Annotated in this window: 46 protein-coding genes, 3 tRNA genes and 4 pseudogenes (2 of these 53 cut by a window edge); 26 read left to right on the forward strand and 27 right to left on the reverse strand. The window is 36.5% G+C overall.

The genetic code is table 11. The features are described from left to right. Together ACFIK7_RS07355 and ACFIK7_RS07360 are read right to left on the reverse strand one after the other, a co-directional pair. Window positions 1-348: the 5' portion of a DEAD/DEAH box helicase gene (locus tag ACFIK7_RS07355; protein ID WP_375631225.1), read on the reverse strand. The gene continues 1,056 nt to the left of window position 1, outside the view; 348 of the gene's 1,404 nt are visible here — the first part of the coding sequence; its start codon is at window positions 346-348; its stop codon lies beyond the left edge, outside the window. A gap of 146 nt (window positions 349-494) precedes the next feature. Then, window positions 495-1,268 carry an NAD kinase gene (locus ACFIK7_RS07360; protein ID WP_273790691.1) on the reverse strand — a complete coding sequence of 258 codons (774 nt, stop codon included), beginning with the start codon at window positions 1,266-1,268 and terminating at the stop codon, window positions 495-497. 263 nt (window positions 1,269-1,531) lie between these two features. Between ACFIK7_RS07360 and ACFIK7_RS07365 the strand changes: the two genes are divergently transcribed. The 4 genes and pseudogenes from ACFIK7_RS07365 (at window position 1,532) to ACFIK7_RS07380 (ending at window position 4,457) form a co-directional block, all read left to right on the forward strand. Further along, a tRNA-Arg gene (locus tag ACFIK7_RS07365) sits at window positions 1,532-1,608 on the forward strand. A 535-nt stretch (window positions 1,609-2,143) separates the two neighbouring features. After that, a pseudogene (locus tag ACFIK7_RS07370) lies at window positions 2,144-2,453 on the forward strand (YbfB/YjiJ family MFS transporter). Window positions 2,454-3,869: 1,416 nt separating this feature from the next. Next, window positions 3,870-4,115, forward strand: a complete 246-nt coding sequence (locus ACFIK7_RS07375) for a hypothetical protein (protein WP_375631223.1) — start codon at window positions 3,870-3,872, stop codon at window positions 4,113-4,115. Between the two features lie 231 nt (window positions 4,116-4,346). Continuing rightward, window positions 4,347-4,457, forward strand: coding sequence for a hypothetical protein (locus ACFIK7_RS07380; RefSeq protein ID WP_404977256.1), 111 nt, complete (start codon window positions 4,347-4,349; stop codon window positions 4,455-4,457). A gap of 621 nt (window positions 4,458-5,078) precedes the next feature. On the opposite strand, the gene ACFIK7_RS07385 is transcribed toward ACFIK7_RS07380, so the two are convergent. Next, complete coding sequence (locus tag ACFIK7_RS07385) at window positions 5,079-6,647, reverse strand: TerC family protein (RefSeq protein ID WP_273790694.1); 1,569 nt, start codon at window positions 6,645-6,647, stop codon at window positions 5,079-5,081. Between the two features lie 437 nt (window positions 6,648-7,084). On the opposite strand from ACFIK7_RS07385, the gene ACFIK7_RS07390 reads away from it, so the two are divergent. Then, window positions 7,085-7,160, forward strand: a tRNA-Lys gene (locus ACFIK7_RS07390). Between the two features lie 1,093 nt (window positions 7,161-8,253). Here the strand turns inward: ACFIK7_RS07390 and ACFIK7_RS07395 are convergent. The 4 genes from ACFIK7_RS07395 to ACFIK7_RS07410 all read right to left on the reverse strand — a co-directional run bounded on the left by ACFIK7_RS07395 (window position 8,254) and on the right by ACFIK7_RS07410 (window position 14,057). Beyond that, window positions 8,254-9,207 carry a YbhN family protein gene (locus ACFIK7_RS07395; protein WP_273790695.1) on the reverse strand — a complete coding sequence of 318 codons (954 nt, stop codon included), beginning with the start codon at window positions 9,205-9,207 and terminating at the stop codon, window positions 8,254-8,256. Window positions 9,208-9,222: 15 nt separating this feature from the next. Further along, on the reverse strand, window positions 9,223-10,974 hold the full coding sequence (gene ybaL / locus ACFIK7_RS07400) for a YbaL family putative K(+) efflux transporter (RefSeq protein WP_375663176.1): 1,752 nt from the start codon (window positions 10,972-10,974) through the stop codon (window positions 9,223-9,225). 99 nt (window positions 10,975-11,073) lie between these two features. Further along, window positions 11,074-13,587, reverse strand: coding sequence for a protein translocase subunit SecD (secD, locus tag ACFIK7_RS07405; protein ID WP_375631221.1), 2,514 nt, complete (start codon window positions 13,585-13,587; stop codon window positions 11,074-11,076). A 92-nt stretch (window positions 13,588-13,679) separates the two neighbouring features. Beyond that, window positions 13,680-14,057 carry a hypothetical protein gene (locus ACFIK7_RS07410; RefSeq protein WP_375631220.1) on the reverse strand — a complete coding sequence of 126 codons (378 nt, stop codon included), beginning with the start codon at window positions 14,055-14,057 and terminating at the stop codon, window positions 13,680-13,682. Between the two features lie 180 nt (window positions 14,058-14,237). On the opposite strand from ACFIK7_RS07410, the gene ACFIK7_RS07415 reads away from it, so the two are divergent. The 5 genes from ACFIK7_RS07415 (at window position 14,238) to ACFIK7_RS07435 (ending at window position 20,022) form a co-directional block, all read left to right on the forward strand. Then, window positions 14,238-16,613, forward strand: coding sequence for a mechanosensitive ion channel domain-containing protein (locus tag ACFIK7_RS07415; RefSeq protein WP_375663177.1), 2,376 nt, complete (start codon window positions 14,238-14,240; stop codon window positions 16,611-16,613). Beyond that, window positions 16,607-16,879, forward strand: a complete 273-nt coding sequence (locus tag ACFIK7_RS07420; RefSeq protein WP_273790700.1) for a hypothetical protein — start codon at window positions 16,607-16,609, stop codon at window positions 16,877-16,879. The genes ACFIK7_RS07415 and ACFIK7_RS07420 overlap by 7 nt, the downstream gene beginning before the upstream one ends. 566 nt (window positions 16,880-17,445) lie before the next feature. Continuing rightward, window positions 17,446-18,390, forward strand: a complete 945-nt coding sequence (locus ACFIK7_RS07425; protein ID WP_375663178.1) for an outer membrane protein — start codon at window positions 17,446-17,448, stop codon at window positions 18,388-18,390. 705 nt (window positions 18,391-19,095) lie between these two features. Further along, a complete protein-coding gene (locus tag ACFIK7_RS07430; RefSeq protein ID WP_375663179.1) occupies window positions 19,096-19,329 on the forward strand; it encodes a hypothetical protein in 234 nt (77 codons plus the stop codon). A gap of 432 nt (window positions 19,330-19,761) precedes the next feature. Next, entirely contained in the window at window positions 19,762-20,022 is a 261-nt protein-coding gene (locus tag ACFIK7_RS07435) for a hypothetical protein (RefSeq protein WP_375663180.1), read from the forward strand. 193 nt (window positions 20,023-20,215) lie between these two features. Here ACFIK7_RS07435 and ACFIK7_RS07440 read toward each other — a convergent pair whose 3' ends face one another. The 3 genes from ACFIK7_RS07440 to ACFIK7_RS07450 form a co-directional block, all read right to left on the reverse strand. Continuing rightward, window positions 20,216-20,419 carry a hypothetical protein gene (locus ACFIK7_RS07440; protein WP_375663181.1) on the reverse strand — a complete coding sequence of 68 codons (204 nt, stop codon included), beginning with the start codon at window positions 20,417-20,419 and terminating at the stop codon, window positions 20,216-20,218. A gap of 131 nt (window positions 20,420-20,550) precedes the next feature. After that, a complete protein-coding gene (locus ACFIK7_RS07445; protein ID WP_375663182.1) occupies window positions 20,551-20,778 on the reverse strand; it encodes a hypothetical protein in 228 nt (75 codons plus the stop codon). After that, entirely contained in the window at window positions 20,775-21,437 is a 663-nt protein-coding gene (locus tag ACFIK7_RS07450; protein WP_375631216.1) for a lysozyme, read from the reverse strand. Before ACFIK7_RS07450 ends, ACFIK7_RS07445 begins: the two co-directional genes overlap by 4 nt. A gap of 110 nt (window positions 21,438-21,547) precedes the next feature. On the opposite strand from ACFIK7_RS07450, the gene ACFIK7_RS07455 reads away from it, so the two are divergent. From ACFIK7_RS07455 to ACFIK7_RS07470, 4 genes and pseudogenes are all read left to right on the forward strand, one after another. Then, complete coding sequence (locus ACFIK7_RS07455) at window positions 21,548-21,742, forward strand: hypothetical protein (RefSeq protein ID WP_375631215.1); 195 nt, start codon at window positions 21,548-21,550, stop codon at window positions 21,740-21,742. Between the two features lie 95 nt (window positions 21,743-21,837). After that, on the forward strand, window positions 21,838-22,017 hold the full coding sequence (locus ACFIK7_RS07460; protein ID WP_375663183.1) for a hypothetical protein: 180 nt from the start codon (window positions 21,838-21,840) through the stop codon (window positions 22,015-22,017). Window positions 22,018-22,044: 27 nt separating this feature from the next. Continuing rightward, a pseudogene (locus ACFIK7_RS07465) lies at window positions 22,045-22,663 on the forward strand (lambda exonuclease family protein); the annotation flags it as partial. 166 nt (window positions 22,664-22,829) lie between these two features. Continuing rightward, window positions 22,830-23,012, forward strand: a pseudogene (locus ACFIK7_RS07470) (helix-turn-helix transcriptional regulator); the annotation flags it as partial. An 85-nt stretch (window positions 23,013-23,097) separates the two neighbouring features. On the opposite strand, the gene ACFIK7_RS07475 reads toward ACFIK7_RS07470, so the two are convergent. The 8 genes from ACFIK7_RS07475 to rpmH all read right to left on the reverse strand — a co-directional run bounded on the left by ACFIK7_RS07475 (window position 23,098) and on the right by rpmH (window position 29,919). After that, window positions 23,098-23,182: transfer RNA gene (locus ACFIK7_RS07475), tRNA-Leu, on the reverse strand. Window positions 23,183-23,295: 113 nt separating this feature from the next. Beyond that, window positions 23,296-23,916 carry a 2,3-bisphosphoglycerate-dependent phosphoglycerate mutase gene (locus tag ACFIK7_RS07480; RefSeq protein WP_375637836.1) on the reverse strand — a complete coding sequence of 207 codons (621 nt, stop codon included), beginning with the start codon at window positions 23,914-23,916 and terminating at the stop codon, window positions 23,296-23,298. A gap of 28 nt (window positions 23,917-23,944) precedes the next feature. Next, a complete protein-coding gene (gene dapB / locus ACFIK7_RS07485; protein WP_375663184.1) occupies window positions 23,945-24,757 on the reverse strand; it encodes a 4-hydroxy-tetrahydrodipicolinate reductase in 813 nt (270 codons plus the stop codon). A gap of 1,216 nt (window positions 24,758-25,973) precedes the next feature. Continuing rightward, window positions 25,974-26,666: a glutathione S-transferase family protein gene (locus ACFIK7_RS07490; protein ID WP_375663185.1), complete on the reverse strand. Its 693-nt coding sequence runs from the start codon at window positions 26,664-26,666 to the stop codon at window positions 25,974-25,976. A 139-nt stretch (window positions 26,667-26,805) separates the two neighbouring features. Next, entirely contained in the window at window positions 26,806-27,450 is a 645-nt protein-coding gene (yihA, locus tag ACFIK7_RS07495) for a ribosome biogenesis GTP-binding protein YihA/YsxC (RefSeq protein WP_375663186.1), read from the reverse strand. Then, window positions 27,447-29,285 carry a membrane protein insertase YidC gene (gene yidC / locus ACFIK7_RS07500; RefSeq protein ID WP_273790711.1) on the reverse strand — a complete coding sequence of 613 codons (1,839 nt, stop codon included), beginning with the start codon at window positions 29,283-29,285 and terminating at the stop codon, window positions 27,447-27,449. Before yidC ends, yihA begins: the two co-directional genes overlap by 4 nt. After that, window positions 29,275-29,667 (reverse strand): ribonuclease P protein component, encoded by a 393-nt coding sequence (gene rnpA / locus ACFIK7_RS07505; protein WP_273790712.1) that lies wholly within the window; start codon window positions 29,665-29,667, stop codon window positions 29,275-29,277. Before rnpA ends, yidC begins: the two co-directional genes overlap by 11 nt. 117 nt (window positions 29,668-29,784) lie before the next feature. Beyond that, window positions 29,785-29,919 carry a 50S ribosomal protein L34 gene (rpmH, locus tag ACFIK7_RS07510; RefSeq protein ID WP_005864709.1) on the reverse strand — a complete coding sequence of 45 codons (135 nt, stop codon included), beginning with the start codon at window positions 29,917-29,919 and terminating at the stop codon, window positions 29,785-29,787. A gap of 577 nt (window positions 29,920-30,496) precedes the next feature. Here rpmH and ACFIK7_RS07515 point away from each other — a divergent pair. Then, complete coding sequence (locus ACFIK7_RS07515; protein WP_273790713.1) at window positions 30,497-31,558, forward strand: Mrp/NBP35 family ATP-binding protein; 1,062 nt, start codon at window positions 30,497-30,499, stop codon at window positions 31,556-31,558. A gap of 387 nt (window positions 31,559-31,945) precedes the next feature. Here the strand turns inward: ACFIK7_RS07515 and ACFIK7_RS07520 are convergent, their stop codons facing one another. From ACFIK7_RS07520 to ACFIK7_RS07550, 7 genes are all read right to left on the reverse strand, one after another. Then, on the reverse strand, window positions 31,946-32,737 hold the full coding sequence (locus ACFIK7_RS07520) for a pyrroline-5-carboxylate reductase (RefSeq protein WP_375643627.1): 792 nt from the start codon (window positions 32,735-32,737) through the stop codon (window positions 31,946-31,948). 55 nt (window positions 32,738-32,792) lie between these two features. Next, the gene (locus tag ACFIK7_RS07525) at window positions 32,793-33,038 is read right to left on the reverse strand and encodes a hypothetical protein (protein ID WP_273790715.1); all 246 of its coding nucleotides are present in this window, start codon (window positions 33,036-33,038) and stop codon (window positions 32,793-32,795) included. A gap of 102 nt (window positions 33,039-33,140) precedes the next feature. Continuing rightward, the gene (locus ACFIK7_RS07530; protein WP_273790744.1) at window positions 33,141-33,509 is read right to left on the reverse strand and encodes a YraN family protein; all 369 of its coding nucleotides are present in this window, start codon (window positions 33,507-33,509) and stop codon (window positions 33,141-33,143) included. Between the two features lie 4 nt (window positions 33,510-33,513). Continuing rightward, window positions 33,514-34,401 carry a 16S rRNA (cytidine(1402)-2'-O)-methyltransferase gene (rsmI, locus tag ACFIK7_RS07535; RefSeq protein ID WP_273790716.1) on the reverse strand — a complete coding sequence of 296 codons (888 nt, stop codon included), beginning with the start codon at window positions 34,399-34,401 and terminating at the stop codon, window positions 33,514-33,516. Window positions 34,402-36,443: 2,042 nt separating this feature from the next. Beyond that, window positions 36,444-38,108: a 4Fe-4S dicluster domain-containing protein gene (locus ACFIK7_RS07540; protein WP_375663187.1), complete on the reverse strand. Its 1,665-nt coding sequence runs from the start codon at window positions 38,106-38,108 to the stop codon at window positions 36,444-36,446. A gap of 3 nt (window positions 38,109-38,111) precedes the next feature. Beyond that, the gene (locus tag ACFIK7_RS07545) at window positions 38,112-39,032 is read right to left on the reverse strand and encodes an electron transfer flavoprotein subunit alpha/FixB family protein (protein WP_273790718.1); all 921 of its coding nucleotides are present in this window, start codon (window positions 39,030-39,032) and stop codon (window positions 38,112-38,114) included. Between the two features lie 51 nt (window positions 39,033-39,083). Continuing rightward, window positions 39,084-39,830, reverse strand: a complete 747-nt coding sequence (locus ACFIK7_RS07550; RefSeq protein WP_375663188.1) for an electron transfer flavoprotein subunit beta/FixA family protein — start codon at window positions 39,828-39,830, stop codon at window positions 39,084-39,086. Window positions 39,831-40,343: 513 nt separating this feature from the next. Here ACFIK7_RS07550 and ACFIK7_RS07555 point away from each other — a divergent pair. From ACFIK7_RS07555 to ACFIK7_RS07565, 3 genes are all read left to right on the forward strand, one after another. After that, the gene (locus tag ACFIK7_RS07555) at window positions 40,344-41,162 is read left to right on the forward strand and encodes a hypothetical protein (protein WP_375638539.1); all 819 of its coding nucleotides are present in this window, start codon (window positions 40,344-40,346) and stop codon (window positions 41,160-41,162) included. Between the two features lie 178 nt (window positions 41,163-41,340). Next, window positions 41,341-42,261, forward strand: coding sequence for a sulfite exporter TauE/SafE family protein (locus ACFIK7_RS07560; protein ID WP_375613503.1), 921 nt, complete (start codon window positions 41,341-41,343; stop codon window positions 42,259-42,261). A gap of 2 nt (window positions 42,262-42,263) precedes the next feature. Continuing rightward, window positions 42,264-43,073, forward strand: coding sequence for a TIGR02186 family protein (locus tag ACFIK7_RS07565; protein ID WP_273790722.1), 810 nt, complete (start codon window positions 42,264-42,266; stop codon window positions 43,071-43,073). 22 nt (window positions 43,074-43,095) lie between these two features. Here the strand turns inward: ACFIK7_RS07565 and ACFIK7_RS07570 are convergent, their stop codons facing one another. Then, entirely contained in the window at window positions 43,096-43,377 is a 282-nt protein-coding gene (locus ACFIK7_RS07570) for a DUF6460 domain-containing protein (protein WP_375612268.1), read from the reverse strand. Between the two features lie 1,093 nt (window positions 43,378-44,470). Between ACFIK7_RS07570 and ACFIK7_RS07575 the strand changes: the two genes are divergently transcribed. The 6 genes from ACFIK7_RS07575 to ACFIK7_RS07600 all read left to right on the forward strand — a co-directional run bounded on the left by ACFIK7_RS07575 (window position 44,471) and on the right by ACFIK7_RS07600 (window position 53,636). After that, window positions 44,471-46,096: an ABC transporter substrate-binding protein gene (locus ACFIK7_RS07575; RefSeq protein ID WP_375612269.1), complete on the forward strand. Its 1,626-nt coding sequence runs from the start codon at window positions 44,471-44,473 to the stop codon at window positions 46,094-46,096. Window positions 46,097-46,469: 373 nt separating this feature from the next. Continuing rightward, the gene (locus ACFIK7_RS07580; RefSeq protein ID WP_375663189.1) at window positions 46,470-46,658 is read left to right on the forward strand and encodes a hypothetical protein; all 189 of its coding nucleotides are present in this window, start codon (window positions 46,470-46,472) and stop codon (window positions 46,656-46,658) included. A 376-nt stretch (window positions 46,659-47,034) separates the two neighbouring features. Next, window positions 47,035-48,666 carry an ABC transporter substrate-binding protein gene (locus tag ACFIK7_RS07585; RefSeq protein ID WP_375663192.1) on the forward strand — a complete coding sequence of 544 codons (1,632 nt, stop codon included), beginning with the start codon at window positions 47,035-47,037 and terminating at the stop codon, window positions 48,664-48,666. Window positions 48,667-49,567: 901 nt separating this feature from the next. Beyond that, window positions 49,568-51,199 carry an ABC transporter substrate-binding protein gene (locus ACFIK7_RS07590; protein WP_375659726.1) on the forward strand — a complete coding sequence of 544 codons (1,632 nt, stop codon included), beginning with the start codon at window positions 49,568-49,570 and terminating at the stop codon, window positions 51,197-51,199. Between the two features lie 399 nt (window positions 51,200-51,598). Beyond that, the gene (gene xseA, locus ACFIK7_RS07595; RefSeq protein ID WP_375631717.1) at window positions 51,599-53,029 is read left to right on the forward strand and encodes an exodeoxyribonuclease VII large subunit; all 1,431 of its coding nucleotides are present in this window, start codon (window positions 51,599-51,601) and stop codon (window positions 53,027-53,029) included. Beyond that, window positions 53,007-53,636 (forward strand): DNA-3-methyladenine glycosylase I, encoded by a 630-nt coding sequence (locus ACFIK7_RS07600; RefSeq protein ID WP_375657937.1) that lies wholly within the window; start codon window positions 53,007-53,009, stop codon window positions 53,634-53,636. The genes xseA and ACFIK7_RS07600 overlap by 23 nt, the downstream gene beginning before the upstream one ends. Window positions 53,637-53,881: 245 nt before the next feature. On the opposite strand, the pseudogene ACFIK7_RS07605 reads toward ACFIK7_RS07600, so the two are convergent. Next, window positions 53,882-54,061: pseudogene (locus ACFIK7_RS07605) on the reverse strand (integrase); the annotation flags it as partial. Between the two features lie 1,207 nt (window positions 54,062-55,268). Between ACFIK7_RS07605 and ACFIK7_RS07610 the strand changes: the two are divergent. Next, the gene (locus ACFIK7_RS07610) at window positions 55,269-56,894 is read left to right on the forward strand and encodes an ABC transporter substrate-binding protein (RefSeq protein ID WP_375663190.1); all 1,626 of its coding nucleotides are present in this window, start codon (window positions 55,269-55,271) and stop codon (window positions 56,892-56,894) included. A 372-nt stretch (window positions 56,895-57,266) separates the two neighbouring features. Then, window positions 57,267-57,671, forward strand: the beginning of a protein-coding gene (locus tag ACFIK7_RS07615; protein WP_375663191.1) for an ABC transporter substrate-binding protein. The gene runs 1,212 nt beyond the window's last position; 405 of the gene's 1,617 nt are visible here — the first part of the coding sequence; it begins with the start codon at window positions 57,267-57,269; the stop codon falls past the right edge of the window.

Below are 57,671 nucleotides of genomic sequence, written 5' to 3' on the forward strand. Positions count from 1 at the left end.
AGAAACTCCACCAATCAAAAGAGCAACATTTAAACGATGATTTATTCCGTATTTATCGAAATTTTCTTCAACTTGAGCTGCAATTTCTCTTGTTGGTTCTAAGATGAGCGTACGGGGCATTCGTGCTCTTGCACGACCTTTTTCAAGGAGAGTGAGCATAGGCAATACGAAAGAGGCAGTTTTACCTGTTCCCGTTTGGGCGATTCCTAAAACGTCTTTTCTTTGAAGGACATGCGGAATTGTTTCGCTTTGAATAGGTGTTGGAGCTGTATACCCCGCTGATTTCACCGCATTAATAACCTTTGCGGAAAGACCTAAATCATCAAAACTGTTTAAAGATGGTATCATTTTTTTATCAACTGCTCTGTGATTTTAACTGCGTTATCTAAATGATAATTATAACCAATATTCTACACTCTTTAAAAGTGTTAAGATGTTTTTACAAAAAAATTAACTATAACAATCATATACACATAAAACGCATAATACAATCATTAATAGCGAAATTGTTCTGATAAAATGCGCTCATCCCATGAATGATTTGAGTCAAAAAGGATTGAAGCTGTTACTTCTGTTGCCATTGAAATAGTAACTGAATGGACAGATTTAACTTCAATATTATCTGCAGCAGCATTTACAGGGCGTTTGTCAGGTTCAAGCATATCAAAGCGCACTGTTACTGTATTGGGAAGCAAAGCTCCATGCCAACGCCGAGGGCGAAAAGGGCTAACAGGAGTGAGGGCCATAAGGGGAGCCATAAGAGGTAAGATAGGTCCTTGTGCTGATAAATTATAGGCGGTTGATCCAGCTGGTGTAGCGACGAGGACACCATCACAACTTAATTGTTCCATGCGTACGTTGTTATCAATGGTGATGCGAATTTTTGCGGCTTGATAAGATTGCCGAAAGAGGGATACTTCATTAATTGCAAGCGCCTCGATAGAATCTTGACATTCAGATTTTGCAATCATGCGCAGGGGATGGATTTCTTTTTTATGTGCGGCAGCAATACGATTGGGCAATTTTTTTTCATGAAATTCATTCATAAGAAATCCTACAGAACCTTGATTCATGCCATAAATAGGTTTGCCTGTGTTCATGACGTCTCGTACGGTTTGTAACATTGTCCCATCACCACCGATTGCAACAACAATATCAGTTTCTTCCAGAGAAGAATGACCATAAACGGAAATTAATTTATGGGTAGCTTTGATAGCCTCCTCAGTTTCTGCGGAAATAAAATGAAAGCGACTTGGTAATGTAGCCATTTAAAAATTATCCTGATACTTATAATTTATGTTGTAACTTATTTATGAGAGTTTTGAAGTTGTAATAAAAGCTCTTTTTATAATAAAAAGAGCATTGAATAAAGAGAAGTTATTTCAAGGTAAAGTATCATTAAAAAGTAAAAGGAGTGCGTCGTTAGATAAATCACAAACAAGTAATTTTTTTATTAGAATGATAATTTAGCATTGAAGCTAAGAGTATGATTAGTTAAAAGACCATAACTGATTTTAATAATCAGTGTGAAGCACCCGTAGCTCAGCTGGATAGAGCGCTGCCCTCCGAAGGCAGAGGTCACAGATTCGAATTCTGTCGGGTGCACCAAATTTTTCAACTTCATATTATCCTAAATAACAATATTACCTAAAAAGAAGCCAATTTCCTCTTTTATGAAAATGGTTATTTGAGTTGTTTATTAAGTTTTTTAGCGAATAAGCAAATGATTTTAAGAGAAGCAAAATTTACGGCTGCGTATATAATTCTTCGGTTAGTCATTTTGAATATCGAGATAAAAAACAAGATTATCTAAATATGCTTTCAATTTAACTATAAACATTTATAACATAAAAATACATATTAATTCAATATGTTATTGTACAACTGATCTGGCAATGTTGATAGTAGATCGCTAAATATATTGTTTTGAGCATTAAAATAGATAGCTAAATTTTCTTTTATTCTATTTTTGGAGCTAAAGGCTGTTATGGTGAGATGGAACGCGGATGAGAAATATCACCAGTTAAAGGAACAATAAGGAGGAAAAACAACCTTCAAGATTTGAATTGTTTCAAAATGCTGTATTCGGTATGGTTTTGCTATGGGTATTTGGTGATTTCTCTATACACCAATATTGCCAGTTATGTTGGATGAGGGATTGTTTACCTTTAATCAACGTTCTTATATACCAAGCGCTAATTATGATGGTTATTTAGTTGGGAGTATGTTCTTTACGTTTGGCAGAATTTGGAATATATTTCTTGCTCCTCGTATGCTATCTTATGCAGCTATAGTAATGAGTGCACTTATTATTTTCATAGCATTAACACTTAGTCCTTTTGATCCGTTTTGCTGCTGGTGTTGCGAGTGCAGCAATGATGATTTTTGGTTCTATTATAGTCATACAGCATAGCCATATGGGCGGATTATTGCTTCGCTTTATGCAGGTGTAGGAGTTGATATTCTACTACTAGGTAATGAATATGTTATTATTAGTTTGAACAGAGCACTTGATTCAACAAACATTTGGTTTGGAGTTAGCTTAATGTCTGTTCAAAATTTTTAAAAACATATAGGTTTAATTATAACAACTATATCAAAAAACACCTCCGTTATTTCTTTCATTGCAAATGAAACCGCTCCTGTTAATCAGAAAAAACCATCCAAAATATGAATAGATCAATCAAATGGATTTCGTGACTGGCATTATATCGCATTCGTACTTTAAGAGATTTTGGTGATGTAAGAAAGGCGGTCTAGATGCTTTTATTGAAATTGAAAGCAACCTCTCTCATGATGGCAATTACTGGGTTGCTGATAATGCCGTGTTGTAAAATCTAGTCGTGTTTATGAAAATACAAGGGGCTATGGCAATACTGCCATTGGGGGCTATGTCTATGGCAATACCCTTATATGTGATAAAACCTATGTGTATTTTGGTGCTCATGTTTATGACAATGCTCATCTTTTTTATAACGGTTGAGTTTATCATTATGCGTGGGTTTATGGGAATGAAAAATTATCCGGTAGTGTACGTATTTATAGCAATGCCGCGGTTTATGATCATGCGGTTGTTTAGGCAAGGTTTAGGGCAATGCTAGTGTGGGGTGTCATACTAAGGTCTACGGCTCTGTTTATGGCAATGTCAAGATCTCCTGATTATATCGTGATTAGAGGTAATGTATATGGCAATGCAAGACTTGTTGTGATGATAGTATCTCCATAATGTCTGCCTATCATTTACTAACTTTTTAGTAAGTGGTGCTTTAAAATTGACTTGTCTTTAAATCCTTTTATGTGCCCTTAATGAATTAAAACCTATCTTATGATAGTTTCAAATGATTATTTTTTTAAGGTTTAGCTCAAAAAAAGAGTAAACCCCATACCATTCTTTAAACGTATGCAATTTATGTTTATCGATAATTTCAAACGATTACGTTTTTAACAATACGATTTGTGTGTGATAAAAACGTATCATAAAATTTATGAACTGTTATGAATGATAGCTGCTTTTCACTTCATTTGAATGTTTACATGCGTTATAACATTTGCATCATGATTTGCTTTTTGTGGTCTATTCATACATGGTAATTGTTTATAAAAAATGGTCAATTAAATCACGTATAAAAGTGTAGATTTTAAATGGGATTTATATAAAATAATTGCACAAAACCTATTGACTTTATTGTGTTTTTTTATGAATAAGATTCCATCTCGTTTAGACGTCGCAAAAGAAATCACCAAAGACCTTATTGATAAGATTCTTCTCTTACACGGCGTTATCACTTTTGTTTGCAAAAATCTGCTTCGCTTTTGACTTTTGATATGGATACAACCTCTTTTGAGGTAGAGCAAAGAATTTTTTCATCATGGAGAGTACAAAAGTGTTCTTCAAAAATCTTGATTGGTCTGTTGAAAAAATTAAAGAGGTAGATAATTATTCAGCACGTTACAAACTACCAGATTGTGAAGTACAAATTCTTTATAATGACGCAATTATCAAAGGTTATCCGCAATTTGATTTTGGAGTTTCGATTACGACTGGTATTTTAGCTGCTGCCTGCGTGGTAATTGATCCCTATCAATTCTCAGCACTTACAAGATCTACAGCTTGATTTTGATAAAAAGGGGTGGAGAGTTTGTGAAGAAGAAATATAATGCAGATTGGTTGGAATTAAGCTTGATTATGTCTTGAAATAGGCGATAGAAAAAATTGATCTTCATAAATGCTTTTATTCCAGATATGGAGCACCACCTTGGCGATAGAGTGAAGTTGGAGGCACATAAAGGTTATCAAGGTATATGATGCAGATTATAGCTTACTTCATATTGGTGCACTGTCTTTATTGGGTGATGTTGCAACCTTACAATCTTATTATCAAAGTTTCAGTGCAGAGGATCATTTAGGCTTTGATGAAAATACCCAACAGATTCATCTGAACGTGCATTGGCTTTAGTCAAAGAAGTGGTGAAATCTAAGCAGCTCAGCTACGCTTTAATTAAAAAGTAGCAAAAATATGAGCTATCTAGAAGAAAAACAAAGTTCTTAATAAGGGCCTTTCCAGAGAGGTTGAGTCTCATTCTTGGAAGGAAAAAAATAGCTAAATTTATCGAAACAAAAGATAAGGAATAGCTCCTTAAGAAATATCAAGAAGATCTAAAAAGATTATAGGAGCCAGAGTCTGGTTTAAAGATGCCATCATCAGTTGAGTGAACTCAACAATGGTGGAGTTTTATCCATTGGCGGAAATCTGATGTTTGAAAGAGGCTTTCTTGATATAAAGGTAATATTGTAATAAATAATTATTATAAATCAATATGTTGTATATATTCATTGTTTTGAGATTAATGACCATTGACAAATAATTTTGCACCATTTTCTCTCTTCCAGCTTTTCGTCAATCATCAATGAAAATTTTTTATAATGGAAAGTTCATTGATATATAACTTTTGTATGTCATTATTTTACGCTTAAAAAAATATAAAAATAATGAAATGCAATTGAGTTATCAACTGCTTATTCTTTTCAATTTTTAATCATAAAAAAATCTTTTTATTTATTTTGCTGATAAAAAGAATTAGTTTTTTTCTGGTGATACAAGTGGAGAAATAAGGATTTTAGATATGTTTCGGCGTTCCATTTCAATCACTTTAAAGTGTAAACCATCAGTTTCAAAGCTTTCTCCCTCATTTGGTAAATGACCAAACTGCCAAAGCATAAAGCCTGCCAGAGTCGTATAACGATCTGCTTCATCCACAAGGTTACGCCCAAGATAACCACTTAAACGGCGGATATCAGCATATCCCTCAACAAGAAGACTGCCATTTTCAAGTTGTTCTGCGATCATGAGTTCTTCATCGTCATCAGGAAAGTCTCCTGCAATAGCTTCAAGAATATCGGTTGGTGTTGCAATTCCTTCAAAAGATCCATGCTCATCAACAATAATTGCAAGCTGAATCGAAGAATGACGTAATTGCTCCATCAATCGTAAAACACTTGTGTTTTCATGAACAACGAGGGGTTCTCGCATAGCTTTTTTCCAATTAATCTTTTTCCCCTCAGCCAAATTCAAAAGAAGATCTTTTGTCAACGCAACGCCAACAAATTCATCCACTTTTTCACGCGCAAGAATTAAGCGGCTATGTTTAACCTTTTGTAATTCTTCACGCATTTCATTTTCATCAGCATTTAAATCTAACCATTCAATTTCATTACGCGGCGACATGATAGAGCGAACAGGGCGATCAGCTAAATCGAGAACACCACGAATCATCTCCTTTTCTTCTGGTCTAAACAACTCAGATGCTGCGGCCTGTTCAGCAATAACATCTACAGTCTCAGCAAGGTGACTATCTTTGCTTCCTCCTCCTAAGAGCCTCAAAACAGCATCAGCTGTTCTACTGCGTAGATCATTCGTTTTAATCATTTTTTCACGGTTACGACGTCCAATTTGATTAAAAACTTCGATGAGAACAGAAAAACCAATAGCAGCATACAAATACCCTTTTGGAATATGAAAACCAAACCCTTCAACAATGAGAGTAAAACCAATCATCATCAAAAAACCAAGACAAAGGATTACAATAGTGGGATGACGATTAATAAAACGCATAAGAGCACCAGATCCGCACATCATTACTCCCATAGCAGCTATGACTGCGATATACATAACTGCTGCCTGCTCTTTTGCAATCATACCTGTTGCGGTAATAATACTGTCTAGTGAAAAAACGGCATCCAGCACCACGACTTGGACGATTACTTGCCAAAAAACAGCATAACCAAGGCCTGTTTTTCTTTCATGTGATACCCCTTCTAACCTTTCATGTAATTCTAGCGTTCCCTTTGCTAGCAAAAAGGCTCCACCACCGATTAAAATAAAGCTATGCCAACTAAATACAAAAGATGAAAGTGAAAGAATGACCCTATCGAGTCTCATAACCCATCCAATAACTGTAAGAAGGAAAAGCCGCATAATTAATGCTAAAGTAAGACCTATAAAGCGTGCGCGGTCACGCAAATGCAGTGGCAATTTTTCAGCTAAAATTGCAATAAAGATAAGGTTATCTATTCCTAAAACAATTTCGAGAAAAACCAGCGTGATCAAACCAAACCACGCATGGGGATCAGTGATCCATTCCATCATTCCTTACCTTTTATAAGCTTAAAAGCGCGCGATTGACAAAAAAAATTCATAGGCTTTTATTCGTATATTGGATCATGAACATTGTATGTAAGAAAACTTATATTCAAAGAAAAAAACAACACAATATTGCTTGAATGCATGTGATTGCTGATAAAACAAAATGATGCCCCATCCCGCTTACAACCACAAGAAGGTCCCTCTAAATTTTGCTCGGGCATTATGCTCGATAATCCTCTAACTATAGGTTCTGTGTAACAATCAGAACATTTATTTATAAAGCTTCTTATAATGGGTTTATTTTTATATAAGATCAAGTGGTGAATATCATATTTTTAACCTTACAGACAATGAGTTTATATAACAAACAACAAAATATCTGGACATCCATCCTTAGGAGCGTTATAGAAACGCTCATTCTCGTCTTTTGAGAAGCTTATGGGTGATTAGCTCAGTCGGTAGAGCAGCTGACTCTTAATCAGCGGGTCGTGGGTTCGATCCCCTCATCACCCACCATTCTATTTTATACCGTAAATAACTCATTGATTGCGTAAATTTTTTTTAAGATACGAGTTTCTAAATAAAATTGGGCAGTAGGATTTCCCCATATCTGTTTGTTTAAAAGTGAAGATTGTTGATATAGCTTAGTCATCGGTTTTTGTACTTTTTAGGGGACACAAAAAACTTCCAAAGGACATTTAAAGATCTTTTAATGCGTATTGTTTCTTTTTTTAAAGTCGCAATTGGTAAGGAGAAGCTTCTTACCGACAATTATCTTATTTAAAGGGGTATAAAAATCAACAGTTTTCACTTCTTTTAATATAAATTGATTAAATTTTTTTTGGATTTTTAGCATATTGTTTAAAGACAGAAGAAACTTTGCACTTTAGTTGTATTAGCAGCGTGGATATTTTTTGATAACTCTCCCGCTTAAACAAAAAACTTCTGTAATAATCATCAGTATTCCAAGAGGGTAAATCAAGATAAAATAAAGTATTTAGCGGACATAACAGGAATAAAATTAGATCAGTTTAATTGTTTAAAACTAGTACCTGTTAAACGAAAGACAATAGGCTTTAATGAGGCTTCAAGTTTAAAAATATTAAACTATGAAGTTATGCTATGCTGTCTTTCCGTTAGCTTAACCTCTAAAAATATAAATATTAAGAAAGCCGCTCAGAATCATTATAATATATTGATTTATAATGATTAATTATTCTTTTTTTAAACTTTACTATCATAAACTTCTTTTGTTTCAATCCCTCTTATAATGAATCAATTAAAATTATTATTTTTGCATTATAAATGGGATTAACGTGCGGATAAAGACTATTGAAGAAAAGCATAAAAATGATTCTTATTAACGTTCTTAGGCGCCAAAAATTATCACAACATTGGGAAAATAGTATAATGGTGCAGGCTTACTCTTTTATTAAGTATAAAGATGATGTTGCAACAATGACTTTATTATTATACCATTCACGGGTATTGTTGTGTAATGGGGAAGAGCACTGAGAGAGTTTTCTTAAAAAAAATATGTAAATTGGTAACACGATGGTGTCCTGTTCTTATATAGGCACACAAAAAGAAGTAATTGATAACCTTTTATTTATTCAGGTGGTGTTTTGGGGGCTCTTTTCCAATATTGTTGCGCTTCAAAAATGGCGACCACAAATAATGAAATGATGAGCGGTATAATCAAATAAAACATTCTAAAGACAATAAGTGCTGCAATAACATCGGTTGGATTTATATTGGGCATGCCTGTGATGAAGAGAGCTTCAAGAACTCCTACTCCTCCTGCTGGAGCATTAGAGAGAAGAGTTATCGTAAAAGATGCTAGGAAAACACCAAGAACAGAGATAAAATGAATATCTGCGTTGTGTGGGAGAACAGCATATATAATTCCTGCTGCTCCTAAAAGTTCTAGAGGGCTAATGAGAAGCTGTTGAATAACAATTTTCAGCCGTGGATAGGAAAGTTGAATTTTCTTACCCAAGCGTAAGGGTTTTAACTGAAGCCAGCTGCCAAACGTATAAAGTGCTATACAGCTGAGTAAAATTGCTCCAGCTGCTGTTCCTAGCCATTCAGGAAGTTCTTTATGAATGAGGGTGATAATTTCGGGTTGCAGCACCAAAACGATTCCCAAAAGTAAGATTGTACCGATTACAAAAGTAAAAGAGCAAAAACCTACTAATATTGCGATTTCTGTTCCGTTTAACCCTTTCATTTTATAGGCGCGATAGCGTACAACGGCACCAGAAAAAACTGAAGCACCGATATTGTGTGAAAGAGCATAGGTTGTAAATGAACATATAGCGATAAAAATCCAAGAAATTTTATGGCCTAGATGTTGCAAGGCAATTCGATCATATCCAGCAAGAGCAGCATAAGCTAGGAGAGAACATAAACAGGCTAATAACCAGTGCTGTGCATTTAAATTGCTCAAGCGCTCCAATACATCCCCAAATGAAATGGCAGAGAGCTTCATGTAAAGAATTCGAATAGATACCAGCATTGCTAAGATACCAATCAATGGCCATATAAATTGCTTTATTTTCACGATTCTGTATCCATTTTATGTTTTCTGTAAATTTTCATGATTGAGCATATTCCTTACAGATCTTCGTTCTGTTATATACTCTATAATGCCATTGGCAATTTCTTCATCATCTGTTACTACAACATCAGCACCTAAATCAATGAGATATGTTGTTTCTGTGTCGGATAATGCATGTGTGATTATTTGGACATCTTTCTTCATATCACGGATATTCACGATACATTCTCCTACTTCAATGGTACTTCGCATTGTAATAACAACTTTATGTGCATTATTTATATTTGCTGCGTTCATTATTTCTTGTTGAATGATATTGCCGCAAATAGCCTCAAAGCCATCTGCAATCGCTTTATCAGAGAGGCGTTTTGATTCTTCTACGATCACTATAGGTTCACCTCTATTTATTAAAGATAATGCAACACACTTACCGATACGACCATAGCCAATAATTACGATATGGTTATTTTTTAAGGTCATCGGTAAAAAATCTTGGTCAGGATCTTGTGGATCAATATCAATAATTGTTTGGGTATTTTGTGAAGATGCAGAATTTTTTTCTAAACGTTTTTTAATTTTATTACAGGCAATGAAAACAAGAGGATTAAGCAAAATAGAAAAAATTGCTCCTCCAAGAATTAAATCATGAGCGTCATTGTTTAAAAGTCCTAAGCTTAAACTTAAACCAGCGAGGATAAAGGAAAATTCTCCGATTTGGGCAAGGCTTGCAGAAATAGTCAAAGCTGTTGCATTAGAATAGCGAAAAGCCTTAACGATGAAAAAGGCAACAGCAGATTTTCCGATTACGATAATGAATAAGGTTGCTAAGAGAGGGAAAAAATGAGTTAAGAGTTTCTCGGGGTCAAATAACATGCCTACAGAAACAAAAAAGAGAACAGAAAAAGCATCGCGCAGTGGTAAAGATTCTTCCGCGGCACGGTGGCTTAATTCTGATTCGCTCATGACCATACCAGCAAAAAAAGCACCAAGAGAAAGGGAAACACCAAATAAATGAGCAGCTCCGAAAGCTACTCCTAATGCAATAGCAAAGACGCTAAGACGAAATAATTCACGTGATCCCGATTGTGCGCTCATTTTTAAAAGCCATGGGATAACGCGTCGCCCAATGACGAGCATAAGTGCAATAAATACAATTACTTTCAGGATGGTGAGACCAAAAATACCCCAAATACTTAAATCCAACCATTGAACAAGAGGATCCAACGCTTCTTTTTTGGTATTGCTGAGAGCACTTGCCAAGGAAGGGATGAGGACAAGTATAAGGACCATTGCTAAATCCTCAATAATCAACCATCCAACGGCAATGCGTCCTTTTTCTGTTTCAATAAGATGACGCTCTTGCAAAGCACGTAGCAGGATAACAGTACTTGCTATGGATAAAGCAAGACCGAAGATCAAACTACCACTGAAGCCCCATCCCATAATCAGACCAAGGCACAAACCTAGAAAAGTAGAAAATGCCATTTGTGCAATAGCAGCAGGGACAGCAATAGCTTTGACAGATAAAAGGTCTTTTAATGAAAAGTGGAGCCCAACACCAAACATCAGCAAAATAATACCAATTTCAGCAAGTTGATTAATGATGACGGAATCTATTTTAAATCCGCCTGTATTGGGTCCCACAATAACACCAGCTAATAAATAGCCTACAAGTGGTGAAATACGTAAACGGCTCGCAATCATTCCCAAGAGAAATGCTAAACATAAGCCTGCAACAATAGTTGTGATAAGTGGTGTGTCGTGGAGCATGGATTATTTACTATTCTTGATCAAAAAGCGAATGAATGAAAACGACTATATTTCTATGAGAAGAGAGGCGAGATGTACCATACGCATTAAAGGGCATTTTTATTTCACTTTGATATTTGCACGATTATTTCGCTCACGCCACCAATTTCCTAGCAGGAGTAAAATAGGAGCAGCAATAAAGATAGAGGATGATGTTGCAATAATAATCCCAAAGACCATGGGTAATGCAAAATTATGAACAGCACTTCCACCCCATATCGCCATGGGGAGCATCGCAAGAATTGTTGTAGCTGATGTAAAAAAACAACGTACAAGAACCTGATTAATTGACAGATCAATCAGCTCGCGCAACGGCATTTTTTTATAAAGACGCATATTTTCGCGCATCCTATCATAGACGACAACTTTATCATTTATAGAATATCCAACAATTGTTAAGAGCGCAGCGATAGCCGTTAAATTAAAATCAAATTGAAATAAAGCAAAAAAGCCAATCATTTTTGTGGTGTCTAGAATGAGAGTGATAATTGCTCCAACGGCAAAGAACCACTCGAAGCGTAACCATATATAGAGAGACATGGCAATAGCCGCAAGAATAACAGCAGTAAAAGCAGCTGTGGCAAGCTCGCCTGAAATTTTGGGACCCACAACTTCTATTTGATCGAATGTGGTATCGGGATAGATATTTTGTACAGCTGTTTTAACCTTATCAATGGCGATGGTTTGTTGTGCTTCGCTACCGCTTTGTTTCTGCATGCGAATTAATACGGTGTTTTCGTTATCAATATTTTGCAAGGAAACTTCACCAACATTAAGAGTAGAAAGCTTGGAACGCAGAGTTGCTAGATCTGCTGGTGCTTTCGTGGTAATACTCATTTGGCTTCCGCCAATGAAATCAATACCAAAATTCAATCCAGGCTTAAAAAAGAGAAAAACTGAAGCCATTGATAAAACAATTGAGACGCCAATACCAATGAAGCGTGCTTTCATAAAGTGGAAAGTTGTGTTTTGTGGCATGATGTTGAAAGCAGAGTGAATATGCAACTTTTTAATTTTCCATTTACGAACGATCCAAATCATGATGATGCGTACAATGGTGATATTTGTAAACATGGAGATGATAATACCAAGCAACATTGTTACGGCAAAACCACGAACGGGACCGGTGCCGAACCAAAATAGTAAGACAGTCGCTATAATTGCCGTAACATTTGCATCAACAATGGTTGCAAAAGCGTGTTTAAATCCACGATCTAGGGCTGCAAAAGCACCCACACCTTTTCGACTTTCTTCACGGATACGTTCATTGATAAGGATATTAGCATCAACAGCAATACCGATGCCTAAAATAATACCAGCAATACCAGGCAGCGTAAGCGTAGCTCCCAAAAGACTCAGTGCAGCAAATGTTAAAATCGTGTGCAGAGCTAGTGCTATATTGGCAATTAATCCCCAAATACGGTAGAGAAGAAAAATAAAAATTGCAACAAGAATAAAGCCAATTATGCCGGTGTAAAGTCCCATTTGGATGGCATCAGCACCAAGATTTGGGCCTACGGTTCTCTCTTCAATGACCGTGAGTGGTGCGGGGAGGGAACCAGCACGAAGCAGAGCAGCCAGAGTTGAGGCTTCTTTGGGGTCAAAGTTTCCTGTAATTTGACCTTGTCCATTGGGAATGACACTATTGATGGTCGGAGCGGTTAAAACCTTATTATCCAGAACAATGGCAAAAGGACGGTTAATATTTTGTCGTGTTATATCGGCAAATATTTTTGCGCCAGCGGAATCTAGAGTAAATGAAATAATGGAACGTCCTGGTATTTGGGGGTCAAAACCTGCACGGGCATCTTTCAGGACATTTCCATCTAAAGCAATTTGATCATAAATTGCATAATGTTGTGTTGCATCAGTGTATCCAGGGAGAATAGAAACACCTATAGGGGGATTATTGGGATCCACATTAGAAGGAACAAGATGAAAACTCATCTTAGCGGTTGTTCCTAAAAGATCACGCAGTTGTTTTGGATCTTGTAGGCCAGGCAATTGGACCATAATACGATCATTTCCAACCTTTTGGATGGCTGGTTCTGAAACACCAACTTGATCTATACGACGACGGATGATTTCTAAGCTTTGTTCAATAGCATTGCTTACACGGTCTTTTATACCAGCTTCCGTTAATGTGACGCGGAGAGTTTCATTTTGAGCACTGATCGTGATGTTATGTTCTGTTGTGCCAAAGCTACTGTGTATGGGGGTTATTAATGTTTTCAAAGCAGAGAGTGCTTTTTCAGTTTGCGATGGGTCAGAAATAAGGGCAATAACGCTATCTTCAACGATACGCACACTTGAGGTGCGGATTTGTTTTTCACGCAATACATTGCGCACATTGCTTAAAACTATATGTAACTGATCGCGTTTTAACGTTTTGCTATCAACCTCGAGCAGGAGAGAAGAGCCTCCTTGAAGGTCAAGACCAAGTGCTACGCGGGTGTCGGGTAAGAATTTCGAGTTTTTAACTTGTTCTTGTGAAAATAAATTGGGTAAGGCAACATAAATGCTGCTTAAAAGAATAAAACAATAAAGGGTAGTTAACCAACCAGGTGTACGCATGATATATTCCGCTAATAGGCAATCTAACAGTTATTCAAAGTTAAAAGCACAAGTAAAATAAGATGATCGTTTTTATAATTCAAGGAAGAGAATTAAGTATGTTCATTGGGAGGAGCGCGTTTATTTGAGAAATATTGCGTTTTAACGTTACGAAATCGTGTGTCAACAGCTGGAATCTTTATTAAAAAGAAATCCAATGTTAGGATTCTTTGAACGGTTCTCATAAAAATAGATTCTGCATGGGGTGTTACAAGTTTTTTGTTTTCAGTTGTGGTAGCATTCAACTGATCACACTTATTTTGTAAATCAAATCTATTCGTTTTAATGATATTATTGGTGTGTGATTGTTTGATTAAGTAAGCACGCGTTCCTAAGGTACTCGTCAAGAATACACCTAAACTGGATAGAAAAATCCAGGTTGTCAAAGGAAGAAAATCTTCTTTTTTGCAATAAAGGTGCAAAAAAAACATGCTAGAGTGCCTTCGTTAATCTTATTGAGTTCATATTATTTATTATTCTTTTATCTTATTATCAGTATTATAGGATAAGGGAAAGCTTTTATAAGATTATTCTATAAAAGTTGAAAATAGCTGCTTTATACCATATTTAAAAGAGAGGAATAAAATCCTTTTTGTGCTTGTAAGGTAGATATGTATTCATTTTGTAGAAAAAACATCCACATACTTTTCCTTCTTTTGGGGATTATCTTTGTATTTAATTCTGGTGCATGGGGGAATCGGGGGGCACAAAGTACAATTGTCGAACAAACGATAGCTTCTTATTCAGTTGATGAAATTATTCAACAACAACTGTTGATTATTGAGACTCTTGAAGAAAATACTGAAACTTTAAAAAGAGATTTTGACAGAAAGCCAGAAGATGAGCGTGCTTTAGAAGAATTGCGGTTACGTGCACAAGATATCAGTGAACGTGCTATTGAGGCAGCATTTGTTTTGCGTCCTCCTCTTAATGAGATTAATACACTTCTTGATCAATTAACGGAGCTCCATCGTGACGTGAAAAAACTGAAAAGCTCAGTGAAGGAATATTCTTACTTGATAGAGCAAAAAGCTAAAATTAACAGTATCGTGCTTCGTTTTGAAGCAATTTTCTTAGCAGCAAATAGAATAGCTGAACTTTCTATTTCTCAATCTCGGGAGCTTTTTAAACGCACGCTTACGTATAGGCTTGAGTTTTCGATTCCGATGGTTAAAAATCTCGCCCAAAAAACAAAAGAGGCTTCATCAGATTTTCTTTTGTTGTTAGATTCTTGGTGGAATTTTATATTTTATTTCAAGTTTTTACAACTATTTCTTTGCTTTTTAATTCCACTTTTTATTACTTTGGGTCTTTCGTATTTTTCTCAAAAAGTTCTTGTTCATGTGTATTGCCACTTTACGAAGTATAATGAGGAAATATCTTATTTACAACGCTTATTGATTGCCTTTATTTCAGTTCTCTTACCTTCACTTGTATGTATTCTTTGCGTTTATCTTGTGTTATTTTTGTTTCGTAGTTTTAACTTAGATCTAGGTAAGCTTACAACAGTTTTTGATATGATAGGTTGTCAAATTATTTTAGTATTTTTAATCAATCGCTTAGCGATTGTTCTTTTATCATCGAATATGCCCCATGTGCGTCTTCTCAGTATTGCACCATCATCTGCTTATCAATTAGTGATTTTACTCACTTCTTTAGGGGGTGTTTTGGCATTTGACGCTGTTCTTGATAGTATTTATGAAATCATTTCAGCGCCTCTATCTTTGACAATTGCTAAAAGTTTTATTGCTGTTTTTCTTGTAGCAATATTGCTGTTTATAATATCATTTGTACCTTTGCGGTTTAGACGTAGGCGTTTTCAAGGAGAAAAAAAAGAGCCATACTTTTGTCCATTTTACATACGCATTCCTCTTATTGGCTTGGGATTACTGCTCTTTGTGTTGAATTTTTTAGGTTATGTTGGTCTTGCGCGTTTTATTATGCAGCAAATTATGATTGATGGAGCATTTTTAGTTCTCATGTATTTAGGAATACAAAGCGCTCAAGCACTTGGAACTAAAGACCAATTTATGAAAACAACGGTTGGTCACCTTTTGATGCAGAGGTTTCATTTAGAAGAAAAAACGATGAATCAATTGGGAGTTTTTGTGAGCGTTTTTCTCAATTTATTTGTTGTTATATTTTGTGCAATACCAATTGCTGTACAGTTTGGATTTTCCTATTCTGATTTAAAAGCAGTTTTGTGGCAATCGGTGACCGGTTTTCAGATTGGAAATATTACTCTTTCTTTGATTTCTCTTGTAACAGGAATGATTTCTTTTTGTGTTTGCTGGTTTCTTATTCGCCGATTTATTGGTTGGTTAGATAGTGTGGTGTTGGTTCATGGAGAGTTCGATTCTGGTATACGTAATTCTATCAAAACAGTGATAAGTTATGGAGGCATTGTTGTATCTGCTTTGACGGGATTATCAATGGCAGGTTTGGATCTTAGAAATTTCGCTCTTATTGCTGGAGGACTTTCACTGGGTATAGGTTTTGGTTTACAGAATATTGTCCAAAACTTTGTCTCTGGACTTATTATTTTAGTTGGAAGACCATTTAAAATAGGAGACTATATAGAATCTGGATCAGTAGCTGGTATTGTTAAGCGTATTAGTGTGCGTGCAACGGAACTTGAGACTATTCAGCGTAAGACGATTATTATTCCCAATTCAAGCCTTATTAATAATAATGTTAGTAATTGGACACGACGCAATAAAGTAGGACGAATTGATATACCAGTTATTGTATCATCTAAGGTTACTCCAGAGCATGTTGTTGAAATTTTGTTAGAGATTGCTTCTTCGACAGAAGGCGTTTTAAAAAATCCTATCCCACAGGTGAGTTTTACGGCATTTGATCGTAAGAGTTTTTCCTTTAATTTAGCTATTTATGTGCCTAATATTACTTCACCTTCTCATATAACCAACGCTCTTCGATTTAGCCTATATAAGCGTTTTGCTGAGGAAGGAATCTTAGAATGCTGAAATATACTTATGTTTTGATTACAGTTATTCTGTTAAGTATTTTTACCATAACAGCTTTTGCTGCAACAGTGAAGAATACTGATTTAAAGATACAATCTCTCATTGTTGTTGAAGGAAGTATACCTTCAAAAATTTCTTTAAATACTCATCAAACAATTACAATTTGTATGAAGGGATGTTTTATAACTTTTCCTAATAAAGACCGTTTTGCAATAAAGGCAGATGATAATATAGAAATCAATAGGGGAAGAGCAATTTTTAAATAAAATAATTGAGAATTTTTGTTTGGGGACAAGATTTAGAAGGATAATGATATTGTGCGTAATTAATAATCTCATCCTTTAGAAAATGGTAGAAAAAAGGTATGATTTTAGTATAAAATAGGTGTGATTTTTTATACTATGTAGAATCTACAGTTATGCATTTTTGATGTAAGATTATTGAGGTATTTATAATATTTTTAATGAATATCAATTTTCTAAAAATTATTACATCATTTTTAGAATTTTTTCTCATAAAAAATGCATAAAATGTACTATTTTGTGATTTTTTTTGCAGTATTATTGGTACAAAATGTTTTATATTTTCTCCTTTTAAAAATATAATAGGTTTTTTTATTAAATATTTATTATTTGAAGTATTGATTATTATAATATTTTAAAATTTATTTGATAATATTAAATTTTGATGTAATGATATATTAGTATAGTGATAGATTTAAATGTAACTATAAAGGAGTACATGCGATTTTGCGGCATAAGATTTTATAAAACTTTGTTTTTCTAAATGTGATTTTTGATTATATTTAAATTTAGCAATGGGGTATAATTTTATGAATACAAAATTTATAACAGCATCTGTTTTTTCGTTAATTTCACCTTCTATAGTACAGGCTGCAGATGTGGTGGCTCACGAAGAGCCAGTACATGTTGCCTCAGAAGTTGTTGCTTCTTCACCTTTTTCTTGGGCAGGTTTTTATTTTGGGGGGCAAGTTGGGGGCTTTTCAAGTAAAATTTCTGCAATAACGCCTCATGTTGATATTCCTCTCCATCCTGATGAGGAGAGTAAAAGTAAACCATGGATCCCCATCGAGAAACAGTATCTGCCCGATCTTTCTGGGTTTATAGGTGGTTTTTATGCGGGTGTTAATTTTGATCTCGGTAATAATTTTATTATGGGGATTGATACGGATATCGTTTTAACGGAAAAAAAGGATACAAAAACAAAATTTCAGGCTGATGAATCGAGTGCTGGTGGGACTGATACTGATGGAACGGACACTGAAGGATCGGGTACTAAAGAATCGGGTAGTGATACTGATGCAAGTACAGAAAAAAAAAGTCGAAAAAGGGCAAAACTTGTCAGGAGACAGGGTAGAGGCTTTTCTCGCTCTGCTGCAGAGGCTAAAGAAGAGAAAGACAGTTTAACTTTTAATCATACGTTAAAACAAAAATGGACAGGTGCTACACGGGTGCGTGTTGGGTTTTCTGCAGGGCATGTGATGCCTTATATTGCTGGTGGTGTTGCTTATGGACAGTTTCAAGATATTTTGTCGACAGTAATTACGGGAAGTGAGCCATTTAATAGGACATCGGATGTAACAAAAACGATGATTGGCTATACTCTCGGTGGTGGTGTTGATTTTGCAATGACAGACCATTTTGTTGTGCGTGCGGAATATCGTTACTCAGATTTTGGTAAAAAGAAATTTAAAGACGAGATTGAAGTTAAGTATAAGACGAATGATTTTCGCGCAGGAATAGCTTACAAATTCTAGTTTTGTAGGATAAAGGAGCTTAAATTTAAGAGGTCCTATTTCTTTGATAGGGCCTTTATTTTTTAATTTTATGCATTGCAAATACTATTTTATGGTGAAAAAAGGGAGCTTTGACTTTGAGTGAGAATGAGGAGGTAAGGAAGAGTTACTCAGATTCTTAATTGTTAAGAATGAAAAATTTTTAGTTCACGAGGTGTGGTTGAAATATTTGTTAGCAAAGAAGGATTAATTCGTCTTTCATATTATTACAGTTATCATTTTATAATATCGTTATAGAGTTGCAAACAGTAAATTTAAAGAGAGTTTTTACTATCTAAGTAATGAGAAAATAAAGAAAATTCACATGGAGCGATGCGGGCGGCGTGCACGTTTGTGCACCAATTTTTTCTTCCCTTAGAACTCTCTACAATATCATCTGATAGCGCGGTTTATCTTTGTTCTATTTAATAACTAATTGTTTTTATTTATTTATTAAATTGCCTTTTATATATAATCTTTGTACCAGATGAAAGTGCTCTAAGTGCGATTCAAAGGATGGTTTTTAAAAGGTGGTTCGAAGAACAAGAACACGTGATAGACTGTCTGTCTTATCTGTATCTATCTAAAGGCAAATATGCTGACAAAGCTGGTTTATGGCTTATCAAAACTACACCAGATCAAGGATGATAGTTTTTTAGATTTTACCTCAATAAAAGACGACGAGAAATGGGATTAGGTTCTTGTAGCAATATACCTTTAAAAGAAGTATGGTTCAAAACTTCAGCTTGTTGTGATCTTTTTGATCAAGGAATTGACCCAATTCGCCGAAAACAAAAAGAAAATTTGCGTCAGGCAGGGGAGGTATTTCTTTACGAGAAATTGCTTCCAGTGCGTTTTAAGCAAAAAAACGAATTGAAAAATGAAGGAAAAGCAGCAAGGTGGCTAATACCTCTTGAGTAACATGTTTTTCCTAAATTTGATGATACGCCAATTACTGAACTGACGCAAATTGATATAAAAGGATGCATTTCTCCCATTTGGAAGACAAAAAACGAAACAGCAAGTAAAACTCTATCCCACTTGAATATAGCTATAAAACATGCGGCGGCACTTGGTATAGATGTGGATATGCAATTAAAAGCAAAAGCTTTATTAGAAAAGTTTATTCAAAATACCAAAAATATCCAGCAATGCCATGGAAAAAAATGCCTAAGTTTTTTCAATCTTAAAATGATGAGCTTGTATCAAATCTAGCCTTAACACTTCTTATTTTGACGGGGGGAGGGCGTTCTATTCCAATCAGGCATATTCGGTCAGAAGAGATTTATAGATCAATATGGATTATCCCAAAAGAAAATATGAAGAGAATTGTTGGAAAGGTTTCTGACTTTCATGTGCCGCTTACAGCTGAAGCGCTTGCTGTTATTGAAAAAGCAAAAAAATGTTTTTTTATTTGCTGAGAGTTCTGGAAAGCCTATATCTGATGTAGCACTTTCTAACTTCATGAAAGACAAAGGTTTTGATTATAGACTTCATGGTTTCAGATCGATTCTGCGGGACTGGATAGCAGAGACAACGTCAACACCATTTGAAATTGCAGAATCTGTTCTTGCGTATTCAGTTGAGAAGTCAGTGACAAAGGCTACATGCTGACGGATTTTTTAGAACAGCGCCGTGTCCTCTTAGAACAATGGGCGTCTTTTATATCAGGAGAGGCTTGATAATATGTCTATTATCGAGTCAGGTGTCTAAGAAACACTTAAGCGATTAGCGGATAGATTACGATATAATCTCTCATTCCTTGTTTTAAAAGCGGGGAAGGGTAAATCTTTCAGTTTTTGGTTAGTCACTGTTTTAAATGTGCACAGACATTGTCTATCACATCCATAAGACGAGCAAAATCAAGGATAAGCAAAAAGAGGATGAATACAATCCATTTTGTATAACGCGACATCACTTTTACACTTTTGTAGTTCATGATGATTTCTTGAAGGATTTCTTTTTCTGCTTCTGTAAGTTCTGTATCGTCTTGTGTTTTTTTTCTAGCCATGTTTCCACCCACACACGCGTTCACCTAGATTATTGTGCTTTAAGATCTCTCTTGCTAAGTTTAAACTGAAGGCGTTCAGATCTTGCTGGCTTAAATAAATTGGCAACCAGCCAACACAAGAAGAAGCATATTTATTTGTCGCGCAACCAGTCAGAGAGAGCAGTACGCACATCAGCATCACTTTTTTGATTAACTTCACTTTCCACCTCCAGACGTGTTGTGGCTGCTTTTAAAGCTTTTTCTGTTTGCTTTTGTTGCTCTGCTTTTTTCCCAAGAGTAAAAGCTCTTGCCAAGGCAATAAAAAAAGCGGCTAAAGCCGCACCTGTTAGCATCAGATTTCTTTTCATCCATAAGATCATAGACGATGCTCCTGAAAGCGTTTAGCAACAAAGAAAATACCAGCACATGCGGCTAAAATCATAATGGTGGCCAAAGCCCATTGGATTGGTCCATTTCCTGCTAATAAGCCTCCAAGCCCAGAAAAAGAACCAATAATCGGTGCAAGGGCTTCGGCTTTGAAAACCCCCGTTGATGCTTGCGTTTCTACTGTTTGATAATTGGAGGAAACAAAAGCCCCTTTCGCCCATAAGCCTGTTTCTGCCGCACGCCGGTGAGCGAGACCTTCAAGACGCTTCCCGCCTGCTTTGGTCCATTTCTGTAGCTCGGCAGGGACAGCTTCATATTCACCTTGATTGAGCTTTTTTAACAGTGTCGAGTTACAAAAGGCTCCTGTTCCTACATTATAGCAAAAGGACACTAACGCCGCGAATTGTTCATCCGTTAATGAAACTGTAACCGCGCGTTCAACAGCATTATCAAATTGTCTTAAGTCTTGGCAAAGAAGTTCTTCTGCTTGCTTTTCAGTGATTGTCATGCTTTTGTGAACAAAAGGTTTTCCAGCACTGTTTGTATGTCCATAACCTATTGTCCACACCCCAATGGCATTTTTATAGGCGTTCAAACGCAAACCTTCCCATTGTTTAATAAGTGCTAGTCCTTCTGATGATATTTTTTGCATGTGATTCTCCATAAAAAAAGCTCCGCAAAAAGCAGAGCTGGATTAAAAAATTGACATCTTTCTCATTCGGAAAGATAGCTTGTTAAAATCTATGTAGCATATAAACACAGATGTTTGTTGTCAAAAAAACACTATATTTTATAAAGTGGTTAGATTCATTAAAAGACAAACAAGCGCAAAAGAAGGTTGCTGCACGTATTTTTCGCCTTGAATATGGTCTTTTAGGTGATATGAAATATTTTCGTGAAATTGGAGAATTAAAACTAAATCACGAACCAGGCTATCGTGTTTATTTTTTCAAATAAAGATAAAGAGATTATCTTATTACTGAATGTTGGTGATAAATCTATACAACAAAAGGATATCGAAAAAGCTCTTCAATTAGTAAAGAAAATAAAACATGGAAATTACTAAATTTGATGCAAGTGAATATTTTAATACACCTAAAGATTTTAAGATTTTATTAGAGGATGCCTTCATAGGAGTAAAAAATTTCACAGATATGTCTTATAAACAAGCCAAAATCACTTTGTTTTCTTTGAAAAAAAAGCAATGCTCGCAAATGAATCAAGCACAATAAGAGCAACAAACGGCGGTGTGAGATGGACAAAGAACAGCAGAATGTTTTCAAGCAAGGTTAGGGAAAGTCACCGCATCTAATGTCTACAACGTACTCAGTAAGACAGCAAAAGGTTTGCCTACAAGCAAATATGAAGACTACAAAACGAAACTCATGACAGAACGCTTAATAGAGGAAATAAGTCAATCTTATACAACACCTGCTATGCAATGGGGCATTGAACATGAAGAGAATGCCTTAAGAGAATATGAATTCATTTATGACGCAGAAGTCACAAGATGCGGGTTTATCCCCCACCCAAAAATGGAAATGGCGGGGGCTAGTCCTGATGGGTTGATTGGAGAGGACGGTTTAATCGAAGTCAAATGTCCACAATCAACAACCCATCTTCGTTTTTTTATTTATGACGAAATCAAGCCTGAATATATCGCACAAATGCAATTCCAAATGGCATGCACTGGACGCAAATGGTGTGATTTCATGAGCTATAATCCAAACTTTGTAGGCAAATCTACTGGTTTGAGAATGAAAATAAAACGCATTCATCCGTGATGAGAAACACATTGAAGAGATCAATAAAGCGGTCGAAATCTTTTTAGGGGAAATAGAACAAGAGATGCAAAAGATTTTGACAAAAGCCGCTTAAACCTAATGGGGGTGCTCTCTCCTTCTCCTCTTTCCTAAGCACCCCCACCCATTTAATTAATATAAAAAAGAGAAAGGTAATGAGATGATATTTGATGATGGAGATAGATGGGAATTTTAAAATAATATAAGATAAAGTTCTTATATTATTTTAAGAATATAATTATTATGTAACGACACGTGAGTGTGTACAGCTTTTTAGTGTATCCACAACAACGATTCGCAATTGGGTGCTTCAAGGGGGTGTTTCCCGGAGCCATATAAGCTAGGGAGAGCAGTGAGGTGGAGAAAAGAAAGAGATCTTAACCTTCACTCCAAAGAAAAATAAGGAGCAAATAAGAACAAATTAGATAAAATTATATAAACTGTAGAAGGTGGTCTAAAAATGGCTATTTAAAGAAAAAATCTATATATTTCAATATTTTAAATACAAAATGGTGCCCAAAAGAGGACTCGAACCTCCACGCCTTACGGCACAGGTACCTGAAACCTGCGCGTCTACCAATTCCGCCATCTGGGCTCATAAAATTCATCTAAGCGCATGACGCAATTCTGTCAATAAAATTATAGACTTTATTTCTTCAGCTTAAAACGATTGAATTGAATTTTTGGGGAGATCATGATTTTAGAAGTTTAAGGTGTGAGGACTTTCTTTGATAAAATTGTTGAATCCGGATTAAATGTGTAAATAATAGGAATACCGGTCGCTAATTCTTGAGATATAATTTCCTCACCGGAGAGACCTTCAAGCGCCATAATAAGAGCACGAAGAGAATTTCCATGCGCTGCGATTAAAACAGTTTGGGAGCGCAAAATATGAGGCTGGATATGGTAAAGATAATAAGGCCAGATGCGCGCACCGGTGTCGCGTAGGCTTTCTCCATTCGGGGGTGCAATTGTATAGGAGCGGCGCCACATTTGCACTCGCTCTTGCCCCCATTGTTGGCGTACTTCATCTTTATTTAAACCAGAAAGATCACCATAATTACGTTCATTTAATGCGGGATTTTTTATCACTTCTAAATCTGATTGTCCCATTTGCTCTAAAATGTGCTGAGCGGTTTTTTGAGCACGCTGTAAGGCTGATGTATAAGCGATATCAAACTTCAAACCATATTCTTTCAGTTTTTTTCCTGCTGCTATCGCTTCGGCATGACCTTTTTCTGTTAAATCAGGATCTTTCCAACCGGTAAAAAGGTTTTTGAGATTCCATTCACTTTGTCCATGACGAATTAGTGTAAGTATGCGTCCCATTATGAATTGCCTCTATTCTATTGATTGTTTAAAGTTCATTGTTCAATCCCAAAACATCGAACATTGAATAAAGACCGCTTTCATGATTTTGTGCCCATAAAGCTGCTTTTAATGCGCCATTGGCAAAGATAGAGCGTTCTTGCGCTGTATGTGAAAGAACAATGCGCTCATTGGAGCCGGCAAAAATGACACTGTGTTCTCCAACAACTGTCCCACCACGTGAACAGGAAAAGCCAATGGTGCCTTTTTTGCGTTTACCTATATGACCATTGCGTTCGTTGACACGCACATTTTTAAGCATAACATTGCGCCCTTCAGCTGCTGCTTGGCCAAGAAGAAGGGCTGTTCCAGAAGGGGCGTCAACTTTGTTAGCGTGATGCATTTCATAAACTTCGATATCAAAATCATCGGCTTCTAATGCTTTAGCGGCTTTCTTTACAAGGTTGGCTAAAAGATTTATTCCAAGGCTCATATTTCCGGATTTGACAATTGTTGTATATTTCGCAAAATCTGCAATTTTTTCTTCTTCTGTTTTGCTAAATCCTGTGGTGCCAATAATATGGACAAGGCTTTTTTGAGCAGCGTAGTTAGCATAAAGAATACTGGCTTCTGGTTGTGAAAAATCTAAAATACCTTCTGTATTAGAAAAGGCATTTTCGGGATCGTCAGTGATACCAATCCCAAGAGAATCTGAACCAATTAAGGCACTGGCATCTTTTCCTACAAACGGTGAGCCTTTGCGTACAAGAACAGCACAAAGTTCTACATCTCTCCTCTGCTGGATTGTTGTAATGAGTTCACGTCCCATTCTTCCATTTGCACCAACAACTGTAAGGCGCATTTTTATCTCCTTATAATACTTTACTGTGCAGTATAGGCAAATTCTTGCCTTCTTTCCAATGGTTCTTTTTCTTTATAGAAAAATTTTTTTCCTGCTTTAATTTATCTTGTTGTGCTGTAGAATACTGTTGTTTAGAGCAAGTGATATAAGATCTGCAAATTTAAATAGAGATGTTTTTCGTTAGAGTGTGTGATGAATATTCCTAAGTAAGGTTTGCTTATGTCACCTAAAGGAGATTGTGTATTACTTTACGCTTTTGTTTCTTTCGTTCTTTAAGGGGGGAGCGTTCTTCATGCAAAACAAGATCTCCCAAACAAAATACACCTATGTTGTCAATTCATGCGCTTTTCTTAAAGAAATATTTATCAATTCTTCTAAACTTATTTTATGATAGTGCTCGTGAGTGGTATCACGAGAGAGTATCCATGAATAATATAACATCTATTCTGCACCACTATCTTTATGCTTCATAAATAGAGAAAATTAGCATTATCACGTTTTGTTAGCCTTTAATGTTTTAATAATTCTTGGCACTTAGGCATTTTCATTCTTTTCTTTAATATTCTTTCATTTACCAATTCTATTTGTGACGCATAAGAAAGCGATTTTGATTGTTTTAAATGTGATGAAGGTAATGAGAAAAAGGTATTTGGAATTGATGATTAAAGTAAAAAAACGATTATTTATCATTGTATATAAATATGTTATCCATAAATACAATCACGTAAAAAGGGGGTAAAACAAGGGGCTAACAAGAAGTTGGATTGTTTACACACGAGAGTTGGTCGGATTCTTCATCTTTTAGGGAAGTCAGTTTAAAAAATTGTTATGTTGTAAAAACGCATGATGAGGATTTTTTTATTATAGAGCAAATAGTATATATGTTATGCAATGCGTTTTTTCATATATTGGGGAGACTTGAGGATAACATGCGTTAAGTATTGTTATTTTATTTGCCTAGCTTCTAATGATGCTACAGCTCTTGTATTTAAAGAGAGTCGTTAAAATGCTTTCTTAAATATTTTTTATTCCTGTGCTAATCTTTTTTTGTGACACGATAAGAAAGTATTTTTTTTGATTCAATTATAATGGGTCTTATTCCCTGTTGAATACGATTATAAATCATTATATCGTTTATACGCATGCATAAAAATTCATAAACCTATAAATATCCTTTAGATAAAATATCACTTTTATTTTTGTTTGTGAGAGAAGGCTAGAAATCAAGATCTGCATAGTGAGCACTTGCAACAATTCCGCGGACGCGATCTGTTAAAAGAGAACGAAAAGAAGGGCGTGATTTTATTCTCATATACCAGTCTTTGGCAGCAGGAGATTGTTCCCAGTCAATTTCCCCTAGAAAGTCAAGTACAGAAATAGAAGCTGCTGCTGCTAGATCTGCATAGGACAAGGCAGAACCGACTAAGCTATCGCGAGAGGCACAGAGCCAATTGAGATAGTTCATATGTGGTAAAATATTGGCACGTGCATTGCGTAAAATTTGTGAATTAGGAGCACCACCGCCAATGGCAAGTGGCATTTCACGTTTATGGATTCGTTCTCGTACGATATGGAGCGTTGCTTCATTTTCGAATTTATTTAAGAACCAGTCATTGAGACGGCGTACTTCCGCACGATCTAACGGATTTTCCGGAAAGAGCTTATTTTCTTGTCGTAAACTTCCATGTGTTTCGTCTAAATATTCGCAGATAACAAGAGGACCTGATAATGGAACCTCGTGTTCATCGAGAAAAACAGGAACATGACCAGCGGGATTGAGGGCTAGAAATTCGTGTCTTCTTGCCCATTCATATTCTTCAATCAGTTGAGTGGTTACACCATATTCCCCAAGAATGAGGCGTATGAAGCGCGAGGCAGCGGATAGGGGAGAGTGAAAAAGTGTCAGCATAATTTACACTATCAAATAGAGTTGAAGAGAATTCTTTCAAGTAATCATTTTTATAAAGATGCTTGACTAGAAGTACAAGATCATTAGCAGCTGCTAGTAATTATAATTAATAAATTGTTAATGACCAAGAATTGTTCTCTTATGCGATGGTTTGCAAAATGGCAGCACGTAATTCTTCTAAACCGATAGCTTTTTCTGAAGAGGTTACAAGAAGCTCAGGATAAGCTGCTGGGCGTTTAAGAAGCTTTGTTTGTGTGCTCATAATTAATTTTTCCAAGGCATTTGATTTGATTTTATCGCTTTTTGTCAAAACAATTTGATAAGAAACGGCTGCTTTATCAAGGAGAGCAAGAACATCTTCATCATTATTTTTGATTCCGTGCCGTGAATCAATCAAGATATATACACGTTTTAACGTTGTGCGCCCCCGTAAATAGCTAAAAATCAAATTTTTCCACTCATCAACAAGATTTTTAGGAGCAGCAGCAAAACCATAACCAGGCATATCTACTAATGCTAGAGGGGGAAGGTCTCCTAGTTGCCCACTGAAGCCATCGGGGACAAAATAATTAAGCTCTTGAGTCCGTCCTGGTGTATTTGAGGTACGTGCTAAGCCTTTTTGTTGAACGAGTGCGTTGATTAAAGATGATTTTCCAACATTGGAACGTCCTGCAAATGCAATTTCTGGTGGTCCTTCGGGGGGGAGAAAGCGTATTGCTGGTACACCACGAATAAAAATCCAATTGCGAGAAAAAATTCCAGAAAGGGAAGAATCTCTTGTCATTCACGCACTTCTTTTTTGGGCGATCTTCTCCAGATGGCTTTCAGATTATCAAAAAGCTCAATTTTAACTCCTTGGCGCTTCATCATGATACCTTGCTGAATGATTGATAATATATTGTTCCATGCCCAATAGATGACGAGACCAACAGGGAAAGAGGCGAGCATAAAAGTAAAGACAACAGGCATCCATGTGAATATCATCGCTTGGGTTTGGTCTTGAGGAGCGGGATTCATACGCATTTGTAAAAACATCGTTATTCCCATAATCAAAGGCCATGCACCAATCATAAGAAATGTTGGCGTTGTATATGGCAAGAGACCAAACAAGTTAAAAAGAGAAGTTGGATCGGGTGCCGCTAAATCTTTAATCCAGCCAAAGAAAGGGGCATGGCGCATTTCAATGGTGATATAGAGAACTTTATAAAGAGCAAAGAATATTGGGAATTGAACCAACATCGGCCAACAGCCTGCAAGGGGATTTATTTTTTCGGTTTTATATAGTTCTATTATTGCCTTTTGTTGTTTGGTTTGGTCATCGGGATACTTTTCTTTTATTTCTAGCAACCGCGGTTGTAAAAGCTTCATGCGTGCCATAGATTTATAAGATTTATTGGCTAGAGGGAAAAGAAGAGTTTTTAAGAGCACTGTGACAAGAAGGATGGCGATACCAAAATTCCCTGTTTGTTTATAAAGAATATCAATGAGGGAAAACATTGGTTTGGTGATGAAATCAAACCAGCCCCAATCAATTAAAAGAGCAAACTTTTTGATTTTTAGGTCATTTTGATAACTATTAATAATTTCAACTTGTTTTGCACCAGCAAAAAGACGATTTGTAACAGTTTTTGTTTCATTTGGGGCAATCGTTAAAAGCGACCCTAGCAAGTCAGACTGATAATGTGTTTGCAAACGATCAAAATAAATAAAACGGCTTGTATATTCTTTATTTTGCGGGGGAATAACTGCTACAGCCCAATATTTATCGGTAATACCAATCCAACCTCCTGTTACTTTGGAAAAAGTCACGCTCTTTTGCCCATTATCAGGATTTGGGTCAAGCTCTGCTAAGGTTTTATATTTTTCAGTTTTGAGCGAATCTCCAGCAATACCTATCATACCTTCATGAAGTAAATAGGTTGCATTTGTATGTTCTGGTGGTGCTGCACGTGCAACGCGGGCATAGGACGAGAGATGTATTGGTTGATCACTTTCATTGCTGATAGAATCCTCAATGGTAAACATGAAATGATCATCAACAGAAAGGGTCCGTCGGAAGATTTGTCCCTGTCCATTATTATAAATTAAAGTGATAGGTGTTGAAGGAGTCAGGATTGTATTGTTTCCCTCTACTTGCCATTTTGTATCCGATTGTGGCAAGGCTTTTGCTGGCAAAGACGCACTTGCAAAACCAAATTCAGCAAGGTAGGTCGTTTTGAAACCTTTAGGGTTTAGCAAATCGATTTCCGGTGATTTTTTATCGACTGTTAAACGATATTTTTTGAGGTGAAGATCATCAAATTGTGCACCAACAAGATTAATAGAGCCTTCCAGTTCATTGGTTTGGATCGCAATACGCTCTGTTTTGGCCAATACAGCTTTCCGGATTTCAGGTGTCATTGGCTGTTCGATGATAGATGTTGCTTGATGCGTTGAGGTATCGTCAGAAAAATCCGTCGTGGTAGTAGAAAGGGCTGATTGTTGTTTTGACAATTGCTGTGTGATGACATGTTGTTTTTGTAACTTTGCTTGTTTGGGAGCAACATGAAGAAATTGCCATGCGATGAGCACTACGAAAGATAAGCCAATAGCGATAAAGAAATTGCGGTTATATTCCATCCGTACACCCTTGTTGTTGTTGCTGATGTTTTATTTTTGGTTTTATTCGCCGATTTAATTCACTAATCAAGGATGTAAAAGGCGCATGTAACACATCACGGTACGCTACAATGACATAATCTGTTCCTGCTTCCATGTGGTTTGTTACACCAACTCTCACGGCTTCACGCAAGCGCCTTTTAATACGATTACGTTTCACAGCATTACCGTTTTTACGAGTAACAGTGAAGCCTACACGTGCAAAAAGAGAATCTTTTCTTTCTGTTGTTTGTTCACGAGATTTAACTTCGAGCAAAAATAAAGGACCACGTCGTTTTTCTCCTGTACGGGCAGCCAAAAAATCTGCTCTTTTGCGAATACGGCAGGGATGTTTTTTCTTCATAAAAGAACATTTCGCAATTTCACTAAATGCCTGCAAGCAGGCATTAGAGGTTCATAATGAAAGTTTCACAACGAAGAAATGATGAGCAATTCTCAACGGTTGTGAAAATTTAAATGGTTAGGCAGAGAGCCGCTTACGTCCACGAGCACGTCTTGCAGCAATAACTTTACGTCCTCCAGCTGTAGCCATGCGTGCACGAAACCCATGGCGGCGTTTACGGACAAGTTTAGAGGGTTGGTAAGTACGTTTCATTTATTTAAATACCGCGGAGTGCGGCCCTTCTTAATCTTCGTTTTATGAGCAGTTATGCGCGAGAGGGATAATTTTATCCTATCATACGGCTGTTAACCCATAAGGAAAAATATAAAAAAAGTCAATCTTAGATTGTTTTTCTCTCTCTTGAAAGAATACAAAACACCTTATAACTGTCTGTGACACTTTATTTACAATACTGTAAGAGTGTTAGAAAATAACAATTGAATCTACAGAACGTAAATGGCTAGGGCGTTAAAGAATTAAAGAAAGTGTGACTGATTACTGTATGCTCAATTTAAAATATCCTTTAATATTAAGAGTTTTTTTTACAAAATTTTTATCAGAATATTCATTAAAGTGGTTGTAGCACAAACATGATTAATAGGATTTATATCAGATTTTATGTTTGAGCTTCTTTATTTAAGGATGATTTCATATTTTTAAAGAGAGTAAGATATAAGTAATGTATACTTTATAATGCTGAGTAAAGTAGAAAATTATCAGGTGATAAACCTGTAAGTATTTTTTGTTCTTATGCTTGTATTTGCTGGTATTTTTATAGAGAGGAAAGAACGTGGATCCTATCACAAGTGAAGCTGTCCGCAACGTATTACGTACAATCAAAGGACCAGATCTTGAAAGCGATATTGTGTCGTTGGGTCTTCTTTCAGAAATATTGATTGCTGATGGTAAGGTTTTCTTTTCTATTACAGTTCCTGATGGAGGTGTGCAAGAATGGGAATCATTGCGTCGTTCTGCTGAAAAGATGGTATGTGCCTTGGAAGGAGTGAAATCTGTTGTTGTCACACTTACAGCAGAAAAAACAACAAATGCAGTACCTAGACGGAGAGCAAATCTCTTACCGATCAAAATGCCCATAGAAGGTGTGCGGCATGTGATTGCTGTTGCTTCTGGAAAAGGAGGGGTAGGAAAATCTACGATGGCAGTAAATATCGCCTTAGCTTTACAAGATTCTGGTTTCAAGACGGGGGTGATGGATGCTGATATTTATGGTCCTTCGTTGCCACGTTTGACAGGACTTGTTAATCAAAAACCACAGCTTATTGGAGAAAAAAAGATTCAACCTCTTGAAAAATTCGGACTTAAATTGATGTCGATGGGATTTTTGGTTGAGGAAGAAAAGCCGGTAGTATGGCGTGGTCCTATGGTTATGGCAGCTGTAACGCAATTGTTACGAGATGTTGTATGGGGACCTCTGGACATTTTGGTCGTTGATATGCCGCCCGGTACAGGGGATGCACAATTAACGCTTGCTCAACAGGTACAATTAACAGGTGCGTTGGTTGTCTCTACGCCCCAAGATCTTGCTTTAGTGGATGCGCGTAAAGCAATAGAAATGTTCATGAAAGTCAATGTTCCTATTTTAGGACTCATTGAGAATATGAGTTATTTTATCGCTCCTGATACAGGAAAACGCTATGATATTTTTGGCTATGGTGGTGCACGGGCAGAAGCGGAACGTCGAGAAGTCCCTTTCTTAGCGGAAATACCGCTTGATGCGGCTTTAAGATTTTCTTCAGATGAGGGGGTCCCTATTTTTGTTGCTAAGCCTAGTGAAGAGCATGCTAAACTATATCGTAAAATTGTTGATCAAATAAAAAATCAACTCTTTTGAATGTTTTTTTAAGAGAGTTTATTAAAACACAATCATGAAAGACATAAAAATAGTTTCTTCTTTGTAAGGAGAAGTTTTAATGTGAGAATGGAGTATATTAGGTTAAATAAATAAAAAATTATTCATGCGTTTGGATAACCTGAAGGGGACACAAATTGAAGAGTTGGAGCCGTGAGGTAGAAAAAAATATTGGACTTGAGGCTAAAAGAAGACAGAAAATAAAAGTAATTTAGAAAAATTGTAAAAGGTTGTAAAAAATATTTTAATAATCAATTTTTTCATAAAATAGTATTTTTTCAGGTGTAAAAAAGCATTTTTCGATGTGAGTTTTCTTGATATACATCTTCAACATTTAGTTTTTTCTTATTGAGATGATAAAAATATTGGTCAAGTCTTTTTAGAAGCATTCATTTTTTGCAAAGTAGCCTCAAGAGCGGTTGTTAAAGCATTCCTTCCCCCTTGATGAGAAAAGTAATCTGACAAAAATTCATTTGTTCCACCCTTTGTTGAAAACTCTTTTTCAAGCAGTGCAAAATCGAGAAATGCAGAATGATCCGTTGCTGTAATTTTACGCATTTCATCCGTAAGATTTCCAAACATCATAGTAAGGAATTCTGCTGATTGCTGTTTTTTTAACCCTTGTGTTATAAACCATTGATGGGCAGTTTCTATAAAATTAAAATATACTCCCATAAGTGAACCTGCTGTCATAAAAAGATTAAACTGCTCTTCCTTATCCAGCACTAATGTGCCCCCCAATGCATCAAATAAAGTGCGTAAAAAGGGATGATCGGGATAGATTGGTGTCAAATTTTTGCATTCTGCAACAAAAGGTAATGGAACAGCACGATAAACTTTATGATTAATCCACTCTTCTATTTCTGCTGCTTTTGCCATAGCAAGTACGGAAATAACCAGCTGTTCTGGACGAAAACAAAGAGAGCGCAAAACGTCTTCTGCAATTTGATTGGGCAAGCAAAGAAAAACACAATCACTAACATCGAGCAACGCTTGGTTATTTTCAGCAATCATAACCGTATCATAGGTGCGTGAAAGGCGCTCTGCTGTTTGTGCATTGCGAGGCGAAACAATAATGGAAGAAACATCAAAGGTGCTTGTCATTAAGCCATTCACCATTGAAGCACTGATTGTACCCGTTCCTAAAAAGCCAAGTTTCATTTCTATTTCTCAGTTTTATATTTTTAAAGGAATCTCAATCAACATTTCAGGTGTTTTAACTAACATAAACGCTAATTGAAGAAGCAACACATAACATAGCAAGAATAATCAAGCCCAAATAGATTTTAGGCTTGTCAAAGAGAACGGCAAAAGCAGAAAACCAACCAACAACAGCTGCGGCTAATGCAAATAAAAAACCTGGTTTATTCATAAGCACAATATGCATTGCCATTAAACCACCAATAATGAGCGCTCCAAAAATAATGAGTAAACCTGTTGCAAACTTTTCATAATCATCCATATTTTGCTCCTTATAGCGCTCAATTATTACACACTTTTTAACGCATATGCACATAAAAACGAAATGTTTTTTATTGAATATGGTTAAAACGGGGGGTGTCTTTTATTGATCAGATGTAAAAAATGCAGGGATATGCTGTGGCCAACGCCAAGGTAAAATTGCAACCAAATCAAAGCGCACAGACAAAAGGGCATAATCTTTTTGCCGTGCGAGCCAAATATCGGCAGCTGCTTCAATTCGCCTTTCATTCATTCGGGAAACCGCTTCCATTGCTTCAGCCAACGTTGAACGTGCTTTAACTTCAACGATTAACACAAGATTTCCGCGTCGTGCAATTAAATCAATTTCCCCACATTTTGTTTTAAAACGCCTTTCGGCAATGTGAAACCCTTTGCAACGTAGCCACCAAGCTGCCAATTTTTCTGCACGTACCCCTCGATAAAAAGACTTTTGTCTGCGTTTTTTTTGCATCATTTTATGCATTTTTTAAAAAGATTAATCGCTGAAAAAGTTCCTGCTTTTTTAAACCGGTTTTTTTTGCAACAAAAGCTGCCGCTTGAGCAGCAGAATATGTCCGTGCGCGTTCTAGTAGCATTTCATCAATTTCTTGATCACTTATCACATTTAAAGAAGAAGATGATTCTCCTACAACTACAACAATTTCTCCACGAATATGTGCTTGTTTTCTGTAATTTTCCAACAAGTTCCCCAAATTGGAAACATCTACTGTTTCAAACTTTTTTGTTAATTCACGACAAATGGCAGCAGGTCGATCAGCCGAAAAAAGTGTGACCATATCCTGTAAAGTTTCAACAAGACGATGCGGTGATTCATAAAAAATCAAAGTTGCTGGAATCTCTTTTAATTGTTCCAACCGTTTTCGGCGTTGTAGCTTTCGTGCACTCAAAAAACCTGCAAAAAAAAAGCTATCAGTAGGAAGCCCTGTCGGTATAAGAGCGGCTAAAAGAGCGGATGCTCCAGGAATAGGAATGATTTTATGACCAGCTTTACGGGCCTCTTCCACCAATCGAAATCCGGGATCAGAAATAAGTGGTGTTCCGGCATCTGAAACAAGTGCTACTGTTTTGTTTTCTGCTAAAGCCGCTAAGAGCTTTGGACCCGCTTTTTGCGCATTATATTCATGATAGAGAAAAGTTTTTTTTTGAATACCGTAACGTTCTAACAAAACACGTGTTACTCGCGTATCCTCACACGCTAAAATATCAATTCCTGCAAGCACTTGCAAAGCACGAAGCGTAATATCTGCAAGATTTCCGATAGGTGTTGCCACAAGATAAAGCCCTGATTCTATAACGGGTGCAGAATAAGCATGCGCACCTATAAAATATGCTTTTTCACACATGCTCTTTTCTTTTCATTAAATTCTCCTCACCACAAGATTTTTATCCATACTCATAAGCCATTTTGGCTTATTTTTTACCAGCACATTTTTTATCATTACAAAGGCTTACCTTACTCGAATAATCGATTACACTACAATAAGATAATTTCATATTTAACGTCTTAATTTAACATTATTATCTATTTTGGTCCGCATTATTTTTTCCAGTAAAACAAATTCCAAATGTAATCAATATTCTATCAGCCCCATGATTTTCTATAAAGTTTTTCCTTCGAGAACCAAAAAACAATTTTACCCATGTTATCATCTCATGCTTGGTTATGCTCTTTTAAAAGCTAAGCTTTTTAGATTATTTTCATAATGCCGATTTTTCAAATATTCTATTGATATCCAAACTGTTTTTCTGAGCAAATATAAACAGACTCTTTTGAAGCACAAACAGTTAACTGGCAGCTGACTGTATTGTTATTGATTAAATATAAGCTCTTATCAGCAAAATACTTTATTTTTTCATATTCTCTATAGCTTTAACAGTATAATGAGTACCTTAGAAACGTTTAAGGCTAATTTTTATCTTAAAGATTTGATTTGTAATGGAAAATTTATTATTTTGCCTATTAATTAGGAGCTTTAAATATCGTAACATTATCTCAGCTCTTCTTATAGTCATTAATCAAAATTATTTTCGTGCATCTTGAAACTTTCTCAAAGCAAAGATTATCGCATCATTGGGGATCGCAGAGAAAATGATGCTGCTAGCTTGTACTTTTTATTTCGTAAATATAGAACTGTTCGTTCACAGGAGTGTATTATACCTTTTTCGGATAGTGTCGCGAAATAATTGTTTGATATGAGAGCTATCTCTTAAAAACAAGCCCATGATTGAACAACACAAGTCTGCTTTAATTTTGGATACCTTATTTTTTTTAAGGATATGCTCCTATAAAAAAACTTAAGTAATAAAAGCGGGGACAATACGTTATCTCTTCTTTTTAGAGGATATTGTGATGCTTTTGAAAGTTTTAAAACCAAATGGACAGATGATAGTAAAGAGGAAAACAGGTTTTTTCCTTTCAGGTTTCATATTCTTGCTAAATGAAACTGTATTTTCGTTTCAGAGATTACTCAAATAGAATATGCAATATTTTTGCTCTAGCTACAAAATCTGGAACGGCGTGCAGAGCTTTCATTCATCTTAATCTTTCTTTTAAATATACCACTATGTTCAATTTGGATGTTGATTTACAAGCAACAGCGAAAGCACAAGCTTTATAAACAAACAACTCTATAAAACGCGTCATAGAGTGGTTATGAAAGCTATTTTGGTTTTTATCAGATGTTTTGCTAATAGCGATAGTCTCCATGGCTTGGTATCTGCTTATTCTTACGGTATTTGCATACATTCATTGCAGTATATTGGTAAAGGGCAGTATATTGATAAAGGTTAGATGCAAGGCGATTATCTTTAATGCAAAAATAAAAGGTTAATGTAAGATTTTTTCGTGTCATTATCATTAGAAACATAAAAAGGGCTTGAGCAAGCATGCTCTTTATCTCTTTATCTCGCAATGTTTTTTCTACATTTGTTTGTGGTTTTCTTGAGTGAGCATTACTTGCCAAGTGTAGGAGAAAAAATAAACTTGAAGTGTACCTCCGTAGGTTTTGCTCTTGGCTAGTTAAAACGATTGATGTTTCTTATGAGAGGGCTAAAAGCATTTTGGATCATGTGGGAGAGGGGGTAAAGTAGAACGGGCTTATTTCCTTTCAGATTTTCGAGAACCGCAGTTTTTCCTTTATTGCAGAATTTTCAAGAATATATTCATTATTGTTTTGCCATTTAGATAAAAAAATTTTGATAAAAATATGTTATGTTTTTCTATTGAAAAAAGTTATGTGGTGAAGAGAGTATTTTATATGAGAATAGAGTCCTTTTTACATTGTGAAAGAACGTATGAAGGAAGGTGATTGATAGATTTCTGATCTGGGAAATATTTTTATTCAATGTGTTTTGTATATTTCAATTTTAGGAAAATGAACAATGGTTACATATTGGGATAGAAGGGGCCCTCATTGCCTTGCGGACAGATCCAAGTGATATTTTGGTTTGGATCTTTGATATCGCATGTTTTACAATGTATGCAATTTGAAGCGTTGATCATATAAGTCAGATGATCATTATCCTCTAGCCACTCGTAGACAGCGGCGGGACAATAGCGTGTAGAGGGTCCTCCATAGATCGTATATTCAGAGTCTTTTTGTTTTTTTAATGAGGCTATTTTTAAATGACAAGGTTGATTTTTTTCATGATGCGTATTGGAAAGGGCAACACTTGAAAGGCGATCAAAGGTTACAACGCCATCTGGTTTTGGGTAAGAAATGGGTTGAAATTTTTCTGCTGGTTCAAGGCATGCATAATCTTCCTTTCCATGGGAGAGTGTTTTAAATAAGGAAAATCCGAACAGTTGTTGCCACCACATATCAAAACCAGCAAGTTTAATTCCATATTTTGTCCCATATTTTGCCCAAAGCGGTTTGGCATTTCGCACTTTATAAAGATCTTTTCCAATGAGCCCTTTTCGCCATTGTTCTTCGATTTCTTTAACCTCATCATGGGCACGCCCTTGTGCAAGAGCGGTAGCAATTTTATCGGCAGCTAATATGCCAGATAAGATGGCATTGTGTGATCCTTTGATACGAGGAACATTGACAAATCCAGCAGAGCAGCCAATAAGCGCCCCACCAGGAAAGGTGAGTTTTGGTACAGATTGCCAACCTCCTTCGCTGATAACACGTGCACCATAGGAAAGACGTTTTGCGCCTTTAAAGATTTTATAGAGTTTTGGATGTGTTTTAAAACGTTGAAATTCTTCAAAGGGAGAAAGGTAAGGATTTTTGTAATCTAAGTGCACAACAAAACCGACAGAAATGATATTGTTTTCTTGGTGATAAATAAAGCCACCGCCACCGGTATTATTGTCTAAGGGCCAACCAGTGAAATGTTGTACTAAACCGCGTTGGTGTTTGTTGGGGGCAATTTCCCAGAGCTCTTTGAGACCAAGACCAAATTTTTGTGGTTCTCGATTTTTGCTAAGATTAAAATGTTGTATCAGTTGTTTTGCAATTGAGCCGCGTGCTCCTTCCGCAATCAGAGTATATTTTGCCAATAAAGCCATCCCAGGCATATAATTTTTTCCAGGGGTTCCATCTTTGTTAAGCCCCATATCTCCGGTGAGAACACCAATAATAGCTCCGTTATCTTTTTGGATGATGGGTTCTGTTGCTGCAAAACCAGGATAGATTTCAACACCCAACGCTTCAGCTTTTTTGCTTAGCCAGCGGCAGACGCTCCCAAGCGAAACGATATAACATCCGTTATTTGATAAGATTTTAGGGTGCAAAATATTGGGAAATACTGTGGACTTTTGAGGCTTTAGAAAAAAAAATTGGTCTTGTGTGACAGGGGTTGTGAAGGGATGGTCGTTATCATTTCGCCATTCTGGTAAGAGTGTATCGATACCAATGGGGTCAACAACTGCGCCAGAGAGAATATGTGCACCAACTTCGGTCCCTTTTTCAACAATTGTGACAGAAAGCTCAGGATTAATTTGTTTAAAACGAATTGCGGCAGAAAGCCCTGCAGGTCCTGCTCCGACAATGACTATATCAAACTCCATACTTTCACGTTGGTCATGCAGAGGTGCTTTCATGGCTTATAAAGCTTTCTCCAATTCTGGAATAATTTGGTGGAGATCACCTACAAGGGTGTAATCGGCAATTTGCATGATGGGAGCTTCTTCATCTTTATTAATGGCAACAATAATTTGTGCATCCATTATACCGGCTACATGCTGGATTGCACCAGAAATGCCAACGGCGATATAGAGTTCAGGGGCAACGACTTTTCCTGTTTGTCCAATTTGCCAATCATTGGGAGCATAGCCTGCATCCACTGCTGCGCGGCTGGCACCTAAAGCAGCATTTAATTTGTTTGCAAGAGGAAGAAGCAGGGCCATAAATTTCTCTTGAGAACCAAGACCACGCCCGCCTGATATAATAACACGTGCTGAGGTGAGCTCAGGACGATCACTTTTGTTTGTCTCTGCTTTTACGAAAGAAGAAAGATTTGGATTGGGAGCTGGTGTTATTGTTTTAATGGGAGCAGAATTATTTTGGGAAGGCGTTGGGGTGAAAGAAGCGGTGCGAACTGTTATAATCTTTTTATAATCATTGGTGCGGACAGTTTCAAATGCATTGCCTGCATAAATTGGTCGTTTGAAGGTATTGGGTGAAAGAATGGCGGTAATATCTGAAATTTGCATAAGATCAAGAAGAGCTGCTACGCGCGGCATCACATTTTTCCCAGTACTGCTGGATGCTGCCATGATCACATCATAATCATTTGCTAACGTGAGGATTGTATCTGCCATAGGCTCGGCAAGTTGATGGGCTAAATAGTCTGCTTTTGCAATAAGAACTTGCCGCACACCATTAAGTTTAGCACTATTTTCCGCTATCGTTTGAATTTTTTCTCCGCAAACCAGAATATCGATATCATTACTGAGTACGCGTGCAGCGGTGAGTGCTTTTGCTGTTTCTTCTGTATTATGATCGGCCAATAAAAGAATTGCCATAAGTTTTTGCCCTTTTATGTGAGTGTTGCTTTTACTCTAGTGGTGAGAATATTAAATGCAGTTCTTCTGTTTTAAGGCTCTAACAAGTTCTACTACATTTGCCACTTTTATACCGGATTGACGGGGTTTTGGCTCTTCAACGCTTAAAATTGTTAAGCGTGCTTTCGTATCGACGCCAAGATCAGTAAGAGATTTTTGTTCAATGATTTTCTTTTTTGCTTTCATGATATTGGGGAGAGAGGTGTAACGCGGTTCATTGAGCCGTAGATCGGCGGTCATAACCATGGGAAGGGGAAGACAAAGGGTTTGTGTTCCATTATCAACTTCACGAGTAACTGTAGCATGCCCATTTTCTATGTTAAGATGTGAGGCAAAAGTTGCTTGTCCCCACCCAAGAAGAGCAGCGAGCATTTGTCCTGTTTGGTTGCTATCGTCATCAATTGCTTGTTTTCCTAAAAAGACCATATTAGGTTTTTCTTCATCAACAATGGTTTTGAGAACCTTAGCAATTGCTAAGGGTTCAAGTGTTTGATCCGTTGTGACAAGAAGTGCGCGATCAGCTCCCATTGCAAGTCCTGTTCGTAGAGTTTCTTTGGCTGCTTCTGGGCCAATTGAAACAAGAAGAACTTCTGAAATTTTACCGGATTCTTTTTGGCGAATGGCCTCCTCCACGGCTATCTCATCAAAAGGATTCATAGACATTTTTACGTGAGACAGATCAACGCCTGTATTATCAGGTTTGACGCGTATCTTGATGTTATAATCAACAACACGTTTGACAGCGACAATTATCTTCATAATGATCCTCTTTGTTTGTATGTTACAAGTTTATAGCAATACTCATAAGAAACCAAATTGTTTAGAATGAAGTCTCAATTTATAACTTGTGTTCTCTTTCGTATAAGCTTTTTTATGTTTACTTGTACTTTCTCGTCGTCATTTTCAATCTTCATATTTTTGCATTGCCATAATTGCCTTATTTGCTTGAATAAAAAGTAAAAAAATCAAACTGTCTTGTGAGAATATTCTTTTTTAGTTTCTTATGCTTTGTTTATGATGGTGCAATAGGTCCTTTATGCAATGAAAAATTAAGTGAAAAAGATAAAAATGGGGGAATGATTTTGCTCTTCAAATCTTGAAGACAGAAAAATTAAAGATCTTTCTTTCAAATATTTTAGATAAAGATTGGGGAAAATATTTCTAACAAAAAAGTTTTTGGAAGTTCTTAAAGCTCTATTTACTAAAATAGAGCACACTTTCTCATCATTTGTTGCGATTCTTTTCAAAAAGGTTAATGAGGGGTAGGCGTTTGTGAATACGAAGGGTCATACGATCGACCAGGCGACCAAACAGGTTAGGAACGATAAAGTCTTTTCTTTTGTTGAACAGAAAGAGAGAATGGATACTTCTGTAGAAGTAACGATGTCGGATATTGCTCAAAAATTACGCACCGTTTATGCGCAAATGCAAATGAAGCATTCGCCTCGTTCTTTAATGCAGCAGAATTCGGTAGAAGAGCATTTTAAATCTTACTTAGATGATATTAGTCGGGCCATTTTGGCTGAACATTATATACGTCGTCAAAGAGAAAAAAAGCTTTTCCAGTCTTTAGAGCAGATTAAAACAATTGTTCAAAGTTTGCAGAGTGAAAAAAAAAGCTTAGAAGAAGCAGCGGTAACACGACGGGTGTCTCGTTCAAAATCACCTGATTCTGTTGTACAAAAACTTGCTCATATGGAATGTGAGGGAAATCAAGAACGCTTATTACTTCAAAAGGTGCAAAATTATTCGAAAGAAAACAGCATAATTTCACTCCAAACAAATGTTGAAAATACGTTGCAGCAAGAAAATAGAAGCCCTTTGCCCAGTGATGCTCTGCAATCTTCTTTTAAAAAGGTTGAGGGAGTAGTGAAGCATGCTGTGATAAAAGAAAAGGGGATGATGGGTGCTCAGGCATCTAATCATTGCATTGAGAATGATTTTTCTTCTTTAAGGACGCAGTCTCGGGAACATGTGTCGTTTTTATCTTATTTGCTAAAAAAAGGTGTTCTTTGTTTTTTAACCGTTGCATTTGTGGTAGCGATAACGTTATGTTTTTATAGCTTTTTAAAAGGAGCTCGTTTTTTTTAATTTTTATGATGTTGATGTTAATAGATGTGAAATGTATTGCGCATTCGTGTTTGTGCGGAAGCTATAGCAACTAAAATTATCCTTTTAAACACGCAACAGAGATTATTGGAAAAGAGGATAATTGGAGAAGGATTCTCTAATTGTAAAAAAACCTCAAATTATCTTGAAGGTTCTGTAAGTGAGTATTTATTTACCAATTGCTGAAATGTCACTCAATATGCTGATCTTGATTGGTATGGGAGTCGTTGCTGGTTTTTTTTCAGGACTTTTTGGAATCGGTGGTGGGTTTCTTATCACGCCGTTATTGATTTTTTATAATATTCCTCCTGCTATTGCTGTTGGAACAGGTGCTAACCAGATGATTGCTTCATCTGTAACAGGAGCAATTACACATTTTAGAAGACGTACGCTCGATATTAAACTTGGTATTCTTTTGGCGATTGGAGGAGGGATTGGTTCTTTAATCGGGATTCAGGTTTTCTCTGTTTTGAAAAAGTTAGGTCAATTAGACTTAATGATTTCGCTTCTTTATGTGATTCTTCTTGGAAGTGTAGGAAGCTTGATGATCGTTGAAAGTTGGTATGATATGATGCGCAAGCGTAAGGCAGGAAAAGCCAATATTCGTCTTGCTGGTCGACATAATTGGATTCATCGCTTACCCTTAAAAATGCGTTTTCGGACATCTATGATATATGTTAGCATTATTCCAGTTTTAGGGATTGGTCTCATTGTGGGGTTGTTGTCTTCTATTATGGGAATTGGTGGGGGGTTCTTTATGATACCAGCATTGATTTATCTTCTGCGTGTTCCAACCAGTGTGGTGATTGGGACTTCACTTTTTCAGATTACATTTGTGTCTTCTTTCACGACAGTTTTGCAAAGTATGACTAATCAGTCCGTTGATATTGTCTTGGCTTTTTTGTTAATGCTTGGAGGAAGTATTGGTGCGCAATATGGAACACGGGTTGGACGGAAGTTAAAGGCTGAACAATTGCGTATGGCACTTGCATTTTTAGTGTTGATTGTGTGTATGCGTCTTGCTTTTCAATTATTTATACGCCCTGATAATCTTTTCTCTCTGGATATTCTTATGAGATAAAAATGGGTAGATTATTTTCTTTATACATCATTACAGGTTGCTTTTGTTTTATTTCTTTTTCTACATGGTCACATGTTGGGACGCCAGCTACATTCATTGATCAAGTTGACCACGAAACTGTCCAAATTATTGTAACAACGAATACGATTACTGTGGATGCAAATTTTGCTGGTCGTGATCTTTATATTGCTGGTGTTTTAGAAAATATTGATCCGTTATATTCTCGACAGAACCGTTATGATATTGTTGTAAGCTTGGAGGGACAAGATCGGACAATGGTGATGCGAGAAAAAAAACGCAATGCCGGTGTATGGGTCAATACAGATTCTCTTATTTTTAAAAAGGTTCCTCTTTTTTACTCTATGGTCACAACACGTGAAATTGATGATATTACGAGCATTGAAGATTATAAACGCTTAGGGTTAGGATTACTCTATTTGCCATTGCAGACGGATGAACAAGATCAGAAAAAAATACAAATCTTTCGCGATGAACTTATAAAATTGCAAAAAGCTAAAAGCCTTTATTATGAGGAAGTGGGTGGGGTTCGTTTTGGTTCTGACACACTTTTCACAGCGCATTTTCGTTTGCCAGCAAATATCCCAGTTGGACATTATAAAGTTCGTGCTTATCTTTTTCGTGATGGACAGTTTATTGATAGTGCAACAACGACTCTTGAAATTGTTAAAGCACATATCACCTATACAATTTTTTATGCAGCGCACAAGTATCGTTTTTTATACGGTATTGTTGCAGTGATTATTGCTATTACTACAGGATTTTTGTGTCGTTTGATTTTTCGAAAAGATTAACGCAAGGAAAATGTTAAGGCTTTTATTTTTTATGAAAAATTCGTAAGATAAGAAAAATAGGCACAACAACAATAGCTCCTGTCATAGTTATATGGAAGAAATTTGTAAGCGTTATAAATCCTGCTTCCCATAGTGATTGAAAAAAATCGACTATTTTTTGTATGAGGTTTTGAGGTGTCCATCCCAAAAAATTCATTACGATACCAATGAAGAATGAAAGGATAAGCAATTTTAGACTAACGCGGCGTGATTTTCCTCCAAGAAACGCATGAAAAGAATCTAATAATTTTTTTTTTCGCTTCATTTTAATATACTTTCAAAGATCGTGTTTTTTATTGTATTATCATGGTACAGCGATGTTATTATCATAAAGGAAAAACATTTTTTTATTTTTTCTTACTTTTTGAGTTTATCACCTTAGTCTGGTTAACGGTGCTGGTTTTTGAAATATACACATGTTTTATTGCATTTTTTGCGATATTTTCATGGCGCTTCTTTTATTAAATGAAGGGATATCCTTTCGTCTCGAGAATTTGTAGAGAAATTTTATAACGTTTCAGCATTTCTTATCAGAGTGAGAGTTCTAGTATATTGAAGATTTTGTAACGAACTTATTATTGTCGTGTATAGAAATAATATTTCAAGACAGTTTACTTAAAAAAAGACTATCTATTCTAATAAGGGTATGCTTATATAGGTATTATATTTAGATATTTCAACCTTAGTGCATTGAAAAGATCTTTTTTTCTGAAAAAATGTAAGCAATGAATTGAGTGTTGTTAAAGGAGCAAAGATATTAAAAATACGATGTGGAAAAAAGTTTTGTTATGTGTGGGTGCGTAAAGGAATATCAGGGGGAGCCTATGCTCCTTTTATTTAGAAATAAAATATAATTTAAAAGCTGTTATTTGGCAGAGGATTATGGAAAAATTCAAAATTCCTCTTGTAGGGGGAGGAGGTCATGTCGGTTGATGGGTGAATTTTCCTGTTTTGTTAAAATGTCAAATTGTTAGTAGAGCTCTTTGTTATTAAGGCGCTTAAGCTAACAAAGAAGAGTCTTTTGATGGCATAAAAAGGCGAGAGGAAAGAAGAGACAAGCTTACCCGACAAAAGAGAGAAAATAGTGGTTTTATAGTCTTCAATCGTAGGCGTTATGACATCATGAATAGGCTCTGTTATGGGGGGGAGCATTCATTGTATGTCAGAGTGTTTGTTGTTGCATGTTTTGGTTTGTCTTGGCTTATAGCCATGGGTAGAAGTCTGTGGTTGGTAAGTGGTGTTGTTTGAAGGTTTTAATAATACTTTGTTTGAGGCGCTTATGGATCATCTAACCTTATTATTAAGCATATGCTTGTTGTGTGGGAAATTTATATAGTAAACTTTAAAAGGAAAAGTCTATGAACTTGAAGAAAAAAATATTACAAAATAGCAGCTCTCTTGTTTCTGCTTTTATAGCTTTGGCGATGGTTGCACAACAAGTTTCAGCAAAAACACCCGCTGATACCCTTGTGATGGCTTGGAATCTTGATGCAATTAGTACATTTGATCCCGCACAACTTAATGATGTTTATGGAAGTGAAATTGTTCGCAATGTTTGTGATAATTTGGTCAGTACTGCGACAGATGATCCTGCTAAAATGGTTCCCGCTTTAGCAACACATTGGGATGTTTCAGGTGATGATCACAGTACGGTGATTACTTTTCATTTACGTGATGGTTTGAAGTTTAATGATGGTCGATCAGCCAATGCTAATGATCTTCTTTGGAGTATGAAGCGGATTGTCAAATTGAAGATGGGTAATGCGGCAATTTTTAATGAATATGGAATTACAGAGCAAAATGTTGATGATGCTTTGCAAGCCCCAGATAAGAAAACAGTGGTGATGAAATTTGATAAGCCTTATCCAGCAGAGCTCATTCTTAATAATATTGTTGCAAGTCCGGCAACAGCTTTGCTTGATCGTCAGACAATTATGAAGCATGAAAAAGATGGCGATTTTGGAAATCAGTATTTGAAAAGTCATGCTGCTTGTGTTGGTCCTTATCAGTTAAAAAGTTGGCGCTCTGGAGAAGCTCTTTTGTTGCGTGCAAGCTCTCACTATTGGGGACAAGCGCCTAAACTGAAGCAGATTTTAATTCGCCATGTTGCAGAGCCCGGAACACAACGTTTGTTGTTGCAAAAGCACGATATTGATGTTGCTCGTGATTTGACACCTGAAGATCTTGCAGATCTGCAAAAAACAACAGATGTTAAAATCGAAGAAGTGTTAGAACCATCTATGATGTACTGGGGATTTAACATGACAAATCCTATTTTTGCTAAGGAAAAAGTGCGTTTGGCGATGCGTTATCTCATAGATTATGAAGGTCTTGGCAAGAAGCTTCTCAAAGGTGTTGGTGTTCCACGGGCCAGTTTTATTCCTCTTGGCAACTTTGGGGCTTTAGATGAAAAAGAAGGGCAACCCTTTAAACTTGATATTGCAAAAGCCAAGCAGCTTTTAGCAGAAGCTGGTTATCCAAATGGATTTGAGGCAAATTTTCTCGTATCAAATGCTCCTTATAGGGTGTTAGTTGCTCAGTCACTCCAAGATAGTGCCGCAAAGGCAGGGGTGCGTCTTAAAATTGAACGGATGGCCGGTACACAGTTGTTTTCTAAACTTTATGCACGGGCTTTTGATACGATTTTTGTCGGATGGAATAATGATTCTGCGGATCCTCATACAATGGCTTCACGTCTTGTTTATAATCCAGATAATCGGCTTGAGGCAAAAAATACCGCCTATCCTAGTTGGCAATATGGGTATTTGGATGAAACGATGAATCAAAAGGTTCAGGATGCATTGTTTCAAAAAGATCCGCAAAAACGGGCACAACTCTATGCTGATTTACAACGTGAATTGATGCAAAAAGGACCTTATGCGTTTATCTTTCAGAAATATACTGTTATCGCGATGACGCCTGATATCAAAAAGTGGGTTTGGAATAGTGCGCCACATATTTTTTATAGTAAAATTGAAAAATAAGAGTGTCTTCAATGCTGTTCAATAGATAAAGGGCATCGTCATGATATATTCGGCGTATTGTATAAATTTTCAAGTTTTGCAATGCGTCGAAGATCATAGGTAATGCGTGATATATTGTTGAATGTCTTTTCAAGACATTCGTTTAAAGATATTTTTCATTCTCATTAGAGGTGTATTTAAGTGGATGTTAAGATCGATATTTCAATTTTTCTGAATTAGAAAGTGGTCAATTTATTTGTTAAAAAACTGAGAGTAACATAAAAAAACTAAGTGTAACAAATATCGCGGAATTTAGTGGTGCTAAAGGTGCAAAGGTTTTGCTGTGTTGAAGGAAAGTTTTGTTATGGGGGTACACAAGGGATATCAGTTTTTTATGGTGTTTATATTTTCTTTTGCTTTGAAAGATGATGAGATGTCATTTGGAGGGTGTTATTTTACGGGGAGTGATGAAAAAATTAAATTTTCTTTTGAAGAAGGAATAAAAGTCGTTGCATTTGGCAAACTAACGAATTTTTCTGTTTTATCAAATCGTCAAATTATTATGAAGGCTCGTTGTTATTAAGGTACTTGAGCTAAAAGGGGTAGTGCTTTGATGGTATAGAAAACGCCGGAAGAAATACGAGACAAGCTTGCTTAACAAGATAGAAAAAATACAGGTTTTATAGTCTTCAATAGTAGGCGTTATGATATCGTGGTTAAGCTCTGTTGTTGGTGAGCGTTCATTGTATATCAGAGTGTTTTCCTTTGTATGTTTTAGTTTGGCTTATAAGTGTAGACAGGAGGAGTCATTGACAAGAGGTGCTTGTTCTTGAAGGTTTTAAAGTTTGATCTTTAGGAGCCTATCGTTCGTCTAAACTTAATTATTAAGCACGTTTTGCTGCATGGGGAATTTATACAATAAACGTTAAAAGGAAAATTCTATGAACGTGAAAGGTTCTATGAACGTGAAAAGAAAAATATTGAAAAAGGGCGGTTCTTTTGTTTCTGCTGTTCTTGCAATGGGGATGTTTGTGCAACAAGTTTCAGCAAAAACACCTGCCGATACGCTTGTGATGGCTTGGAATCTCGATCCAATAAGTACATTTGACCCTGCACAACTCAATGACCGTTATGGAATTGAATTGGTTAACAATATTTGTGATAATTTAGTCGTTTCTGCTACAGATGATGCTACTAAAATGGTTCCCTCGTTAGCGAAGAGTTGGGATGTTTCAAGTGATGATCAGAGTACTGTGATTACTTTTCATTTGCGTGATGGTTTGAAGTTCAACGATGGTCGTCCTGCGAATGCCAATGATCTTGTTTGGGGTATGAAGCGGGTTGTCAAATTGAAATTGTCTAATGCGGCAACATTTAATGAATATGGGATTACAGAACAAAACGTTGATGAGGCTTTTCAAGCACCGGATGACAAATCGGTGGTGATGAAATTTGATAAACCTTATCCAGCAGAGCTCATTCTTAGCAATATTTCCACTAATCGCACTGCTGCCTTGCTGGATCGTGAGACACTCATGAAAAACGAACAAGATGGTGATATGGGAAACCGTTATTTGGCAAGTCATTCTGCTTGTGTTGGTCCTTATCAGCTAGAGAGTTGGCGTCCTGGAGAAGGGATTTTGTTGCGTGCAAGCTCCAATTATTGGGGGGAGGTGCCTAAATTAAAGAAGATTTTAATTCGCCATGTTGCGGAACCTGGAACGCAACGTTTATTATTGGAAAAACACGATATCGATGTTGCACGTAATCTGATGCCAGAGGATTTGGCAGATCTTCAAGCAACAACGGATATTAAAGTTGAAAAAGTGTTGGCGCCCTCCATGATCATATGGGGGTTTAATACGACGAACCCTATTTTTGCCAATGAAAAAGTGCGTTTAGCGATGCGCTATCTTATTGACTATGAAGGACTCGGTAAGACTCTTCTCAAAGATGTTGGTATTCCACGTGCAAGTTTTATTCCTCTTGGTAATCTTGGGGCTTTGGATGAAAAAGAAGGACAACCCTTTAAACTTGATCTCCCAAAAGCAAAGCAACTTTTAACAGAGGCAGGTTATCCAGATGGTTTTGAGGCCAGTATTTTTGCCGGTGCCTCTCCTTATCCTTTTGCTTTGCCTATTGCTCAGTCTCTCCAAGACAATGCAAAAAAGGTGGGGGTGCGTTTTAAAATTGAACGTTTCGTAGGCACGCAGTTATTTTCAAAATTTTATGCGCGTGGTTTTGATACGATTTTTTTCGGATGGAATAATGGCTCTGCGGATCCCCATACAATGGCTTCACGTCTTATTTACAATCCTGATAATCGGTTTGAGGCTAAAAATACAGGCTATGCGAGTTGGTGCCATGGGTATTTGGATGAAACTATGAATCAAAAGGTTCAAGATGCGTTGTTTCAAAAAGATCCAAAAAAACGGGCGCAAATGTATGCTGATTTGCAACGTGAATTTATGCAGAAAGGACCTTATGCTTTTATCTATCAGACATATGTTTCTGTAGCGATGACACCTGATGTCAAAAAATGGGTTTGGAATAGTGCACCACGTATTTTTTATAGTGCAATTGAAAAATAAGAAGGATCAGGTTTATAAAATATAAAAAACATGATCATGATATATTTGATGTATTGCAAAGCTCTTTAACACTTTGCAATACGTTGAATTTTATCGGGAATGGATTTCTATGTTGTGTAGAGAATTTTATTTCAAAACATTCTATTGGGAAGAAAGGTTATTTATCTCGATAAATTCTACGTGTATAGATATTAATATTTTATATTTCAATTTATGTGTATAAAAAAGTAATAAATTTGTTTGTTGCAAAAGACAGGTGTAACGAATAAAGCAAAATTTAGTGTTTCTGAAAAAATGGGGGACTTTAAAATGTTTTAGTGAAAAAACTATTTTATGCAGATACGTGGGGAAACATCACGCTACTCTTCTTATACCTCAGTACACTCCTTATGACTTAAAATATGATAATCTATAGGTTCGAAGCTGTTATTTGATACGGAGTTATAATAAAGTTTGAATTTTCTTCTGAAAAAGGGTGAAAGTGGTTACTAAAAAATTTATTCAGAATCATCAAAATATTAAATTGTCTTGAGGTTTTTGAAGCAATTAGAGTAGCGCTTTGATGATACTTTTTAGAAAATAGCAAGAAGAAACTTGAAGAAGAAATCTTTTTGATGAAGCAAAGAAGAATTTTGGCCTGATATGCTCTGAATTGTAAGTGCCGTGATGTCGCGTGCTATCGTGCGTGATAGCTTTATTTTAATCAGATCGTTTTGCGTTGCATATGTTCATTTGTCCTATACGTGTTCGGGGGGATGAGCTTTTGAAAAGTGGTTGCTGCTCTTGGAAGTTTTGATGTTTTACCTCTAGGAGGCGTGTTTTCTAAGCATGATCTTATCATTTTTGCATGTTGTCACATGGGAAGTTATACAATAACCTTAAACCTTAAAAGGAAAATTCTATGAACGTGAAAAGAAAAATATTGAAAAAGGGCAGTTCTTTTGTTTCTGCTGTTCTTGCAATGGGGATGTTTGTGCAACAAGTTTCAGCGAAAACACCTGCTGATACGCTTGTGATGGCTTGGAATCTTGATACAATAAGTACATTTGATCCCGCACAAATCAATGATCGTTATGGTAATGAAGTTCTTGTCAATGTTTGTGATAATTTAGTCGTTTCTGCTACAGATGATGCTGCTAAAATGGTTCCTTCGTTAGCAAAGAGTTGGGATGTTTCAAGTGATGATCAGAGTACTGTGATTACTTTTCATTTGCGTGATGGTTTGAAGTTCAACGATGGTCGTCCTGCGAATGCTAATGATCTGATTTGGAGCATGAAGCGGGTTGTTCAATTGAAGATGGCTACTGCGGCGACATTTAATGAATATGGGATTACAGAACAAAACGTTGATGAGGCTTTTCAAGCACCGGATGACAAAACGGTGGTGATGAAATTTGATAAACCTTATCCAGCAGAGCTTATTCTTAGCCATTTTGCCACTAGTCGTACTCTTGCTTTGCTTGATCGTGAGACACTCATGAAACACGAAAAAAATGGTGATATGGGAAACCGGTATTTGGCAAGTCATTCTGCTTGTGTTGGTCCTTATCAGCTAGAGAGTTGGCGTCCTGGAGAAGGGATTTTGTTGCGTGCAAGCTCCAATTATTGGGGGGAGGCGCCTAAATTGAAGAAGATTTTAATTCGCCATGTTGCGGAACCTGGAACGCAACGTTTATTGTTGCAAAAACACGATATCGATGTTGCACGTAATCTGATGCCAGAGGATTTGGCAGATCTTCAAGCAACAACGGATATTAAAGTTGAAAGAGTGTTAGAGCCATCCGTGATCATATGGGGGTTCAATGTGACAAATCCAATTTTTGCCAATGAAAAAGTACGTTTAGCGATGCGCTATCTTATTGACTATGAAGGACTCGGTAAGACTCTTCTCAAAGATGTTGGTATTCCACGTGCAAGTTTTATTCCTCTTGGTAATCTTGGGGCTTTGGATGAAAAAGAAGGACAACCCTTTAAACTTGATCTCCCAAAAGCAAAGCAACTTTTAACAGAGGCAGGTTATCCTGATGGTTTTGAGGCCAGTATTTTTGCTGGTGCCTCTCCTTATCCTTTTGCTTTGCCTATTGCTCAGTCCCTCCAAGACAATGCAAAAAAGGTGGGGGTGCGTTTTAAAATTGAACGTTTCGTAGGCACGCAGTTATTTTCAAAACTATCTGCACGTACTTTTGATACGATTTTTTTCGGATGGAATAATGATTCTGCGGATCCCCATACAATGGCTTCACGTCTTATTTACAATCCTGATAATCGGTTTGAGGCTAAAAATACAGGCTATGCGAGTTGGTGCCATGGGTATTTGGATGAAACTATGAATCAAAAGGTTCAAGATGCGTTGTTTCAAAAAGATCCAAAAAAACGGGCGCAAATGTATGCTGATTTGCAACGTGAATTTATGCAGAAAGGACCTTATGCTTTTATCTATCAGACGTATCACACGATAGCGATGACACCTGATGTTAAAAAATGGGTTTGGAATAGTGCACCACGTATTTTTTATAGTGCAATTGAAAAATAAGAAGGATCAGGTTTATAAAATATAAAAAACATGATCATGATATATTTGATGTATTGCAAAGCTCTTTAACACTTTGCAATACGTTGAATTTTATCTGGAATGGATTTCTATGTTGTGTAGAGAATTTTATTTCAGGAATTCTTATAAAAGATGTGTTTGTGTGAATGTTAAGATTGAATATTTAAACTTCTATTGATACAATTTTCGAATGAAATAATGACTCTAGATATCCCCATAAAACGGCTTCAAGTTTTTTTACAACCCTGATAATCGATTTGAAATTAAAAATATAAACTACTCTAGCCGGTGTTATGGGTATTTTGATGAAGCTATAAATCAAAAGTTTAAAGATGTGTTGTTTCAAAAAGATTCACAGAAACGGGCGTAAAGAATTGAAAAATGGTAAGTTTGTTTAGTGAAAAAACAGGTGTAACAAATGTGGCAGAATTCACTGTTTCCGAAATAGCAGGGGCCCTAAAGCGTGTTGTTGAAGAAAAGTTTGGTTATGTACGGGTACGTGGGGAGATATCAGGTTACCGTGGTACTCATGCTTCGGGACATGCTTATTTTGCTTTAAAAGATGATAAGGCACGGTTGGAAGCTGTTATTTGGCGTGGAATGATGGAAAAGCTCAAATTTCCTCCTGAAGAAGGGATGGAAGTGATTGCTGTTGGTAAACTTACGACGTATCCAGGATCATCGAAATATCAAATTGTCATTGAGGCTCTTGAACCAACAGGGATTGGTGCTTTGATGACACTCCTTGAAAATCGTAAGAAAAAGTTTTTAGAAGAAGGCTTGTTTGATGAAGCTAAGAAAAAAACTTTGCCTTATATGCCTCGAACTATAGGCGTTGTAACATCACCAACAGGTGCTGTTATTCGTGATATTATTCACCGTATATCCGATCGTTTTCCGTTGCATATTTTGGTTTGGCCTGTACGTGTTCAGGGGGAAACAAGTGGGAAAGAAGTGGCTGTTGCTGTTGAAGGTTTTAATGCGTTGCCTTTAGGAGGAGTTATTCCTAAGCCTGATCTTATTATTGTTGCACGGGGAGGGGGAAGTTTAGAAGATTTGTGGGGGTTTAATGACGAAGCTGTTGTTCGTGCTGTTTATGAATCTTCTCTTCCTGTTATTTCTGCTGTTGGGCATGAAACGGACTGGACCTTGATTGATTATGTGGCTGATTGGCGTGCTCCAACTCCCACCGCCGCAGCAGAACGGGCTGTTCCTGTTAAGCTTGATCTTGAGGTGCTGGTGGCATCGCTTGCTGCACGTTTGCGCAAGGGACTAGCGCGTTATTTGGATTTTTATCGACAAAAATTGCGAGCTACTCTACGAGCTCTTCCGACTGCCGATCAACTTTTTGCTCTACCACGGCGTGGTTTGGATGAAACTTCAAGTCGATTGCAGCGTGCTCTTTGTGTGAGCTACGATAAAAAACGTTTTTCTTTTCATGCACTTGGTGTGCGTCTTTCACCGCGTTTGTTAAATAGTGAAAAAGCACAACGCAATACAAAGGAATATACGGCACGTCTTCAGCGTGCTTTTGTGCGTAGTGTGGAAAAACAACGTGCTGGGTTAGAGGTAGTATCTAGGCTTTTAAAAAGCACTTCATATCAGAATATTTTGGAGCGCGGTTTTGTTTTGGCTTTGGGGAAAGAGAATAAGCCCATTAAACGCTTGGCTCAGTTTCCAGAAACAGGGCACATAAATTTACGTTTTTTTGATGGAGATATCAGTGTTGCAACACAAGAGCCTATTTCCGCTAAACGTTCAAAACACAAGCAAATAAAGTCGCCTAGCGATGATCAAGGAATGCTCTTTTAATACGAGGGTTAATGCCATGCTTGCGGAAGGTCTTCTTAAGGGAGTGGATGGAAAAGTTCGTTGCGCATGGGCTGGAACGGATCCACTTTATTGTGCTTATCATGATACCGAATGGGGAAAGCCTATTTTTGAGGATATTCGTTTGTTTGAGAAAATTTGTCTTGAAGGTTTCCAAGCGGGACTTTCTTGGTTTACAATTTTAAAAAAACGCTTTTTTTTTCGCATTGCATTTGATCACTTTGACTTTGAAAAGATTGTTCATTATGATGAGCTAAAGGTGCAAATGTTAATGCAGAATAAAGACATTGTTCGCCATCAAGGAAAAATTCAATCAGTGCTTAATAACGCATTGAGAGCACAAGAAATTATAACAGAGTGGGGAAGTTTGTCCCACTATTTTTGGTCTTTTCAGCCACCACCATCAGAGCGTTATGAAAAAATAGATTTTCAAACACTGTTGGCTAACCCTATGACACCTGCTTCTCTTCGTCTTTCTCAAGACTTGAAGAAACGTGGCTGGACATTCGTTGGTCCCACAATTTGTTATGCTTTTATGCAGTCCGTAGGGATTGTTAATGATCATCTTGAAGGATGTTTTTGTCGATAAATTGGCAAACTGTCTTTTGTAAGAGTAATGATCAATAGGATAATAATTGAATTATTTAATAAATGTATAGATTATACAATTTCACTGTATAAGATAATTGAAATATACAAACTATACAATATTAATGATTTTCTACTGTTGTTGGCACTAAAAACGATAAAGGTATAATTTTGAGGATGAAAAAACAGACGCCAAAAGGAGTGATACCTTAACTGTTATGTATCTGAAGTGAGATAATGGTAATATCTTGTATGTTTTAAAGAAACATTTAGTACACCAAAACCCATTTCGCGGTGGCGCCTGTGAATGGTACAACGGTAAATCCATTGAGCACCTCCATCTTTACGCTTATGAAGGAGCAAATCGGCACCATCACACACTTTACTAGCTCTCAATGTTGTGCAACAGTCTTTGGCATTTGTAATGGTTGAGAAGAGTTTTTTTTATTTCTGTTAATGACATGACCGTTATAATTAATGAATATTTTATTCATGCTTATTGACGAATGCAAAGTGGTTTTTAGATGGGGTGCTGTTGTTGCATTGTTTTACTTTGCTTGTATGACTGTCGGTTTATTTATATGTAGGTCGATTGCTCAATGCTTACCTAGGTAATAAAAATAAAATACAGCGATGAAAAATTGAAGTTAAATGACTCAAGCTGCTTGTGTTGGGTTTTATTATCTGATAGCTTTCCTCTATTAGTAGAGTGATCTTGCCGCGTGTGCGCTCCAATTTTTTGGAAGATGATTAAGCTCATGCAGGCTTGTATCCACTACATTGCTTCGTTGAATCTCTGTATGTTTCCGCTGGAAACGAGAGTTCTGTTGCTGTATGTTGTTTTATGCTCTATTTTTATAGTGGCAAAGCAATGATGCACACTAAAGTTTAGAAGGGTTTATATTCGTTATGTCTTTAGGGGGGAAGCGTCTAATGAATTTTGTTTTTATCAATGGGGGAATGCATTTTAGTGTGTATTCTTTTATTGTAAGCTTTATTTCTCAAAAGATAAAGCGTGGAAGGAATGATTCTTCTCATTTTTCTTTTATCTTTGTTAACGCGTTTGGTTTTGTTGGTAAAAACGTAAAACTTTTGACACTTATTTTTCAAAAGATTAAGCAGCTTTTTGTGGGGGGATGGCGTTTTAGAAAAGATATTTTCTTATGTCTTTCTGCTATTCCAGTGTCGTTTTTGTCATGTAGTAAAGATGCGCCGCATCTTGAAACTGAGTGTTTGAGGGGGATAACTATTTTTAAAGTTTGCATATTTTATTTTAAATATCGCCTAAAGGAATAGAATAATGAATTCATAAATTTTTGCGTAATGATTTTTTAAAGCTCACTATTTTTTGGGGCGATAAGGCTTATTGATGATTAATAGGGAACTGATATAGTGCATTATCATATGCAAAGAAAGGTTATGAAAAGAATGTAATACTGGTTAGCAAAACATATATTGTATGTTCGCTATGGTTTATTGAGACGTAAGTCAATGAATTTATCAAGTAGATGACTCTGTGTAGGTGATTAAAAATATAAGCGATTAGAACGTATTTATTCAATGTTATAATTATAAATTTGCTATATTATTTCAGCGTCATTAATTGATAAAAAATAAATAAAGGGAAAAGTTTATGAACTTGAAGAAAACAATATTGAAAAGTAGCAGCTCTCTTGTTGCTGCTCTTATGGCTTTGGGGGTAGTTGTACAACAGGTTTCAGCAAAAACACCGGCTAATACCCTTGTGATGGCTTGGAATCTTGATGCAATCAGTACGTTTGATCCCGCCCAAAGCAATGATGTTTATGCAAGTGAAATTATTTACAATATTTGTGATAACTTGGTGAGTACTGCGACAGATGATCCTGCTAAAATAGTTCCTGCTTTAGCAACGCATTGGGATGTTTCAGGTGATGATCACAGTACGATGATTACTTTTCATTTGCGTGATGGTTTGAAGTTTAATGATGGCAGATCAGCCAATGCCAATGATCTTGTTTGGGGTATGAAGCGGATTGTCAAATTGAAGATGGGTAATGCGGCAATTTTTAATGAATATGGAATTACAGAACAAAATGTTGATGATGCTTTGCAAGCTCCTGATAAGAAAACAGTTGTGATGAAATTTGATAAGCCTTATCCAGCAGAGCTTATTCTTAATAATATTGTTGCGAGTCGTGCAACAGCTTTGCTTGATCGTAAGACGATTATGAAACACGAAAAAGATGGCGATTTTGGAAATCAGTATTTGAAGAGTCATGCTGCTTGTGTTGGTCCTTATCAGTTAAAAAGTTGGCGCCCTAGAGAAGCTCTTTTGTTGCGTGCAAGCTCTCACTATTGGGGACAAGCACCTAAACTGAAGCAGATTTTAATTCGCCATGTTGCAGAGCCCGGAACACAACGCTTGTTGTTGCAAAAACATGATATTGATGTTGCTCGTAATTTGACACCTGAAGATCTTGCAGATCTGCAAAAAACAACAGATGTTAAAGTTGAAAGAGTGTTAGTGCCAACTATGATGTACTGGGGATTCAATACGACGAATCCTATTTTTGCTAAGGAAAAAGTACGCTTGGCGATGCGTTATCTCATAGACTATGAAGGTCTAGGCAAGAAGCTTCTTAAAGGGATTGGTATTCCACGGGCCAGTTTTATTCCTCTTGGTAATTTTGGGGCGTTAGATGAAAAAGAGGGGCAACCCTTTAAGCTTGATATTCAAAAAGCAAAACAGCTTTTAGCAGAGGCCGGTTATCCGAACGGATTTGAGGCAAATTTTATTGTCTCAAACACTCCTTATACTTTGTTACTTGCTCAATCACTTCAAGATAGTGCTGCACAGGCGGGCGTGCGTCTTAAAATTGAACGTGTAGCAGGTACACAGTTGTTTTCAAAAGTGAATGCACGGGCTTTTGATACGGCTTTTATCGGATGGAATAATGATTCTGTGGATCCTCATACAATGGCTTCACGTCTTATTTTCAATCCAGATAATCGGCTTGAGGCTAAAAATACAGCCTATCCTAGTTGGAAGCATGGGTATTTTGATGCCAAGATGAATCAAAAAGTTGAAGAGGCGCTGTTTCAAAAAGATCCGCAAAAACGGGCACAACTCTATGCTGATTTACAACGTGAATTGATGCAAAAAGGACCTTATGCGTTTATTTTTCAACAATATAGCGTTGTCGCGATGACGCCTGATGTCAAAAAGTGGGTTTGGAATAGTGCACCGCGTATTTTTTATAGTGCAATTGAAAAATAAGTGTGTCTTTTTAATGTTATCAAAACTAAAAAGAGCTTAATCATAATTGCATGATGAAAATATTCTCCCATATAAAAGCTCTTCAGTTTTTAAGGATGAAATTGTGAGGGATGTTTGTGCAGTAGCAGTATATAATTAAGATCGTTTATAGGGAGCGATGAATATAGAAAGTTATATTGGGGAGGATCTTTGTTTATAGTTATAGATTCTCTGCATCCAGAATATAGACTGATGTATAAGAAAATTATTTTATAGATGCTTAGTTTGATTAAATGAAATTGATGTCTAATGCTATGCTATTTAAAAGATGAAAGAGCAAAATCAAAATCACTTTGTGTGAAAAGGTAGAAGAATACAAAAGGAAGAGATAAAATGGGAAAACAAAGAATATTGAAAAATTTTTCTATTTTATTAAGCTCAATCGTTTTTTTTAATGGGGCTGTAACATCGGCATTCAGTGCTTCATCTAAAGATATATTGGTAATGGCGTGGAATATTGATTCAATTAGTAGTTTTGATCCAGCGCAAACTGTTGAGGTTGTGACGAGTGAGTTATTGACGAATATTTGCAGTGCGTTAGTGCAATATGACGAGCATGATCCTACAAAAATTCGCCCTGCTATGGCAAAATCTTGGGACGTTTTAGATAATGGCAAAAGAATAGTTTTTCATCTTCGTGATGATTTAAAGTTTAATGACGGAAGGACGGCTACAGCGCAAGATCTGGTATGGTCGATGCGACGGATTATTAAATTAGGATTAAGCTATGCTCAATCT

This window comes from Bartonella sp. CL266QHHD (assembly GCF_042195355.1).
In the GTDB taxonomy this organism is placed as follows: Bacteria; Pseudomonadota; Alphaproteobacteria; order Rhizobiales; family Rhizobiaceae; genus Bartonella.

Excerpts from the sequence above, each read along its gene's own strand:
- ACFIK7_RS07550 (WP_375663188.1), bottom strand. The coding sequence starts at position 39,830 with ATGAAGATAATTGTCGCTGTCAAACGTGTTGTTGATTATAACATCAAG.
- ACFIK7_RS07455 (WP_375631215.1), top strand. The coding sequence starts at position 21,548 with ATGTTTGTTGTCAAAAAAACACTATATTTTATAAAGTGGTTAGATTCA.
- ACFIK7_RS07425 (WP_375663178.1), top strand. The coding sequence starts at position 17,446 with ATGAATACAAAATTTATAACAGCATCTGTTTTTTCGTTAATTTCACCT.
- ACFIK7_RS07435 (WP_375663180.1), top strand. The coding sequence starts at position 19,762 with ATGTGCCGCTTACAGCTGAAGCGCTTGCTGTTATTGAAAAAGCAAAAA.
- rsmI (WP_273790716.1), bottom strand. The coding sequence starts at position 34,401 with ATGTGTGAAAAAGCATATTTTATAGGTGCGCATGCTTATTCTGCACCC.
- rpmH (WP_005864709.1), bottom strand. The coding sequence starts at position 29,919 with ATGAAACGTACTTACCAACCCTCTAAACTTGTCCGTAAACGCCGCCAT.
- ACFIK7_RS07480 (WP_375637836.1), bottom strand. The coding sequence starts at position 23,916 with ATGGGACGCATACTTACACTAATTCGTCATGGACAAAGTGAATGGAAT.
- ACFIK7_RS07410 (WP_375631220.1), bottom strand. The coding sequence starts at position 14,057 with ATGTTTTTTTTGCACCTTTATTGCAAAAAAGAAGATTTTCTTCCTTTG.
- ACFIK7_RS07565 (WP_273790722.1), top strand. The coding sequence starts at position 42,264 with ATGGGTAGATTATTTTCTTTATACATCATTACAGGTTGCTTTTGTTTT.
- secD (WP_375631221.1), bottom strand. The coding sequence starts at position 13,587 with ATGCGTACACCTGGTTGGTTAACTACCCTTTATTGTTTTATTCTTTTA.
- ACFIK7_RS07440 (WP_375663181.1), bottom strand. The coding sequence starts at position 20,419 with ATGGCTAGAAAAAAAACACAAGACGATACAGAACTTACAGAAGCAGAA.
- ACFIK7_RS07445 (WP_375663182.1), bottom strand. The coding sequence starts at position 20,778 with ATGATCTTATGGATGAAAAGAAATCTGATGCTAACAGGTGCGGCTTTA.
- ACFIK7_RS07415 (WP_375663177.1), top strand. The coding sequence starts at position 14,238 with ATGTATTCATTTTGTAGAAAAAACATCCACATACTTTTCCTTCTTTTG.
- ACFIK7_RS07545 (WP_273790718.1), bottom strand. The coding sequence starts at position 39,032 with ATGGCAATTCTTTTATTGGCCGATCATAATACAGAAGAAACAGCAAAA.
- ACFIK7_RS07590 (WP_375659726.1), top strand. The coding sequence starts at position 49,568 with ATGAACGTGAAAAGAAAAATATTGAAAAAGGGCAGTTCTTTTGTTTCT.
- ACFIK7_RS07385 (WP_273790694.1), bottom strand. The coding sequence starts at position 6,647 with ATGATGGAATGGATCACTGATCCCCATGCGTGGTTTGGTTTGATCACG.
- dapB (WP_375663184.1), bottom strand. The coding sequence starts at position 24,757 with ATGCGCCTTACAGTTGTTGGTGCAAATGGAAGAATGGGACGTGAACTC.
- yidC (WP_273790711.1), bottom strand. The coding sequence starts at position 29,285 with ATGGAATATAACCGCAATTTCTTTATCGCTATTGGCTTATCTTTCGTA.
- ybaL (WP_375663176.1), bottom strand. The coding sequence starts at position 10,974 with ATGCTCCACGACACACCACTTATCACAACTATTGTTGCAGGCTTATGT.
- ACFIK7_RS07375 (WP_375631223.1), top strand. The coding sequence starts at position 3,870 with ATGGAGAGTACAAAAGTGTTCTTCAAAAATCTTGATTGGTCTGTTGAA.
- ACFIK7_RS07420 (WP_273790700.1), top strand. The coding sequence starts at position 16,607 with ATGCTGAAATATACTTATGTTTTGATTACAGTTATTCTGTTAAGTATT.
- ACFIK7_RS07430 (WP_375663179.1), top strand. The coding sequence starts at position 19,096 with ATGGGATTAGGTTCTTGTAGCAATATACCTTTAAAAGAAGTATGGTTC.
- ACFIK7_RS07450 (WP_375631216.1), bottom strand. The coding sequence starts at position 21,437 with ATGCAAAAAATATCATCAGAAGGACTAGCACTTATTAAACAATGGGAA.
- ACFIK7_RS07360 (WP_273790691.1), bottom strand. The coding sequence starts at position 1,268 with ATGGCTACATTACCAAGTCGCTTTCATTTTATTTCCGCAGAAACTGAG.
- ACFIK7_RS07600 (WP_375657937.1), top strand. The coding sequence starts at position 53,007 with ATGATCAAGGAATGCTCTTTTAATACGAGGGTTAATGCCATGCTTGCG.
- ACFIK7_RS07570 (WP_375612268.1), bottom strand. The coding sequence starts at position 43,377 with ATGAAGCGAAAAAAAAAATTATTAGATTCTTTTCATGCGTTTCTTGGA.
- ACFIK7_RS07540 (WP_375663187.1), bottom strand. The coding sequence starts at position 38,108 with ATGAAAGCACCTCTGCATGACCAACGTGAAAGTATGGAGTTTGATATA.
- xseA (WP_375631717.1), top strand. The coding sequence starts at position 51,599 with ATGGTAAGTTTGTTTAGTGAAAAAACAGGTGTAACAAATGTGGCAGAA.
- rnpA (WP_273790712.1), bottom strand. The coding sequence starts at position 29,667 with ATGAAGAAAAAACATCCCTGCCGTATTCGCAAAAGAGCAGATTTTTTG.
- ACFIK7_RS07460 (WP_375663183.1), top strand. The coding sequence starts at position 21,838 with ATGGAAATTACTAAATTTGATGCAAGTGAATATTTTAATACACCTAAA.
- ACFIK7_RS07520 (WP_375643627.1), bottom strand. The coding sequence starts at position 32,737 with ATGAAACTTGGCTTTTTAGGAACGGGTACAATCAGTGCTTCAATGGTG.
- yihA (WP_375663186.1), bottom strand. The coding sequence starts at position 27,450 with ATGACAAGAGATTCTTCCCTTTCTGGAATTTTTTCTCGCAATTGGATT.
- ACFIK7_RS07585 (WP_375663192.1), top strand. The coding sequence starts at position 47,035 with ATGAACGTGAAAAGAAAAATATTGAAAAAGGGCGGTTCTTTTGTTTCT.
- ACFIK7_RS07490 (WP_375663185.1), bottom strand. The coding sequence starts at position 26,666 with ATGCTGACACTTTTTCACTCTCCCCTATCCGCTGCCTCGCGCTTCATA.
- ACFIK7_RS07525 (WP_273790715.1), bottom strand. The coding sequence starts at position 33,038 with ATGGATGATTATGAAAAGTTTGCAACAGGTTTACTCATTATTTTTGGA.
- ACFIK7_RS07580 (WP_375663189.1), top strand. The coding sequence starts at position 46,470 with ATGGTGTTTATATTTTCTTTTGCTTTGAAAGATGATGAGATGTCATTT.
- ACFIK7_RS07530 (WP_273790744.1), bottom strand. The coding sequence starts at position 33,509 with ATGCAAAAAAAACGCAGACAAAAGTCTTTTTATCGAGGGGTACGTGCA.
- ACFIK7_RS07575 (WP_375612269.1), top strand. The coding sequence starts at position 44,471 with ATGAACTTGAAGAAAAAAATATTACAAAATAGCAGCTCTCTTGTTTCT.
- ACFIK7_RS07610 (WP_375663190.1), top strand. The coding sequence starts at position 55,269 with ATGAACTTGAAGAAAACAATATTGAAAAGTAGCAGCTCTCTTGTTGCT.